General features: G+C 68.1%; 60 protein-coding genes (1 of these 60 running past the window's edge). 37 read left to right on the top strand and 23 right to left on the bottom strand.

The annotated features are described in order from the left end of the window. Positions 1-570: the end of an L-serine ammonia-lyase gene (locus ABZ796_RS21655; protein ID WP_357339690.1), read on the top strand. It extends 837 nt beyond the left edge of the window; only the last 570 of its 1,407 coding nucleotides appear in the window; the start codon falls outside the window, past its left edge; it ends in the stop codon at positions 568-570. A gap of 39 nt (positions 571-609) precedes the next feature. Here the strand turns inward: ABZ796_RS21655 and ABZ796_RS21650 are convergent, their stop codons facing one another. Further along, entirely contained in the window at positions 610-822 is a 213-nt protein-coding gene (locus ABZ796_RS21650; RefSeq protein ID WP_357339679.1) for a hypothetical protein, read from the bottom strand. A gap of 166 nt (positions 823-988) precedes the next feature. Between ABZ796_RS21650 and ABZ796_RS21645 the strand changes: the two genes are divergently transcribed. From ABZ796_RS21645 to ABZ796_RS21625, 5 genes are all read left to right on the top strand, one after another. Continuing rightward, positions 989-1,783 carry a hypothetical protein gene (locus ABZ796_RS21645; protein ID WP_357339678.1) on the top strand — a complete coding sequence of 265 codons (795 nt, stop codon included), beginning with the start codon at positions 989-991 and terminating at the stop codon, positions 1,781-1,783. A 293-nt stretch (positions 1,784-2,076) separates the two neighbouring features. Beyond that, positions 2,077-2,265 (top strand): hypothetical protein, encoded by a 189-nt coding sequence (locus ABZ796_RS21640; RefSeq protein WP_357339677.1) that lies wholly within the window; start codon positions 2,077-2,079, stop codon positions 2,263-2,265. An 18-nt stretch (positions 2,266-2,283) separates the two neighbouring features. Further along, complete coding sequence (locus ABZ796_RS21635) at positions 2,284-2,592, top strand: helix-turn-helix transcriptional regulator (RefSeq protein ID WP_357339676.1); 309 nt, start codon at positions 2,284-2,286, stop codon at positions 2,590-2,592. Next, a complete protein-coding gene (locus ABZ796_RS21630) occupies positions 2,589-3,857 on the top strand; it encodes a type II toxin-antitoxin system HipA family toxin (protein WP_357339675.1) in 1,269 nt (422 codons plus the stop codon). Before ABZ796_RS21635 ends, ABZ796_RS21630 begins: the two co-directional genes overlap by 4 nt. A gap of 204 nt (positions 3,858-4,061) precedes the next feature. Continuing rightward, on the top strand, positions 4,062-4,922 hold the full coding sequence (locus ABZ796_RS21625; protein WP_357339674.1) for an alpha/beta hydrolase: 861 nt from the start codon (positions 4,062-4,064) through the stop codon (positions 4,920-4,922). Positions 4,923-4,950: 28 nt separating this feature from the next. On the opposite strand, the gene ABZ796_RS21620 is transcribed toward ABZ796_RS21625, so the two are convergent. Together ABZ796_RS21620 and ABZ796_RS21615 are read right to left on the bottom strand one after the other, a co-directional pair. Further along, entirely contained in the window at positions 4,951-5,178 is a 228-nt protein-coding gene (locus ABZ796_RS21620) for a hypothetical protein (RefSeq protein ID WP_357339673.1), read from the bottom strand. A gap of 34 nt (positions 5,179-5,212) precedes the next feature. Continuing rightward, positions 5,213-5,791 (bottom strand): hypothetical protein, encoded by a 579-nt coding sequence (locus ABZ796_RS21615; protein WP_357339672.1) that lies wholly within the window; start codon positions 5,789-5,791, stop codon positions 5,213-5,215. Between the two features lie 276 nt (positions 5,792-6,067). On the opposite strand from ABZ796_RS21615, the gene ABZ796_RS21610 reads away from it, so the two are divergent. Beyond that, positions 6,068-6,457, top strand: coding sequence for a hypothetical protein (locus tag ABZ796_RS21610; protein ID WP_357339671.1), 390 nt, complete (start codon positions 6,068-6,070; stop codon positions 6,455-6,457). Positions 6,458-6,479: 22 nt separating this feature from the next. On the opposite strand, the gene ABZ796_RS21605 is transcribed toward ABZ796_RS21610, so the two are convergent. Continuing rightward, on the bottom strand, positions 6,480-7,364 hold the full coding sequence (locus ABZ796_RS21605) for an NAD(P)-binding domain-containing protein (RefSeq protein ID WP_357339669.1): 885 nt from the start codon (positions 7,362-7,364) through the stop codon (positions 6,480-6,482). Positions 7,365-7,450: 86 nt separating this feature from the next. Between ABZ796_RS21605 and ABZ796_RS21600 the strand changes: the two genes are divergently transcribed. Beyond that, positions 7,451-7,828, top strand: coding sequence for a helix-turn-helix domain-containing protein (locus ABZ796_RS21600; protein WP_357339668.1), 378 nt, complete (start codon positions 7,451-7,453; stop codon positions 7,826-7,828). Between the two features lie 10 nt (positions 7,829-7,838). Here the strand turns inward: ABZ796_RS21600 and ABZ796_RS21595 are convergent, their stop codons facing one another. Continuing rightward, entirely contained in the window at positions 7,839-8,690 is an 852-nt protein-coding gene (locus ABZ796_RS21595) for a helix-turn-helix transcriptional regulator (protein ID WP_357339667.1), read from the bottom strand. A 143-nt stretch (positions 8,691-8,833) separates the two neighbouring features. On the opposite strand from ABZ796_RS21595, the gene ABZ796_RS21590 reads away from it, so the two are divergent. Together ABZ796_RS21590 and ABZ796_RS21585 are read left to right on the top strand one after the other, a co-directional pair. Next, positions 8,834-9,529 carry an SDR family NAD(P)-dependent oxidoreductase gene (locus ABZ796_RS21590; RefSeq protein WP_357339666.1) on the top strand — a complete coding sequence of 232 codons (696 nt, stop codon included), beginning with the start codon at positions 8,834-8,836 and terminating at the stop codon, positions 9,527-9,529. A 70-nt stretch (positions 9,530-9,599) separates the two neighbouring features. Beyond that, a complete protein-coding gene (locus ABZ796_RS21585) occupies positions 9,600-11,069 on the top strand; it encodes an oligopeptide:H+ symporter (RefSeq protein WP_357339665.1) in 1,470 nt (489 codons plus the stop codon). Between the two features lie 69 nt (positions 11,070-11,138). Here the strand turns inward: ABZ796_RS21585 and cynS are convergent, their stop codons facing one another. Both cynS and ABZ796_RS21575 read right to left on the bottom strand, forming a co-directional pair. Next, positions 11,139-11,591 (bottom strand): cyanase, encoded by a 453-nt coding sequence (gene cynS, locus ABZ796_RS21580; RefSeq protein WP_357339664.1) that lies wholly within the window; start codon positions 11,589-11,591, stop codon positions 11,139-11,141. 4 nt (positions 11,592-11,595) lie between these two features. Continuing rightward, the gene (locus ABZ796_RS21575) at positions 11,596-12,450 is read right to left on the bottom strand and encodes a formate/nitrite transporter family protein (RefSeq protein WP_357339662.1); all 855 of its coding nucleotides are present in this window, start codon (positions 12,448-12,450) and stop codon (positions 11,596-11,598) included. A 205-nt stretch (positions 12,451-12,655) separates the two neighbouring features. Between ABZ796_RS21575 and ABZ796_RS21570 the strand changes: the two genes are divergently transcribed. Both ABZ796_RS21570 and ABZ796_RS21565 read left to right on the top strand, forming a co-directional pair. Further along, positions 12,656-13,384 (top strand): helix-turn-helix domain-containing protein, encoded by a 729-nt coding sequence (locus ABZ796_RS21570; protein ID WP_357339660.1) that lies wholly within the window; start codon positions 12,656-12,658, stop codon positions 13,382-13,384. 39 nt (positions 13,385-13,423) lie between these two features. Then, positions 13,424-13,678 carry a hypothetical protein gene (locus ABZ796_RS21565; protein WP_357339658.1) on the top strand — a complete coding sequence of 85 codons (255 nt, stop codon included), beginning with the start codon at positions 13,424-13,426 and terminating at the stop codon, positions 13,676-13,678. Between the two features lie 26 nt (positions 13,679-13,704). Here ABZ796_RS21565 and ABZ796_RS21560 read toward each other — a convergent pair whose 3' ends face one another. From ABZ796_RS21560 to ABZ796_RS21550, 3 genes are all read right to left on the bottom strand, one after another. Then, positions 13,705-14,703 carry a serine protease gene (locus ABZ796_RS21560; RefSeq protein ID WP_357339656.1) on the bottom strand — a complete coding sequence of 333 codons (999 nt, stop codon included), beginning with the start codon at positions 14,701-14,703 and terminating at the stop codon, positions 13,705-13,707. Between the two features lie 149 nt (positions 14,704-14,852). Continuing rightward, positions 14,853-15,326: a hypothetical protein gene (locus tag ABZ796_RS21555; protein ID WP_357339654.1), complete on the bottom strand. Its 474-nt coding sequence runs from the start codon at positions 15,324-15,326 to the stop codon at positions 14,853-14,855. Beyond that, on the bottom strand, positions 15,317-15,886 hold the full coding sequence (locus ABZ796_RS21550; RefSeq protein ID WP_357339653.1) for an RNA polymerase sigma factor: 570 nt from the start codon (positions 15,884-15,886) through the stop codon (positions 15,317-15,319). The genes ABZ796_RS21555 and ABZ796_RS21550 overlap by 10 nt, the downstream gene beginning before the upstream one ends. Positions 15,887-16,062: 176 nt before the next feature. Here ABZ796_RS21550 and ABZ796_RS21545 point away from each other — a divergent pair, with 176 nt between their 5' ends. Genes ABZ796_RS21545 through amaP form a run of 6 tightly spaced genes read left to right on the top strand, consistent with a single transcriptional unit; the run spans position 16,063 to position 18,622 of the window. Continuing rightward, on the top strand, positions 16,063-16,542 hold the full coding sequence (locus ABZ796_RS21545; RefSeq protein ID WP_357339652.1) for an Asp23/Gls24 family envelope stress response protein: 480 nt from the start codon (positions 16,063-16,065) through the stop codon (positions 16,540-16,542). A gap of 2 nt (positions 16,543-16,544) precedes the next feature. Beyond that, entirely contained in the window at positions 16,545-16,859 is a 315-nt protein-coding gene (locus ABZ796_RS21540; RefSeq protein ID WP_357339651.1) for a hypothetical protein, read from the top strand. 12 nt (positions 16,860-16,871) lie between these two features. Next, positions 16,872-17,048, top strand: coding sequence for a DUF2273 domain-containing protein (locus tag ABZ796_RS21535; RefSeq protein ID WP_141805347.1), 177 nt, complete (start codon positions 16,872-16,874; stop codon positions 17,046-17,048). Continuing rightward, positions 17,041-17,448 carry an Asp23/Gls24 family envelope stress response protein gene (locus ABZ796_RS21530; protein ID WP_357339650.1) on the top strand — a complete coding sequence of 136 codons (408 nt, stop codon included), beginning with the start codon at positions 17,041-17,043 and terminating at the stop codon, positions 17,446-17,448. Before ABZ796_RS21535 ends, ABZ796_RS21530 begins: the two co-directional genes overlap by 8 nt. Next, a complete protein-coding gene (locus tag ABZ796_RS21525) occupies positions 17,445-18,041 on the top strand; it encodes a DUF6286 domain-containing protein (RefSeq protein ID WP_357339648.1) in 597 nt (198 codons plus the stop codon). The genes ABZ796_RS21530 and ABZ796_RS21525 overlap by 4 nt, the downstream gene beginning before the upstream one ends. Then, positions 18,038-18,622 (top strand): alkaline shock response membrane anchor protein AmaP, encoded by a 585-nt coding sequence (gene amaP / locus ABZ796_RS21520; protein ID WP_357339646.1) that lies wholly within the window; start codon positions 18,038-18,040, stop codon positions 18,620-18,622. The genes ABZ796_RS21525 and amaP overlap by 4 nt, the downstream gene beginning before the upstream one ends. Before the next feature lie 131 nt (positions 18,623-18,753). On the opposite strand, the gene ABZ796_RS21515 is transcribed toward amaP, so the two are convergent. From ABZ796_RS21515 to ABZ796_RS21505, 3 genes are read right to left on the bottom strand one after another with little or no spacing between them, the layout of a single operon-like run. Continuing rightward, positions 18,754-19,803: a lysylphosphatidylglycerol synthase domain-containing protein gene (locus ABZ796_RS21515; protein WP_357339644.1), complete on the bottom strand. Its 1,050-nt coding sequence runs from the start codon at positions 19,801-19,803 to the stop codon at positions 18,754-18,756. An 11-nt stretch (positions 19,804-19,814) separates the two neighbouring features. Continuing rightward, the gene (locus ABZ796_RS21510) at positions 19,815-21,065 is read right to left on the bottom strand and encodes an arginine deiminase (RefSeq protein WP_357339643.1); all 1,251 of its coding nucleotides are present in this window, start codon (positions 21,063-21,065) and stop codon (positions 19,815-19,817) included. A gap of 27 nt (positions 21,066-21,092) precedes the next feature. Then, the gene (locus ABZ796_RS21505) at positions 21,093-22,547 is read right to left on the bottom strand and encodes a basic amino acid/polyamine antiporter (protein ID WP_357339641.1); all 1,455 of its coding nucleotides are present in this window, start codon (positions 22,545-22,547) and stop codon (positions 21,093-21,095) included. A gap of 109 nt (positions 22,548-22,656) precedes the next feature. Between ABZ796_RS21505 and ABZ796_RS21500 the strand changes: the two genes are divergently transcribed. Both ABZ796_RS21500 and ABZ796_RS21495 read left to right on the top strand, forming a co-directional pair. After that, positions 22,657-23,211, top strand: a complete 555-nt coding sequence (locus tag ABZ796_RS21500) for an LURP-one-related family protein (protein WP_357339639.1) — start codon at positions 22,657-22,659, stop codon at positions 23,209-23,211. Between the two features lie 10 nt (positions 23,212-23,221). Next, a complete protein-coding gene (locus tag ABZ796_RS21495; protein WP_357339637.1) occupies positions 23,222-24,859 on the top strand; it encodes an alpha/beta-hydrolase family protein in 1,638 nt (545 codons plus the stop codon). Positions 24,860-24,884: 25 nt separating this feature from the next. Here the strand turns inward: ABZ796_RS21495 and ABZ796_RS21490 are convergent, their stop codons facing one another. Beyond that, positions 24,885-25,727, bottom strand: a complete 843-nt coding sequence (locus tag ABZ796_RS21490; RefSeq protein WP_357339635.1) for a LysR substrate-binding domain-containing protein — start codon at positions 25,725-25,727, stop codon at positions 24,885-24,887. Positions 25,728-25,833: 106 nt separating this feature from the next. On the opposite strand from ABZ796_RS21490, the gene ABZ796_RS21485 reads away from it, so the two are divergent. Further along, positions 25,834-26,760 carry an EamA family transporter gene (locus ABZ796_RS21485; protein WP_357339634.1) on the top strand — a complete coding sequence of 309 codons (927 nt, stop codon included), beginning with the start codon at positions 25,834-25,836 and terminating at the stop codon, positions 26,758-26,760. A 4-nt stretch (positions 26,761-26,764) separates the two neighbouring features. On the opposite strand, the gene ABZ796_RS21480 is transcribed toward ABZ796_RS21485, so the two are convergent. Together ABZ796_RS21480 and ABZ796_RS21475 are read right to left on the bottom strand one after the other, a co-directional pair. Then, a complete protein-coding gene (locus ABZ796_RS21480; RefSeq protein WP_357339632.1) occupies positions 26,765-27,928 on the bottom strand; it encodes an acyl-CoA dehydrogenase family protein in 1,164 nt (387 codons plus the stop codon). A gap of 30 nt (positions 27,929-27,958) precedes the next feature. Beyond that, positions 27,959-28,810 carry a 3-hydroxybutyryl-CoA dehydrogenase gene (locus tag ABZ796_RS21475; protein WP_357339630.1) on the bottom strand — a complete coding sequence of 284 codons (852 nt, stop codon included), beginning with the start codon at positions 28,808-28,810 and terminating at the stop codon, positions 27,959-27,961. Between the two features lie 71 nt (positions 28,811-28,881). Between ABZ796_RS21475 and ABZ796_RS21470 the strand changes: the two genes are divergently transcribed. Further along, entirely contained in the window at positions 28,882-29,559 is a 678-nt protein-coding gene (locus ABZ796_RS21470) for a TetR family transcriptional regulator (protein ID WP_357339628.1), read from the top strand. 31 nt (positions 29,560-29,590) lie between these two features. On the opposite strand, the gene ABZ796_RS21465 is transcribed toward ABZ796_RS21470, so the two are convergent. Next, on the bottom strand, positions 29,591-30,385 hold the full coding sequence (locus ABZ796_RS21465; protein WP_357339626.1) for an IclR family transcriptional regulator: 795 nt from the start codon (positions 30,383-30,385) through the stop codon (positions 29,591-29,593). 163 nt (positions 30,386-30,548) lie between these two features. Here ABZ796_RS21465 and ABZ796_RS21460 point away from each other — a divergent pair, with 163 nt between their 5' ends. Both ABZ796_RS21460 and ABZ796_RS21455 read left to right on the top strand, forming a co-directional pair. Next, positions 30,549-31,370, top strand: a complete 822-nt coding sequence (locus tag ABZ796_RS21460) for an Asp/Glu racemase (RefSeq protein WP_357339624.1) — start codon at positions 30,549-30,551, stop codon at positions 31,368-31,370. 13 nt (positions 31,371-31,383) lie between these two features. After that, positions 31,384-32,727: an SLC13 family permease gene (locus ABZ796_RS21455; RefSeq protein ID WP_357339623.1), complete on the top strand. Its 1,344-nt coding sequence runs from the start codon at positions 31,384-31,386 to the stop codon at positions 32,725-32,727. Positions 32,728-32,797: 70 nt separating this feature from the next. Here the strand turns inward: ABZ796_RS21455 and egtD are convergent, their stop codons facing one another. The 6 genes from egtD to ABZ796_RS21425 all read right to left on the bottom strand — a co-directional run bounded on the left by egtD (position 32,798) and on the right by ABZ796_RS21425 (position 40,252). Further along, positions 32,798-33,805, bottom strand: a complete 1,008-nt coding sequence (gene egtD, locus ABZ796_RS21450; protein WP_357339621.1) for an L-histidine N(alpha)-methyltransferase — start codon at positions 33,803-33,805, stop codon at positions 32,798-32,800. Continuing rightward, a complete protein-coding gene (locus ABZ796_RS21445) occupies positions 33,802-34,272 on the bottom strand; it encodes a hypothetical protein (protein ID WP_357339619.1) in 471 nt (156 codons plus the stop codon). The genes egtD and ABZ796_RS21445 overlap by 4 nt, the downstream gene beginning before the upstream one ends. Continuing rightward, positions 34,269-35,525: an ergothioneine biosynthesis protein EgtB gene (gene egtB, locus ABZ796_RS21440; protein WP_357339617.1), complete on the bottom strand. Its 1,257-nt coding sequence runs from the start codon at positions 35,523-35,525 to the stop codon at positions 34,269-34,271. The genes ABZ796_RS21445 and egtB overlap by 4 nt, the downstream gene beginning before the upstream one ends. Positions 35,526-35,617: 92 nt before the next feature. Next, on the bottom strand, positions 35,618-38,524 hold the full coding sequence (locus ABZ796_RS21435) for an MMPL family transporter (protein ID WP_357339689.1): 2,907 nt from the start codon (positions 38,522-38,524) through the stop codon (positions 35,618-35,620). Positions 38,525-38,530: 6 nt separating this feature from the next. Then, the gene (locus ABZ796_RS21430) at positions 38,531-38,767 is read right to left on the bottom strand and encodes a hypothetical protein (protein WP_357339616.1); all 237 of its coding nucleotides are present in this window, start codon (positions 38,765-38,767) and stop codon (positions 38,531-38,533) included. A gap of 735 nt (positions 38,768-39,502) precedes the next feature. Then, positions 39,503-40,252: a FadR/GntR family transcriptional regulator gene (locus tag ABZ796_RS21425; protein WP_357339614.1), complete on the bottom strand. Its 750-nt coding sequence runs from the start codon at positions 40,250-40,252 to the stop codon at positions 39,503-39,505. 260 nt (positions 40,253-40,512) lie between these two features. Here ABZ796_RS21425 and ABZ796_RS21420 point away from each other — a divergent pair, with 260 nt between their 5' ends. The 13 genes from ABZ796_RS21420 to ABZ796_RS21360 all read left to right on the top strand — a co-directional run bounded on the left by ABZ796_RS21420 (position 40,513) and on the right by ABZ796_RS21360 (position 54,404). Beyond that, the gene (locus ABZ796_RS21420) at positions 40,513-41,874 is read left to right on the top strand and encodes an MFS transporter (protein ID WP_357339612.1); all 1,362 of its coding nucleotides are present in this window, start codon (positions 40,513-40,515) and stop codon (positions 41,872-41,874) included. 76 nt (positions 41,875-41,950) lie between these two features. Next, the gene (locus ABZ796_RS21415) at positions 41,951-43,168 is read left to right on the top strand and encodes a CoA transferase (protein WP_357339611.1); all 1,218 of its coding nucleotides are present in this window, start codon (positions 41,951-41,953) and stop codon (positions 43,166-43,168) included. Next, positions 43,165-43,953: an enoyl-CoA hydratase/isomerase family protein gene (locus ABZ796_RS21410; RefSeq protein ID WP_357339609.1), complete on the top strand. Its 789-nt coding sequence runs from the start codon at positions 43,165-43,167 to the stop codon at positions 43,951-43,953. The genes ABZ796_RS21415 and ABZ796_RS21410 overlap by 4 nt, the downstream gene beginning before the upstream one ends. Continuing rightward, positions 43,950-45,173: an acyl-CoA dehydrogenase family protein gene (locus ABZ796_RS21405; RefSeq protein ID WP_357339607.1), complete on the top strand. Its 1,224-nt coding sequence runs from the start codon at positions 43,950-43,952 to the stop codon at positions 45,171-45,173. The genes ABZ796_RS21410 and ABZ796_RS21405 overlap by 4 nt, the downstream gene beginning before the upstream one ends. Next, positions 45,170-45,931: a glucose 1-dehydrogenase gene (locus ABZ796_RS21400; RefSeq protein WP_357339605.1), complete on the top strand. Its 762-nt coding sequence runs from the start codon at positions 45,170-45,172 to the stop codon at positions 45,929-45,931. The genes ABZ796_RS21405 and ABZ796_RS21400 overlap by 4 nt, the downstream gene beginning before the upstream one ends. Positions 45,932-45,962: 31 nt before the next feature. Then, positions 45,963-46,841, top strand: coding sequence for a 3-hydroxyacyl-CoA dehydrogenase family protein (locus tag ABZ796_RS21395; protein WP_357339603.1), 879 nt, complete (start codon positions 45,963-45,965; stop codon positions 46,839-46,841). 13 nt (positions 46,842-46,854) lie between these two features. Then, the gene (locus ABZ796_RS21390) at positions 46,855-47,736 is read left to right on the top strand and encodes a 3-hydroxyacyl-CoA dehydrogenase family protein (RefSeq protein WP_357339601.1); all 882 of its coding nucleotides are present in this window, start codon (positions 46,855-46,857) and stop codon (positions 47,734-47,736) included. An 11-nt stretch (positions 47,737-47,747) separates the two neighbouring features. Beyond that, positions 47,748-48,527, top strand: a complete 780-nt coding sequence (locus ABZ796_RS21385; RefSeq protein WP_357339600.1) for an enoyl-CoA hydratase-related protein — start codon at positions 47,748-47,750, stop codon at positions 48,525-48,527. Then, positions 48,524-49,588, top strand: a complete 1,065-nt coding sequence (locus ABZ796_RS21380; protein ID WP_357339598.1) for an acyl-CoA dehydrogenase family protein — start codon at positions 48,524-48,526, stop codon at positions 49,586-49,588. The genes ABZ796_RS21385 and ABZ796_RS21380 overlap by 4 nt, the downstream gene beginning before the upstream one ends. Then, positions 49,585-51,255, top strand: coding sequence for an AMP-binding protein (locus tag ABZ796_RS21375; RefSeq protein ID WP_357339597.1), 1,671 nt, complete (start codon positions 49,585-49,587; stop codon positions 51,253-51,255). Before ABZ796_RS21380 ends, ABZ796_RS21375 begins: the two co-directional genes overlap by 4 nt. Continuing rightward, the gene (locus ABZ796_RS21370; RefSeq protein WP_357339595.1) at positions 51,252-52,397 is read left to right on the top strand and encodes a CaiB/BaiF CoA-transferase family protein; all 1,146 of its coding nucleotides are present in this window, start codon (positions 51,252-51,254) and stop codon (positions 52,395-52,397) included. The genes ABZ796_RS21375 and ABZ796_RS21370 overlap by 4 nt, the downstream gene beginning before the upstream one ends. Continuing rightward, on the top strand, positions 52,397-53,380 hold the full coding sequence (locus ABZ796_RS21365) for an NADPH:quinone oxidoreductase family protein (protein WP_357339593.1): 984 nt from the start codon (positions 52,397-52,399) through the stop codon (positions 53,378-53,380). The genes ABZ796_RS21370 and ABZ796_RS21365 overlap by 1 nt, the downstream gene beginning before the upstream one ends. 124 nt (positions 53,381-53,504) lie before the next feature. Further along, positions 53,505-54,404: a 3-hydroxyacyl-CoA dehydrogenase family protein gene (locus tag ABZ796_RS21360; protein ID WP_357339591.1), complete on the top strand. Its 900-nt coding sequence runs from the start codon at positions 53,505-53,507 to the stop codon at positions 54,402-54,404. Positions 54,405-54,596: the final 192 nt, after the last annotated feature.

Here is a 54,596-nt window from a genome sequence, read left to right as displayed (position 1 = left end):
GAGGAGAACGCCTCGGGCGGCCGGGTCGTCACCGCCCCCACCAACGGCGCGGCCGGCATCGTCCCCGCCGTCCTGCACTACTGGGTACGTTTCGTGGCGCCGGCAGCCGGCCTGGACGAGGCCGCGATCGAGGAGGGCATCGTCCGCTTCCTGCTCACCGCGGCCGCGATCGGCATCCTGTGCAAGACGAACGCCTCGATCTCGGGCGCCGAGGTCGGCTGTCAGGGCGAGGTCGGCTCGGCTTGCGCGATGGCCGCCGGTGCGCTGTGCGAGGTGCTGGGCGGCACCCCGGAGCAGGTCGAGAACGCCGCCGAGGTCGGCATCGAGCACAACCTCGGCCTCACCTGCGACCCGGTCGGCGGGCTGGTCCAGATCCCGTGCATCGAGCGCAACGCCATCGCCAGCGTGAAGGCCATCAACGCCGCCCGCCTCGCCCTCAACGGCGACGGCTCCCACAAGGTCAGCCTCGACAAGGCGCTGAAGACGATGCGGGAGACCGGCGCCGACATGAAGGTCAAGTACAAGGAGACCTCCCGCGGCGGCCTCGCGGTCAACGTCATCGAGTGTTGAGGCGCGCTGGCATGACCTCCGAGGTCAGCTTGGTTGGGGTCAGTCCTCGGCCGTGAGGATCTCTAGGGCTGTCGCGGCGTCGATCCGGTCCCGGCCGGTCAGTGCGGTCCATGAAATGTCGTCCGGGGTGAGCCGGGTGCGTAGCGTCTGGAGCCGGGATCGGTCGGAGCCGGCGAAGCCCTCGCGCTCGGCGGCTCTCCGGCTGCGATTGAAGCGGACCGGGCTACGATCACCCGCCGCCGATGAGGTCACTCCGTCATCACCACGGCGATGGCACGGGGACGAGCGGGCCGGCGCTCGGCATGCGTTGGTGGCATGGCTTCAATGGCGGCGAGATGCAGAGCTTGCTGCCGATCCTGACGGTGGGGTCGCCGTGTTAGCCGCGGAGAACGTCGTTCTAGCGCCGGAGTCACCTCGTGTGAACGTCGATGAACTGCAGCGATGTCTTGATTGGGCACGGCGGCAGATCAATGTCGTCGGTTGGAAAGCAGACCCGAAGAGATACCGCGTGGCGTGGACTGCGCAGTTCCTTCTGGGGCAAATCCACGTCGGTTTCTTTGGACAGCCTCCCATCGGGTCAGCCTGGAACTTCGTCCCTGACCTCGGGGCGCAATCTGGTCGACGCAGCGCACCGAGCCAGCGCCTCAAGGGTCCGGTGGGGCTGTGGCGCTTGTCGCCAAGGGAAGGGACTGTCGAACTCATCGACGCCGCGACCGATCTACTGGTTCTGGGGTACGACAACCCAGCGCTTCGACGGTTGGCGGGAATGTCGGCGGACGATTCCCTGTACGAGGTCGGCCCGGTTGTCGAGGCAGTGCTCGACCAGTTCGGTGCTGACCATCTGTTTGATGGGTCTCCCGAACGAGCTGCGCTCGAGGTCCGGCTCGAGCGGTTCCTGGCCGGTGATCTGCATCTTCGCGAGCTTTCTAGATGGGCGCACTCGACGATCGGCCACGGCGGCGAATCCGACTGCGAACCGTTCGTCATGCTCGATGACATCTACGACGACTGGGAGTACGCGGGCCACGACCTCGAGTTCCTTACGCAGATGGCTCGCCGGGCGGCGAACGACTTCCTCGCCGGGCGCACGGTCACTCGACTCGATTCGCTCATACCCCCGACGGTCGACACCAACAACGACGACGGCCGCAGAGGGAGGGTCAAGCGTTGGCGGGACCGCATCCGTTGGACCAAAGGCGGAACCGAGCGATGAGCGTGAGCGCGGTCATTCGTACTGCGTAGCGGCGCGAAGACCGTCTCGAACAACCTCCCAACCATTGCCGACACCCGCATGGTGCCGTTCTCCGCGTAGATGCCCCCAGATTCGGTCAGCCACGCGGCGAAGGCTTCGAGGTACTCGTGCAACTCAGTGTTGCGCCAGGGCGCGCCGGACGCTGACTCCACCGCGAGGTCGCGTGCGGTCTCGACGACGGCGTTCAGTTTACCTGCGATCGACGCGGATGGGCAGCCGCCCGCATCGCATTCCTGGTCGACATCCACGTCGCCGTGTTCGAACTGGTAGTGGAAAAAAGCTCGCCGTGGGCGCGCGACAACCCCGGTCTCCTCGAGCCCGCGCTCGACCTGCTCGAGGCCCAACGGTCGTGGTACATGGAGGCTGCAGATCGTTACGGCGCGCTCAATGCTCATTGCGCTGACCGCGATGCGCTGTACGATGGTCAATGTAATGACCATTAGGAGGGAAGGTGACTGTCCATGCCGAAGCGCCCATTGTCTGCGAAGTCGCGGCGCACAGCCCGCACGCTAGGAGACTACGTCTCTACGTTCCGCCGTCTGCAAGGCCTGACGGCGGAACAGGTAGCCGACCGCGCCGGCATCGCCCGAAACACCCTTCGAAAGCTCGAGCAGGGAGACGCCAGCGTCGGCCTCGACGTGTTTCTAGAAGTCTGCCGTGTTCTTGGGGTACTCGACTTTGTCACTGAAGGAATGAACCCCTACGAGACCGCACTGGGACAGTCGCTGGCTGAACAGAACCTGGCCCTGCCCAAGCGGGTGCGCCGATGAGTCGAAGCGTCTACGTGTACACAAGCCTCCCAATCGGAACAGGGCAGGTGGGGTGCGAAGAGGTCCGAGTCGGGCGAGCGTTCTTTGCAGTCAGCCGGCGAGGTGTGGCCACAACGTTCCGGTACGAGTCTGCGTACCTGGCGCACAAGCGGGCGTTTCCGCTGGACCCAGCGTTACCGCTGTTCGAAGGAGCGCACGCGATTGCGGATGGGCTCCCGTACTGCTTCACCGACTGCGCCCCTGACCGCTGGGGCAGGAACCTGATTCGTAAACGGCTGCAGGCCGCTGATGCCGACGCTGGGCGATTCCGTCGTGACGTCACTGAGATTGACTACCTGCTAGGTGTCACCGACCTCACCAGACAGGGGGCACTTCGGTTCACCGACACTGACAGTGGCACAGAAGGTCTGTTCCTCGCCGATGACCCTGACGTGCCAAAGCTGTTGGAGCTACCGCGGCTCTTGCATGCGGCAGAACAAGTCGAGCTCGATGATGACGACCTGTCAGCAGTCAAGGAGCTCTTGGACGCTGGTACAGGGTCGCTCGGTGGCGCACGACCGAAGGCGTCGGTGCGTCACGGCGACCGGATCCTGATTGCGAAGTTCGCAAGCCCCAAAGACGACTGGGACGTCATCGCCTGGGAGAAGACAGCCCTCGACCTCGCCGAAAACGCAGGGCTTCGGGTGCCACGGCGTCGGCTGCAGCGCGTCAACGGGAAGGCGGTCTTGCTGTTGGACCGGTTCGACCGGGCAGATGACGGCAGTCGTATCCCGTACATGTCGGCCATGAGCCTGCTCGAGGCACGAGATGGTGAGAGCAGCGAGTACGACTACATCGACATCGCAGAGGCCTTGGCCGAACACGGCGACGTCACAATCGCCGAAGACCTACGCGAGCTGTGGCGTCGAGTCGCGTTCTCGGTCGCAATCCACAACACCGACGACCACCTCCGTAATCACGGGTTCCTGCGCGGGCAGGCGGGTTGGACGTTGTCTCCGGTCTTTGACGTAAACCCCAATCCCGACATCGCCAAGGAACGCGAAATAGGTATCGGGTCCGCGCACGCCAGAGACGAAGAGCTCGAAGGACTGAAGGCCTCCGCTGCGACGTTCGGTCTCAAGGACGAACGCGCCACCGAAGTGTTGGACGAAGTGTTCGCTGCGACCGCGAACTGGCGTCAGGTTGCAGCCGGCAACGGCATCGCCGAACGTGAGATGAACCGTATGGCCGACGCGTTCGACGGTTTGCGCGCCGCGGTCGGCTGAACGGCAAAGCAGGCGGCACCACGGCCCAAGTCTCGACGAATCACCGCGATCCAGCTTCTGCCTGGAGACTGACCACTTGGCAGGAGACGAGGCCGACGACGAGACCACCGGGGGACCTCGAGGACCAGCCTGCGTAGGAGCCTGATCACCTGCCGGGATCGCGGTAGGAATGGCAGCATAGGCATCTCGTCACCAGGAGGCCCCATGCCCACGACAGCCACATTCGTCTCACCGACCGACGGCACTGCGCTCGCGATCCGGACATGGGGAGAGGAGCTGTCGGCGCCGCGGGGCGTTGTCCAGATCGCCCACGGCATCGCCGAGCACGGGCAGCGTTACGACCGGCTCGCTCGGGCTCTCGTCGCGGCTGGGTACGTCGTGCGGGCGGTCGACCACCGCGGTCACGGCGGGTCCGTCGCGTCGGCCGACCAGCTCGGTCACTTCGAATTCGAGGCTCTGGTGGCCGACGTCGCGGCCATGGGTGCCTCGCTGCGCGAGGAGTTCTCCGGGATCCAGGTGTTCCTGGTTGCGCACTCGATGGGGTCCTTTGCGGCGCAGACGGTGATCTTGGACCGGTCCGACCTGTACGACGGTGTAGTGCTGTCGGGCTCGACCGCCCTCGACGTACTCGCTGGTGCGCTCTCGAACGACGAGGGGCCGGTCGGGCTGGAGGCGTTCAACGCCGGGTTCGAGCATCGGACCGGGTACGAGTGGCTCTCGCGCGACGAGGCCGAGGTCGATGTGTACGTCGCAGACCCGTTGTCCGGGTTCGATCTGCCCGACACCGCCGTGCCTCAGCTGTTCGCCGGCGCCGAGCGTCTGGCCGACCCGGCAGCCCTCGGTGGGATCCGCTCCGATCTCCCGATTCTCGTCGTCTCCGGCGACGCCGACCCGCTTGCCGGAGGTGGCGCCCTGGTCGAGCTGCTGGGGCAGCGTTATCGCGAGGCCGGCCTGCAGGATGTGACGGTGACGCTCTACCCCGGGGCGCGCCACGAGATCTTCAACGAGACCAACCGCGATGCGATCACCGCAGACGTGATCGGCTGGCTCACGGCTCATTCCTGACGGCCGCACGGTCCCGGCACAGCTCACCTCAGACGTACGGCCGGATGGCGTCGATGATGCGGGACCAGTTCTCCGCACCGTGGCCGCGGGTGTAGTGGGCCTGGACGGCGCGGGGGAGGTCGGTGTCGATGCCGGCGGCTTCGCTGGCCTGGACGAGGTGGTCGGTGGTGGCGCCCACCATCGTCACGGTGCTCAGGTGGCCGGGGTGGTGGCCGGCGTCGAGTTGGGCGCCGAGGTCCTCGCCGGCAGCGAGCATCGCGGGATGCGGCGTGCTGGCTCGATCATCCCTGTTATCCGGGCGCTCGTCCCCAGGTGATGGCGGTGCGTACCCTCGGGTCGAGGGCATCCGCGAGAGCGGTATCCGGACGGGCGCCCAGGGCGCTGTTGATGCTCGAGAAGGCGGTGCGCAGCCCCGCGTAGATGGTCAAGGCCACGATCTGGGGCTCCTTGAACCCTGCGTCGCGCAGACGCTGGATGTCTTGCGGTGTGCTGCTGCCGGGGGAGCGGGCGACGGTGCGTGCCCAGGTGGCCAGCGCCTGTTCGCGTTCGCTGAACGGTTCGTCGTCGGCGGTGAGTGCGGCGATCGCAGTCTTTGGGTCGGACCAGTCGCTCAGGCGTTTGCCCCAAGCTACGGCGCAATAGGAGTCACCGACAGCCGCGGCTTGGGCGATCACGATCATGGCTTTGTCGCGCGGTGTCAGTCCTGCCGCGTCGGCCGTGGCGTCGAACAGCCGCTGGAGCTGTTCCTTCATCTCCGGCTGATGTGCCCACACCCGAGTGAGGTCCCAGACATAGCCGTCGTCGGCGAGGTCTTCGGCGTACAGCTTCTCCTGGCCGGCGCTCGGCGCAGGTTCCTCCAAGAAAGTCACGCGCCCAGAACATCGGCGGCCGGTTTACCCTGTGCCGAATTGGTGCCGTACGTCCCCGGTGTTGGGGATGGGAGTCAGGTCTCAGGCGCGCGGGCGATCCGCTGGGTCGTGACGAGCCGTCGGCGTTGCGGCCACTGCGTCCGAACTCGGACTGGCCGAATCTGCCTGATCGACGAATCTGCTAATCGAGTGGCATCCGACCGGTCGCGTGCATGACGATGACTATCCCGGTCCAGCATGATCGAAGGAGGGAGCGGCATGAGTCGGACCTCGTTCGTGAGCAAGCTTCGGGACCAGGTCATTCGGGCGCTGATTCAGAGCGCGCTGGTGGAGCAGGAGATCCCCGAGGTCACCGTCGCGGTCGTAGTCGGTACGGAGTTCTACAACTCGCTCCAAGACCCCGAGGAGCGTTGGACGTATCCCGAGGACGGACACGAGTACGTCTGGGCGTACGTCACGTATCTGCCCACGAACGAGCGTTCTGGCTGGCGCTTGGGGCGCTCGGAGGACCTTCACGATCCGGCCGCGCTGGTGAATGCGCTTTGGCAGCTGGGCTCGGACTTTGAGGACTGGGTCTGTGAGACGACGTTCGCGTGGGGCGAGGAGCGCCATGCTCGGGTTCCGCGGATTCGAGATCTGCCTGAATGGTTGATCGCCGGCGCCTGAGGTCCAGACGCCGGCGATCACCTCAGACGTACGGCCGGATGGCGTCGATGATGCGGGACCAGTTCTCGGCGCCGTGGCCACAGGAGCGGGCCCAGGTGTAGTGGGCCTGGACGGCGCGGGGGAGGTCGGTGTCGATGCCGGCGGCCTCGCTTGCCTCGACGAGGTGGTCGGCGGTGGCGCCCATCATCGTGACGGTGCTCAGGTGGCCGGGGTGTTTTCCGGCTTCGAGCTGGGCGCCGAGGTCTTCGCTGGCGGCGAGCATCGGCGGGATGCCGGCGAGGGTCTGCATCAGTTCCGGGATGGCAGCGGACGGCTTGATGCCGCCCGTCTCGAGGAGCGCGACGGCGTGGAGGAGCGCGGAGAGGGAGGTCAGGAAGATGTCCAGGTTGGCCTGGTACATCAGCTGCGCGAGCCCGGGATCCTCGCCCAGGTAGCGGACCGCCCCGATGCGGGCCAGCGCATCCTGGCGCAAGGAGAGCACGTCGGCGGGACCGCTGACATAGACGTACGCATCGGGCGTCCCGACCATCGGCGCCGGGACCATCACGCCGCCGGTGAGGAAGTTCGCGCCACGGGCGGTGACCCACGCAGCACCCGCACGCGTCCCGTCGGGGGACTCGGAGCTGAGGTTGACGATCGTGCGCCCCGCGAGCTCGGAGGTCGCGGAGCCGAGCACGTCGTACATCGCCTGGTAGTCGGTCAGGCTGAGGACGACCAGGTCGCTGGCCGCGACGGCCTTCGCCGGGGAGTCGGCCAGCTGTGCGCCGGCGGCCACCACCTCCGAGGCGCGCGAGGCCGTGCGGTTCCATACGGTCACCGGATGCCCGGAGGCGAGGAGGCTGTGGACCATCGCCTGCCCCATGGGGCCGAGGCCGATGACGGTGACGGCGGTGAGAGGTTGATTCATGTAGGCAATCCTCGGCCTTTACGTACGATGGCGGGAGTACCCACTAATTACTGGGGTACTTACCAAAAGGTGAGTGAGGAAACCCCATGACGAAGCCCCGAAGCGGTCCCTACATCTGTGGCATCGACGCCGCGCTCGACGTGGTCAGCGGCAAGTGGAAGGGGCTGATCCTGTGGGAGCTCGACAACTACGGCGTACGCCGCTTCGCCGAGCTCCGCCGTGGCCTGCCCGGGGTCAGCGAGAAGATGCTGACCCAGCACCTGCGCGAGATGGAGCACGACGGGCTGGTGCATCGGGAGGTGTATGCCGAGGTCCCGCCGCGGGTGGAGTACTCGCTGACCGATCACGGCCGCAGCCTCAACACCGCGCTCGGGCCGCTCGGGCGCTGGGGCATGGACCGGATCGCCCGCGAGCGGACCGAGCTGGTCGAGCACCGCGACGCGGGATTGCTGCCCCGCCCCTAGCAACAGGCCGTCAGACCGGCCGGACCTCCGACCCAGCCGCCCTTGTCGGCAGTCCCGCGGAGTCCAGCAGCGCCAGCTTGTCCGCGTCGGCCGAGCCGGCGTCGGGGTGGTAGACGACGAGCATCACGTCATCGGTGCCGTTGATCGTCAGCCGCTCCCGGTTGAGGGTGATCTCGCCGACCTGCGGATGGTTCATCTTGATCGGGGCGCCGGTCTGGGCGCGTACGTCATGGCGTGCCCAGAGCTGCCGAAAACGTGGGCTGGCCAGGGAGAGCTCGCCGATGAGCTCGATGAACCGAGGGTCGTCGATGTCGGTGCCCACGGCCTGGCGCAGGTTGCCGACGAAGCACTCCGTCATCGACTCCCACTCCGGGTGGAACTCCTGCTGGCCCGGGTCGAGGAACTGGTCGCGCAGCTGGTTGCCGCCCGGCGCGAGTCGAGGCGAGAGCGCGCGAGCAAGAGCGTTGGCGGCCAGGATGTCGAAGTAGCGCCCCTCGATGAACGCGGGCTGCACCATCGAGTCGAGCAGCTTGAGCGCCCCGGGCGGGACGGTCTCCTTGCGCCGCCGCCGACGGCGGCGAGGCCCCTCGGTGACGAGCGACATCATGTGGGCGGTGTGGTCGTCGTCGAGCTGGAGCACACGGGCGATCGACTCGAGCACCTGAGCCGACGGGTTGCGGTCCCGGCCGCGCTCCAGGCGCAGGTAGTAGTCCGCGCTGATCCCGGCCAGCATGGCGACCTCCTCGCGGCGCAGCCCCGGGACGCGACGTACGCCCACGGCCGGGATGCCGGCCGCCTCCGGAGTCACCAGCGCCCGTCTGGCCTGGAGGAATGCGCCCAACGGGTTCGTCGCCTCGCTCATGTCTCAAGCCTAGGTCGGCACCGAGCAGACAGCGGGGGTCCTGTCAGGCCCCGGTCTGACCAGGGCTCTGGGCGGCCGGCCCCGACCCGCCTAGCGTCGAAGACGGCCCGATCGGGTCGCCTTCAGAAAGGGAAGAAACAGAGATGACCGTCGCACTCATCACCGGCGCCAACAAGGGCATCGGCTTCGAGACCGCCCGCCAGCTCACCGAGGCCGGCTACGACGTCTACCTCGGCGCACGAGACGCCGACCGAGGGGAGAAGGCGGCCGCCGAGATCGGTGCCCGCTTCGTGCAGCTCGACGTCACCGACGACGCTTCGGTCACCGCCGCGCTGGCGACCATCGAGACGGCTGAGGGTCGCCTCGACGTACTCGTGAACAACGCCGGCGTCCTCGTCGCCGACCCGCTCGACGGCCCGACCGCGCTGCGGGTCTTCGACATCAACGCGGTCGGGATCGTCCGCGTCACCGGGGCCGCCCTGCCGCTGCTGCGCCGCTCGGAGAACCCGCGCGTGGTCAAAGTGTCCAGCAGCCTCGGCTCGTTCTGGGCCAACACCACCCCCGGCCGGGTCGAGCAGGGGATGTTCCTGCCGCTCTACGCCGCGTCCAAGGCCGCCGCCACCATGCTGACCGTCCAGTACGCCAAGGCGTACGACACGATCAGGTTCAACGCCGTCGAGCCCGGTCCCACCGCCACCGACATGACCGCCGGCTTCGGCATCGAGGACATCGCCAGGCCGCCCGCGGAGAGCGCCCAGACGGTCGTACGCCTCGCCACTCTCGACCTCGACGGCCCCACCGGGACGCTCCAGGACAAGGACGGCGAACTCGCGTGGTAGTGGTCACATCCGTTGGTTGTCGGCCGTTCGCGATTTGGGCGGGGAAGCGGGGCCTTGTGAACCTGAGGTAATGAGTGAACTGAAAAGTGAGACCACCGCCGGCCAGCCCGGCGATCGGTCTTTCCTCGGCCAGCCGCGCGTACTGGCCAACCTGTTCGGCGTCGAGCTGTGGGAGCGGTTCAGCTTCTACGGCATGCAGGGCATCCTCGCGATCTACCTCTACTACTCAGCGGCCGAGGGTGGCCTCGGGATCAGCGAGACGGTCGCGCTCGGGATCGTCGGTGCCTACGGCGGCGCGGTCTACCTCTCGACCATCATCGCGGCCTGGATCGCCGACCGCCTGCTCGGCGCGGAGCGTACGCTCTTCGCCTCCGCCTGGCTGGTGGTCTTCGGCCACCTCGGCCTCGCCCTGATCCCCGGCATCCCTGGAGTCGGTGTGGGTCTGGTGCTGATCGCCCTCGGCTCGGGCGGTGTGAAGGCGAACGCGTCCTCCCTCGTCGGCACCCTGTACGCCGCCGATGACGAGCGTCGCGACGCCGGCTTCTCCCTCTTCTACCTGGGCATCAACCTGGGCGGCCTGGCCGGTCCGCTGCTGACCGGCCTGCTGCAGAAGCAGTGGGGCTTCCACGTCGGCTTCGGGCTGGCCGCGATCGGCATGATCTTCGGTCTGGTGCAGTACGCCCTGGGCCGGGGCAGGCTTCCCGCCACCAGCCGTGTCGTCCCCAACCCGCTTCCCGCCTCCGAGCGTGGCCGCTGGATCGCCATCGCCGTCGCCGCCGTGGTGGCGATCGTGGTGCTCTGCGTGACCGGTGTGATCACCGCGCCGCGGCTGGCCAGCATCGTGATCGGAGTCAGCGCGGTCGCCGCGGTGGCGCTCTTCGCCGTCATCCTCTCCAGCCGCCTGATCTCCTCCGTCGAGCGGAGCCGGGTGTGGGCGATGGTGCCTTTGTTTGTTGCCTCCGCGGTGTTCTGGTCGCTCTACCAGCAGCAGTTCACCGTCATGGTGGTCTACTCCGACCAGCGCCTGGACCGCGACATCTTCGGCTGGGAGATGCCGGTCTCGTGGGTCAACTCGATCAACCCGGTCTTCATCATCCTGCTCTCCGGGGTCTTCGCGGCCCTGTGGACCAAGCTCGGCTCCCGTCAGCCGTCGACGCCGGTGAAGTTCGCGGTCGGCACGATCCTGATGGGTATCGCCTTCTGGGTCTTCCTGCTCATGCCGAGCGGTGAGCACACGGTGCCGCTGATCGGCCTCGCGTTCATCCTGCTGCTCTTCACCCTCGCCGAGCTGCTGCTCTCCCCGGTCGGTCTCTCGCTGGCCACCAAGCTCGCCCCCGAGCGGTTCCGCACCCAGATGATGGCGCTCTTCTTCCTCTCGGTCGCCCTCGGCACCGCGATGTCCGGCCGCCTGGCCGAGTTCTACGACGTCAGCGACGACAGCGGCTTCTTCTGGTGGGTCGGCCTCGCCTCGGTCGTCGTCGGTGTCCTGCTGCTCATCGGCAACCGGCCGATCCGCAAGCTGATGGCCGGGGTGCACTGACCCGACCTCGTACGCAGCCACACCCGTGTCCCGGGCGAACGAGCATTCGTTCGCCCGGGAGCGAGGTACTCACCAGTTGTAGTCGAGGAACTTCCCGTCGAAGGTGACCACCACTCGGTCGCCGCCGGGATCGGCGCGGCGGGCGATGTCGACCTTGAAGTTGATCGCGCTCATGATGCCGTCGCCGAACTCCTCGTGGATCAGCTCCTTGAGGGCCGGGCCGTAGACGGCCAGGGCCTCGTGGAAGCGGTAGATCGTCGGATCGGACGCCACGCCGGTGGCCGCACCACGGTAGGGCTGGACCTGCAGCGCCTCGACGACCTCGGGCTCGAGGCCGAGCAGCTCGCCGGCCGCTTCCGCCTCGGCGGCGCTCATCGGGTGCTGCCCGAGCAGGGCGGCGGTGGTCCACACGGGCGCACGGCCGACCGCCTCGGCGATCTGGGCCCAGGTGATCCCGGCACGCAGCCGGGCGGAGGTGACCGCCGCGGCGGCCTCGGTCTTGCTCAGGATGGGCTGGGTCATCTGCTCAGGCCTCGCTCACGACGGTCGACTTGGTGGGCGTCGCCGGCTCGGGACGCGCACGCTCCGAGCCGGTTCGGTGGTGGGTGGCGTAGATGACCAGACCGACGAAGGCCAGGCCACCGACCAGGTTCCCGAGGACGGTCGGGATCTCGTTCCAGATCAGGTAGTCGCCGACGGTGAAGTCGCCGCCGAGCATCAGGCCCGAGGGGAAGAGGAACATGTTGACGACCGAGTGCTCGAAGCCCAGGTAGAAGAAGACCATGATGGGCATCCACATCGCGATCACCTTGCCGGGCAGGCTGTCGGACATCATCGCGCCGACCACGCCGGTGGAGACCATCCAGTTGCACATCACGCCGCGTACGAACAGGGTCAGCATCCCTGCGGCGCCGTGATCGGCGTAGCCCAGCGTCCGGCCCTCCCCGATCGCACCGATCGCCTTGCCGACCGCGTCGGGTTCCACGGAGAACCCGTAGGTGAAGTAGATCGCCATCATCACCGCCGTGGTCAGCGCACCGGCGAAGTTTCCGACGAAGACCAGGCCCCAGTTGCGCATCATCGCGCCGAAGGTGACGCCGGGACGCCGGTCGAGCCAGGCCAGCGGGACCAGGGTGAAGACGCCGGTCAGCAGGTCGAAGCCGAGCAGGTAGAGCATGCAGAAGCCGACCGGGAAGAGCACCGCGCCGACGAGCGGCTCGCCGGTCTTGGCGCCGATCGTGACCGCGAACGCGGCCGCCAGCGCCAAGATGGCTCCCGCCATGTAGGCACGTATCAGCGTGTCTCTGGTCGACATGAAGACCTTCGACTCGCCAGAGCTGATGATGCGGCCGGCGAGCTCCTTCGGGCTCACGTAGGACATGGGTCGCCTCCTGGGGACGAGGTGGGGACGTACGACTGGAACCTCGGGTCGCCGTTGACCCACGCCATGCCATCACCGGAGGCGACCCTCCGAGTAGGCCATCCGCGCACGATCCGCGGCGATCTGCGCGAGGCGGGACCGGGTTAACCGAAGCGATACAGGCAGGCGAACAAGACCGAAACCGGGCGAGGCCAACCTGGAGCGGATGGAACCGCTCGACGACGACCTGCTGGCCGCGGTGGTCAACGTGACCCCCACCGCGCTGTGGGTGATCGGTGCCGACAGCACCGTTCAGCTGGCCAACCAGGCCGCGCTCTCCCTGCTGGGCTACAGCTCCGCCGACGAGATCATCGGCGCGCCCAGCCATGAGACGCTTCATGACCACCGCCCCGACGGGACCGCGTATCCCTCCGAGGCCTGCCCGATCCTCGGCCGCCCGGGATGTCCCACCAACGCGGCGCCGGAGTGGTTCTTCACCCGTCAGGGTCGGCCGTTGCCGGTCGCCTGGTCCACCCGCGCCGTCGGCACGGCCGGGGCCAGGCTGCTCTCCTTCGCCCTCGCCCCCGATGCCCCCGGCTTCGCGCTCGATGAGGTCGAGGAGGTCGACATCACCACGCGCGACGCCCTCCGCACCGCGGTGGACCAGCGGGTGCGCGAGCGGTTCCGGGACCCGGAGTTCACCGCGGCCACCCTCGCCGCGGAGCTGCATCTGTCCGTACGCTCCGTCCAGGCTCTGCTGGCCGAGGACGGTCGCTCGCCCGCGGCCGAGATCAGACGAGCCCGCCTCGAGTTCGCCGGCGCACTGCTCGCCCGCGGGGCCGCGGTCTCCGACGCCTGCCGCGCCAGCGGGTTCAGCGAGGTCGGTACGTTCGGTCGCGCCTTCCGCCGTCAGTACGGTCAGGCGCCGAGCTCGTGGGCGCGAGCCGCCGGGTAGCCAGGTACAGGGCGTGGATGTCCGGCGTAACCTGGGAGCATGAGCGAGGACGACGACCTCTACGCCGAGATCCCATCCCTGGACGAGCGGTCCCGGCGAGCGCTCACGGTCGCCGAGAAGTGGATCGGCGACGGCATCGAGGGCGTCGCGATCGGTGCCGCCGAGGATGGGGGACCGGCGGTGGTGGTCTACGCCCTCGACCCGGCCTCGGCGGCGGTGCGGTCCCTGCCTCAGGAGTGCGAGGGCCTACCGGTGCGCGTGGAGACCGGAGACGCCTTCGGCACCGAGGGCTGAGGGCATCTCCGGACCCTCTCGGCCGATCACGGCCAGACGCGCACCTGAAGGGCGAGCTGGACCAGCGCGATCGGGTTGAGGATCGTCGCCACGCTCGATCCCGCGAAGAGCAGCCCGACCGGGTTGTTCTGCAGGTCGAGCACCATCGAGCCGGAGTCGCCTCCGGCCGACATGTTGGTCGTGATGATCTGGTTGCAGAACTTCGCGACCCTCCCGCTGCCGTAGTTGACGTTCACCGTCGCCGCGATGGCGGTGACCCGGCCGGTGGTGAAGTTGGTCGTGCGGCCGGTCTTCTTGAGAAGCATCCCGACGGTTGCGGCCTTGGCGGCGGTGGCCGGGTAGCCGTTCCAGTAGACGTCACGGTCGATCATGTGGAACGGCACCTCCGCGACCGCCGCGTCCACGGAGTTGCACGTGCCGTCGAATCTGATCGGCACGAACCGGGCCAGCCGGCCGATCACGTCCGCCGGCGCCGTTCCACCGTCGAACGGGCCGGGCTGCAGGATCGGGTCGCCGATGCTGGCGTTGTTGGAGTTGGCGAGCACGTGGTTGTTGCTCAGGACGTAGTAGCGCGGCGGGATCCCCGGGACCGGGTTCAGGTCGTACGCCCCCGCGCCGATCGTCCCCGCGGTGATCTTGAAGTGCCCGACGCTGAAACCCGGTCGAGCCGGACGGATCCGGAGCGCCAGGGTCTGGGCGTCGACCTCCTGGGTCTCCATGAGCTGGTCGCTGCCGCCGGCGAACAGGTGCCCCACCTCGAGAACGTCGGTCGGCTTGCCGTCGACCGTCCTCGGGATGGTGTTGGCACGGCTGACCAGGTCGGTCGGCATCTTCTGGCTGACCAGGACCATCACGCTCGGCGTCTCGGTCTGCTCGCCGCCCTTGATCTTGAGGCCGACCCCGACGCCGACCACGTTCTCCCTGCCGAGCAGGCCCTCCTCGGCAGATGCCTTCGAGGCGGCCACGGCCGTGAGCTCCTCGGGCACCGTCTCTGACTGCGCCATGAACAGATCTTCGTTGTTCATGTTCATTCCCCCTGTGGGCCTCAGGTTCCGGACCTCCCAGAACGACAGCCGAAGCCCCCACTTTCGAGGAGCGGTGACGGCAGGCTCTGATACGCACGGAGGTATTCAGTACGCAGTCGCGACGCAGAACTCCGTGACGAGGGAGCAGCTCAGGTCCGGTTCGGGTCGCCTCGGGTGACGTCGACGTACTCGATCTCGATCGCCGAGAGGTCGAGATCGGGAGTCGGGCCGAGGATGCCCCGGACGATCTCGAGGATCTGCGGACGCAGCGTGTCGGCGAGCGGATGGAGCTCGACGCCGTACCTGGCGACGAGGCGGATGTCGACGCCGTTCAGGCGGCTCTCCTCGACGCGCAGGTCGATGGCCTCCGGAGCGTGGGTGGGGTGCTCCTGGAGCAGTCGGCGCAGCGCCGCGGTGACGACGCGGGCGGAGACGAAGGTCTCCGAGCCCTGCTCGTCGCGCGCCGGGGCGCCCTGCTCGGTGAAGGTGAGGATCGGCTCGGAGGGCACGACGATGGCGCGTACGCGCGACATGATCGAGCCGGCCAGCTCGACCCAACCGGCGGGCTCTTCGGTACGGGCGGCGCGGATGGCGCGGCCGAGCGGGTTGGGATCTAGCGCCATCGGGCCATCCTCTCCGCGAGTGTGCGTCGGCCGCGGTACAGGTGTCCGCGAACGGCGCCGATCGGCATGGCCAGGGCGATGGAGATCTCCTCGTAACTCATCTCTTCGACCTCCCGCAACAGCCAGGTCGCCCGTTGGTGCCACGGCAGTTCGTTCAATGCTAGCTGCAACGCCTCCAGAAGCTCGGCGTCCAGAACAGACTGCAGAGGGTTGTCCGTCGCGGCCGGGGTCAGCCGCGACATCAGCCCGTCGTCGATGGGCGTCGCACGCCGGTTGCGCTGCAGATCGGCCGCGCGACGATGCACGAGACGGATCAGCCAGGTACGCAGCGAGGAGCGCCCCGCGAAGCTCGACAGGCTCCGCCACGCCGAGACGAACGCCTCCTGGGTCGCTTCGGCGGCGTCGCTGGCGTCGCCGACCAGGTGGAGGGCGTACCGATACATGGCAGGGCCATGACGATCCACGATCTCCCGGAAGGCGTCGTGGTCGCCCAAGCGGGCCGCGCGCACCAGCGCCTCATCCGTCGCCGATGGCTCAGACGACGCCTGCTGTTTCGACATTTCCCCCGAGTTCCTCCTCTGCTGCCACGCGAGCGCAGCTTCCGGATAGCAGAGTTCTACCATCCCCGAGCAAAGAGATGTGATCTGGAACACACCACAATTTCTGTGACATATCGGCCCGACGCTGCGACCAACCAACGTCAGAACGACCCAACACGATCAGGAAGGTGCATCTCATGGCGCAGACGAAGTCGGAGACCGCGAGCTTGTCGACCACGGGGACCGACGCTCAGCTGGACCGGACGGGCTCGGGTGCTCTGGTGAGCGAGTACGGGCGTACCTCGATCGCCGACACGGTGGTCTCGAAGATCGCCGGGATCGCTGCTCGGGAGATCAGCGGCGTGCACGACCTCGGCGGCGGCGCGGCCCGTGCGGCGGGCGCGATCCGCGAGCGGATCCCCGGCTCGCGGACGAACCTGGGCCAGGGTGTGGCCGTGGAGGTGGGGGAGCGGCAGGCAGCCGCCGACCTCGACATCGTCGCCGAGTACGGGACCTCGATCCCTGACCTCGCGACCGCGATCCGCCGCAACGTGAAGGCCTCGGTCGAGCGCATGACCGGCCTCGAGGTCACCGAGGTCAACATCACCGTGCACGACGTCTTCCTCGAGGACGAGGCGAGCGACTCGGACCCGGACGCCGGCCGGCGGGTGGAGTGACCGTGGACGCCGACCCCGATCCACTCGACGGCGCCGAGCCCGAAGCGGTGGACGTGGTGGCGGCGGCCGTGCTCGCGGTTCCCGGTGTCCACGACCTGCATGCCGGCGTCTCCGGCGAGGCGGCCACCTACCTCCCCGGACGCCGGGTCAACGGGATCAGGATGCGCGAGCCCGGTTGCTCGGTCCACGTCGTCCTGGACTGGGGAGCACCCGTCATCGGCACCACCGACGCGGTGCGTGCCGCGGTCCGGCCGTACGTCTCGGGCCCGGTGGACATCACGGTGGAGGACATCCTCCCGCCCGGCAGCACACTCTGAAGGAGACACGTCATGACCAACTCGACACTAGGCCTGGTCGCCGGACTGTTGCTCACGATCGCGATCGTGACCGGGGGCCTCATCGGCCTGCTGCTGGCCGTGGTGCTCGGCGGCGCCGGCTACCTCATCGGTGGCCACGTCGACGGCGAGCTCGACCTGGGCAGTCTGCTGCGAGGTCGCCGTGATTGAGACCCCGACGCGCCCGCTGCCGACCGATGACGGCAGGCACGACCCCGACCTCGTCGAGGACCGGGGCACCCTGGACGTGCGCAGCAAGGCCCTCCAGCGGATCGTCGAGCACATCGTGCTACAGGTCCCGGGGACGGTGACCCACCGCAGCACGCTCGGCCGGATCACCGGCATGGCACTGCCCAAGGCCGACATCACGACCGAGGGCCGCGCCGTCCGGGTGACGCTCGACATCGCGATGGCCTGGCCCGGCAACATCGCCCAGGTCGCCACGGCGGTGCGGGACACCGTACGCCGCGAGGCGTTCCGCCTCTCGGGCATCCAGGTCCGCAGCGTGGACGTCACCGTGCACGCGGTCGACCCGTCGGCCTCCGACGACACCGGCAGGAGGGTGGAGTGAGCACGCACACCGTCGAACAGGGCGAGCGCGTCGCCCGTCCCGCGGCGCCGCGCACGCCGCCACGCCGCGCGCCCCTGGCCGTCCCGACGGCCAGCGTGCTGGCCCTCGTGCTGGTCGCGGTCGCCGTGGTCGCGGTCCGGGATCTCGCGCTCAGCCAGGGATGGGCGGCCGGCACGCCGCTGGTCCCCGACCTGGTCGAGGGTCTCGACGGCGTACGCGCGTCCGTGGGGCTGGCGATCGGCGGTGGGGTCGTCGCGCTCATCGGGCTGGTGCTGGTCTGGCTGGGGCTGAGGCCCGGCCGGCGTACGCATCTGCGGGTTGCCGGTGATGCCGACCTGTGGCTCTCGCCCGGTGCGGTCGCCGCCGTCGCCCAGGAGACCGCCGACCGGCTCCCCGGCGTGGTCTCGGCCGAGTCGTCACTCAGGTCTCGGCGTCGCGTCGTCGTCGACATCGTCGTCGCTGCGCGGACCGGCCCTGACGGCCCTCAGGAGGCGGCGGCAGTGGCCGAGCACGTGCGTGCCGTCCTCGACGACGAGATCGGCCGGCCGACCGGCGCCGGCATCAAGGTACGAGCCACGGAGGTTCCCCGATGACTCCCCGCATGATCAGGACCGACCGCGCCCTCACCCTGCTCGTGGCGATACTGCTGGTCGCCCTGGGTCTGCTGGCCCTCGACTGGCACTTCCGGTGGGTCTTCGGCAGCTACCCGAGCGAGCTGTCCACGCAACCGGCGGGAGAGGTCGTGACCGCGAGCTGGTTCCCCTGGGCACTCGCCGTGGCGGGCATCGTCCTGGGGTTCCTCGGCCTGGTGTGGCTGCTGGCGCACCTGCGGCGGCGAGGGCCCTCGACGCTGCGGCTCCAGGCGAGCGATGAGACCGGTCGGGTCCAGGCCGACCTCCGCTCGATCGCCGATGCCGCCGCCGACCGGCTCCAGAGCATGGCTGCCCTCACCGGCGTCACGGGGACGGTCGCCACCATCCGGTCGCGCCCGGTGATCATGCTGCGTGGCCGGATCGATCCGGTCGCCTCGGTCGCGTCGCTCACCGAGGCCGCCGAGATCTGCGCCCAGGACGTCGCCGCGGCGTTCCCCGACCAGTCGATCAGCTGCCGGATCCTGGTCGACTCGCCACGGCGCGGAAAGGGCCGGCAGCAGTCCCAGATGCGCGTGCGCTGACGTTCCAGAAGCAGGCCGCTCGATGCCCCTGAGGGCGGCGCGACCCCGCGGGGGGTGGGGTCGCGCCGTCGCCAGGGGCACCGAGCACGGAGCCTGGATGGCCCGGCGCGGCTGCCGGGCTTAGGCCGTGCTCAGGAGGGCCGGGAGGTGCCAGCCACCGCGATCTCGCGACGCCAGGCCGCGACGGCGACGGCGCCGAGCAGCACCGGCAGGCCCACGGTGAAGACTCGCCACACGATCAGCCCGGCGACGGCCGCGGCCTCGATCTCGCGCCCGCCGGCTTCGACCAGGGCGGCGAGGATCAGGGCGTCGACGATCCCGATCCCCCACAGGGGGAAGACCGTGAACGGGAACGCGAACAGGTAGGCGATCCCGATCCACACGAAGCCGACCTCGTTCGCGGAGACGCCGACGAAGCGGAGGCACAGCGTGAGCGTGACGAGGTCGACGACCATCATGCCGACCTGGGAGAGCACGGCCAGGGGGAACCCGCTGTGGAACCGCTCGGCGATGTCGGCACGGAAGCTCTGGCAGGCATCCGCCCAGCGGTCGGGGTCGACCGCTCTGCGGAAGCGGCGCACGATCAGCCCTGCGCGGGTGCCGACGGTGCGCGCGAGCCGGTCGCTGCGTACGACCATCAGGACGGTCACGAGGATGCCGACCGCGACCGCGATGCTGAGCAGCTCGAGCCACCGCAACGACGGGGACTCGCCGACGGCCAGCAGCAGGACGAACCCGAGGAGCGGGGCCGAGAATCGCGCGATGTAGAACGTCAGCGAGTTCATCACCGTGCCGGCGAGGCCCTTGGCGGGGCTGACCCCCCACGACTTGAACATCGAGACCCGGAGCGCGATGTCGCTCGGCGGCGGGGCGATGAGCGACATCAGCGTCGCACCGAGGTCGTTGATGGTGGCCCGGTAGAACGTCACGCCGCGGATGAAGAACCTCAGCGGCATCGCCAGCAGGATCTGGCGGACCAGTACGACGGCGAGCAGCACGACGGGGTGCCACCAGCTGAGGTGGGTCAGCGCATCCCAGGCCGCCTCCCAGTCGACCTGCCCGACCAGACGTACGATCGTGACGGAGCTGAGCACCGCCACGACCAGCAGGACGATGCGCGTGATCCAGGCGCCGCGCCCGGGGTGGGCGGTGCTGACGTCGGAGCTCTCCGGTGTGCTCACTGGTCGGCGGTTCAGAAGTCCACGGGATCACGGCTGATCGGGCAGGTCATGCAGTGCCCGCCCCCGCGACCGCGGCCGAGCTCGGCGCCCACGATCGTGATCACCTCGACCCCCGCCTTGCGCAGCAGCGTGTTGGTGAGCGTGTTGCGGTCGTAGGTGAACACCACACCGGGCTCGAGCGCGACCGCGTTGTTGCCGCTGTCCCACTGCTGTCGCTCGGACTGGTAGACGTCACCGCCGGTGTCGATCACGCGGATCTCGGGCAGCCCGAGCGCCTGCGCCACGACGTCGATGAAGGCCGCGTCGCCGTGGTCGATCACCTCGACCCCGGGTGAGGTGTCGGAGGGCACCAGGGTGAAGGTGTGCACCGCGTCCATGATCGTCGGATAGAGCGTGACGATGTCGCGGTCGACGAAGGTGAAGACCGTGTCCAGGTGCATGGCGGCCCGCAGCTTCGGCATCCCGGCGACGATCACCTTCTCCGCGGCTCCCTGCTCGAAGAGGGCCTTGGCGACCTGGGTGATCGCCTGGCGTGAGGTGCGCTCGCTCATGCCGACGAGCACGATGCCGTTGCCGACCGGCATCACGTCGCCGCCCTCGAAGCTGGCCTGTCCCCATTCGAGCTCGGGGTCGCCCCACCACACGGTCGAGCCGACGTAGTCGGGGTGGTGCTGGTAGATCGCCTTGTAGAGGAGCGTCTCGTCCTTGCGGGCCGGCCAGTAGAGCGGGTTCATGGTGAGCCCGCCGTACAGCCAGCAGGTCGTGTCCCGGGTGTAGAGCGTGTTCGGCAGCGGCGGCATCAGATACTCCCGCGCACCGGTCGACTCCCGCGCCAGGCTGAGGTACGCGGAGCGGAAGTCGCCGGGCAGGTCGTTGGTCGCGAGGCCGCCGATGAGGAATTCCGCCAGCTGCCGGTCCGAGACCGACTCGAGGTAGGTGCGGGTGTCGTCGACCAGTCCGAGGCCGACCTGGTTCGGCACGATCTTGCGGTCGAGGATCCAGTCCTTGGCGCCGGCGACCGCGAGCGTCTGTGCCAGCAGGTCGTGCAGCTCGACGACCTCGACACCACGCTGGGTCAGCTTGTTCACGAAGTCGGCGTGGTCGCGCTGGGCGTTCTCGACCCACATCACGTCGTCGAAGAGGAGCTCGTCGTTGTTGCTGGGGGTGAGCCGGCGGTGGGCGAGGCCGGGTGCGCAGACGAGCACCTTCCGCAGCCTGCCGACCTCGGAGTGGACGCCGTACGCGGACTTCTGCTCTGACATGAGATGCCTTTCGGTTGAGGATGGAGATCAGAGGGAGATCCAGCCCGTTGACAGGCCGAAGACGCCGAGCGCCGCTCCGATGAGGATCGCGCCGAACAGCGCGATCTCGGTGGGACTGAAGATCCTGCGGCCCCGTTCGCTGCGGGCCTTGATGTAGAGCAGCGACGCGGGCGCGAGGATCAGCGTCATCAGCAGCACGAACTTCAGCCCGGCGGCGTCGAAGAGGAACATCGTGTAGGCCGTCGCGATGCCGGCCACGATCGTCTCCTTGCGACGTACGCGTGCCGGCACTCCTTCGTACGCCTCGCCGGTGAGCCCGAGCTTGAGCGCGTACGCCGCGGCCAGCAGGTAGGGCAGGATCGCCAGGCTCGTGGAGAGGTCGAGCATGAAGTTGAGCGCGTCGTTGACGAACAGGGTCAGCGCGAGGAGTCCCTGGACGCCCAGCGACGTCACCACGAGCGCGGCGATCGGGGTGCCGTTCCGGTTCTCCTGTCCCAGGAAGGCGGGCATGTCGTCGGCGCGGGCCGGGATGTACATGACCTCCGCGGCCATCAGCGTCCAGGCCAGGTAGGCACCCAGGACCGAGACGATCACCGCGACGCTGATGAACACCTCGCCCCAGTCGCCGACCACCGACTCGAAGACGCCGACCATCGACGGCTGCCGGGTGTCGGCCAGCTCGGGCTGGGGGACGACGGAGTAGCTGGCGAGGGTGACGAGCGCGAAGATCGACAGCACGCTGAGGAAGCCCAGCACGGTCGCCTTCCCCACGTCCTCGCGCTTCCTGGCGTAGCGGGAGTAGACGCTGGCGCCCTCGATGCCGATGAAGACGAAGGTGGTGATCAGCATGGTGTTGCGGATCTGCTCGTCGAGGCTGCCGAGGTCGCCGTAGCCGGTGGCGACCCAGTTGTCGGCGAAGACGCCGGCGTCGAAGGAGATGAAGAGCACCACGATGAACACCAGGATCGGCAGGACCTTGAAGACCGTGACGATCCGGTTGATCACCGCGGCGTCGCGGACGCCGCGCGCGATCAGATAGTGGAAGAGCCACACCCCCACGGTCGAGAGCGCGACCGCGAGCACGGTGTCGCCGTCACCGAAGCCGTCGAAGAACGCGCCGATCGTGGCGCCGATGAACACCCAGTAGAAGGTGTTGCCGGCCACGGAGCTGGCCCAGAAGCCGATCGCGGAGTTGAAGCCCGCATAGTCGCCGAAGCCGGCCTTGGCGTAGATGAAGACCCCGGAGTCGAGCTCGGGCTTGCGGATCGCGAGGCTCTGGAACACGAACGCCAGCATGAGCATCCCGGCGCCCGCGATCGCCCAGGCGATCAGCGAGCCGAGGATGCCGGTGGCGACGCCGAACCGGGCCGGCAGGGAGAAGACCCCGGCGCCGACCATCCCACCCACGACCATCGCGGTCAGGGTGGGAAGACTCATCTTCGCTGCAGCTGGTGCCTCGGTGGTGGCCGCGTCAGAACTCATGCCCTTGATCTGATGTCGGATCCGATCCGTCCACCTCACCCGGAACGTGTGATCCGCCGCGGATCGTCCGGCGCAACGCTGGGACGGTCCGGTGAAGGGAGAGACGACGATGGGTTTTCGCGACCGACGCGACAAGCGCCAAGAAGAACGTGAGGCCTTCGGGCGCGGCGGGAGCGCCCACCGCTTCCAGATGCGCCAGAAGATGATCTCGATCGGCGACGACTACTGGATCGAGAACGAGGACGGCGAACGCGTCTTCCGTGTCGATGGCAAGGCGTTGCGGCTGCGTGACACGTTTGATCTCGAGGACGCCCACGGCACCAGGATCTGCCGCATCCAGACCAGGGTCCTGCACATCCGCGACTCGATGGCGATCGAGGACGCCGACGGCGAACAGCTCGCCCTCGTGCACAAGGCGCTCATCTCGCCCTTGCGCGATCGCTGGAAGGTCGACCGCGAGCATGGTGACGACTGGACGGTCCAGGGCAACATCGTCGACCACGAGTACGACATCGAGGCCGACGGACGCAAGATCGCCGAGGTCTCCAAGAAGTGGTTCCGCCTCCGGGACACCTACGGTGTCGAGGTGGCACCGGGCGAGGAAGCAGCGCTCGTCCTGGCCGTGACCGTGGCGGTCGACGCGATGGTCCATCCCACGAAGTGACGAGGTCGAGGTGCTGCGAGGGCAGCTGCGGGCGCCGTTCGCGCCGACGGCCGGCGTGGTGGTGCTCCTCTGGGCGTCGCTGACGCCCTCACTGATGCCGCGGACCGCGCTCTTCCAGGCGCTGCTCACCGCGTTGTGCATGCTGGCCGGCTACGGCGCGGGCGCCTTGGCCGGGTGGCTGGTCCGCAGTTGCGGTGGCCGGTTGACCGGCCGGGCGCGGGTGATCGCGTGGCGGGTCCTGGCGGTCGTCGGCGGCCTGGGCACCCTGATCGTGCTGGGGCTGTCGTTGCGGTGGGAGAACCAGGTACGCGATCTGGTCGGGGTCGACCGGGCGGGCTTCCTGCACCCGGCGCTCACCGTGCTGATCACCGCGGTGCTGTTCGTGCTGCTGCTCGCCCTGTCGCGGGGGATCAGGGCGCTGGGGCGCTCGATCGGACGGTTCGTCGGCCGCTTTCTTCCTGCCGCCGCGTCGACCGTGATCGGCGGCCTGATCGCTGCGCTCCTGATCTACGAGCTGGCCATCGGGGTGGGCGGGGACCGGCTGCTGGGAGCGCTCGACGCGAGCTTCGCCACGATCAACGAGGAGTTCAGCACCGACGTACCGGCGCCCACGACGCCCGAGCTCACGGCCGGCCGGGCCTCATTGCAGGAATGGGAGGACCTGGGCCGCCAGGGAAGGGTCTTCATCGCCAGCGCGCCGACCGCCGCGGACATCGGGGAGTTCACCCAGGAGCCTGCCCGGCAGCCGGTGCGCGCCTACGTCGGGGCCGGCCACGAAGGCGTCGACATCCGCGACGAGGCGACGGCCGCGGTGGCCGAGCTCGACGCGCTCGGAGGCTTCGACCGCGCGGTGATCAACGTGGTGACGGGCACGGGCAGAGGCTGGGTCAACGAGAACCAGGCCCAGGCGCTGGAGTTCATGTGGGGTGGTGACACGGCGACGGTCAGCCTGCAGTACTCCTACCTGCCGAGCTGGATGTCCTTCGTCCTGGACCGGCAGCGCGCGCAGGATGCCGGCCTGGCGCTCTTCGACGCCGTGTACGGACGCTGGCTGGAGATCCCGGAGGCCGAACGTCCGCTGCTGGTGGTGAGCGGGGAGAGCCTGGGCAGCTTCGGCGGCGAGGCCGCTTTCAGCGGAGCCCAGGACCTCGCGACCCGCACCGACGGCGCCCTGTTCGTCGGCCCGACCGCCGACAACCGGCTGTGGGGCCGGTTCACCGAGGAACGCGACCCCGGGACCCCTCAGGTGCTGCCGATCGTGGACGGCGGTGAGATCGTCCGCTTCGCCGACCGGCCCGAGGAGTGGGACCTGCCCGGGGCCTGGGACGGCACCCGGATCGGGTATCTCCAGCACGCCAACGACCCGATCACCTGGTGGTCTCCGTCGCTGGCGCTCGATCGCCCCGACTGGCTGGAGGAGGAGCCCGGCCGTGGCGTCTCCCCGAACGTACGCTGGATCCCGGGGGTGACGATGCTCCAGCTGGGTGTCGACCAGTTCTCCGCCAACTCGGTGCCGCACGGGCAGGGCCACCAGTTCGGTACGGCGCCGGTGCACGCTTGGGCGGAGATCCTGCCGCCTCCGGGTTGGTCCGATGAGCGCACCGACGAGCTGGCCGCGGTGATCGGCCGGCGAACGTGGCTGAGATGAGGCCTGGCGTTGCCAGGTCACCTGGTCAGACCTGGGACAGTCGGCTCAGGACTGCACGTAGAGGTGGCCACCGGTCGCGACCTCGGCGAGTCACGGCGTAAGCGCGCAGTCGCACTCTCGGGTCGGTCAACGGCCGTACGGTGACGCCTCGCCGGGAGGTGCGTCCGCGCGGCAGCAACGCGAGTCCGTGACCGGCGAGGATGAGGTCGTCCACGAGCTCCAGGGCGTCGACGCGGTGGACGATTCGGGGCGTGAATCCCGCCATCGACGCCAGCGTGCGCAGCACCTGTTCGTCGGCGGTGTGGCGCGAGTTCACGATCCAGTCTCGGTCGGCGTAGGTCGCGAGCGGAGCGCGCGGCTCCTGCGTCGGCACGCCGAGGCCCCATTCGGCCTCCCACAGCGCCACGGTGTCGTGGTCGCCGCGCCAGGAGGCGGGGGCGACGTTGTAGTCGTAGACAAGGGCAAGATCGATGTCGTCGCGCGCGAGCAGGGCCAGTGCCTCGGGCGGTTCGTGCTCGTGCACCCGCACCTCGAGGCCGGGGTGAGCGCGCCGGAGACCGTCGATCGCGGGCATGAGGGAGCGCCGGATCGCGGTGGCGAAGCCAGCCACCTTGAGCACGCCGACCGGTTCCGCGTCCGGGGCGAGATCGAGACGAGCGGCATCGACCGCCGCCAGGATCGTGACGGCGTGCTCGGCGAGACGGTGGCCCGCTGGAGTGAGGCGTACGCGCCGCCCATCGGGCTCGACGAGGTCGGTTCCGACGTCCCGTGCGAGCGCCGCGATGGCCTGGGACACGCTGGACGTAGTGGTCCCGACCTCGGCGGCGACCTCATGCATCGAGCCGAGCCGAGAGAGTTCGAGCAACATCCGGAGCCGACGCACGTCCACAGAACCAATTGTTTAGGATCTACGAACGTAATGTCCAGTAATGTCACGTGGACACGAACGGATCTCATCGGGTCGACTGGATGGCATGACCGCGACAGCTCCACGCTCCGCCCGTGCCGGTGCCTCCATGGCCATGGCTGCCATGCTCTGTGTCCAACTGGGTCTCGCGGCCTCGGTGGGTCTGATCGACCAGCTCGGTCCGGCGGGTGTCGCCTGGCTGCGCCTGTTCTGGGCGGCTGTGCTGCTGCTTGTCCTGGTCCGGCCGCGGCCCTCGACGTTCGGACGCGAGACGCTGTTGGCCGGTGTCGCTCTCGGCGTGGTCACCTCGGGCCTGACCCTGCTGTTCATGGCGGCTCTGACCCGGCTTCCGCTCGGCACTGCCGCCGCGCTGGAGTTCCTGGGGCCGCTCGGGGTGGCCGTCGTCCGCGGCCGCGGCATCGCCCGGGCCTGGGCAATCGTGGCAGCTGGCGGGGTGCTCTGCCTGACCCAACCATGGGATGGCGCCGTAGACGTGGTGGGTGTCGCCTTCGCCCTGGGTGCGGCCGGGTGCTGGGCGTCCTACATCTTGCTGACCCAGCGGGTCGGCGATGCGGTGAGCGGCATCGGTGGCCTCGCGATCTCCATGCCGGTGGCGGCGGTCGTCGCCTCCGTCGTGGTCGGCCCCGGCATCGTGGGAAAGCTCACCCCGGAGCTGGTGCTCGCCGGGTTGGGGCTGGCCCTGCTGGTGCCGGTGGTTCCCTTCGCCTTGGAGATGCTGGCGCTACGTCGCCTCACCGCGGGTGCCTTCGGGACGCTCATGGCGCTCGAGCCGGCGCTCGCGCTGGTGATCGGGTTCCTCGCCCTCCATCAGGTGCCCAACCTCATCGCCGTGCTCGGGATCGGGCTCGTGGTCGCAGCCGGCGTAGGAGCAGAACGTGCGGGAGGTCGCAGTCCGGCTGACATGGCCGACGAGAGTGACAGCACGCCGCCGGCTGCAGCGATGAGTGTCCCTGCGTTGCCCGGACCGTCGTGATCGGCTATCGGGCGCCGAGCAGCTGGCGTGCCATGACGAGGCGCTGGATCTGGTTGGTGCCTTCGTAGATCTGGGTGATCTTGGCATCGCGCATCATGCGTTCGAGGGGGAAGTCCTGGGTGTAGCCGGCTCCGCCGAGGAGCTGGACCGCATCGACGGTGATCTCCATGGCGGTGTCGCTGGCGAAGCACTTGGCGGCCGCTCCGAAGAAGGACAGGTCGCCGGCATGTCGTTGGGACTTCGCAGCGGCGATGTAGACGAGCTGGCGGGCGGCCTCGAGCTTCATCGCCATGTCGGCGAGCATGAACTGGATCCCCTGGAAGTCGGCGATGTGCTTGCCGAACTGCTGGCGTTCCTGGACGTAGGCCAGCGCGTGGTCGAGGGCGCCCTGGGCGATGCCGACGGCTTGGGCGGCGATGGTGATGCGGGTGTGGTCCAAGGTGCGCAGAGCGAGCTGGAGGCCGGTGCCGGGCTCGCCGATGATGCGGTCACCGGGCAGGTAGACAGCGTCGAACATCAGCTCGCAGGTGGGAGATCCCTTGATGCCCAGCTTCTTCTCGGGTGCGCCGATGGTGAACCCCTCGTCGCTCTTCTCCACGACGAAGGCACTCACGTTGGATCCGCGCCGACCGCCGGGATCGGTGACGGCGAGGACGGTGTAGTAGTCGGATACGCCGGCGTTGCTGATCCACGACTTCTGGCCGCTCAGCACCCAGTGGTCGCCGTCGAGGACGGCGCGGGTCTTCATGGAGGCGGTGTCGGAGCCGGCCTCACGCTCGGAGAGGGCGTAGGAGAACGTCGAGGTGCCTGCGGCGAGAGGCTGGAGGTAGCGCTGCTTGAGTTCCTCGGAGCCGGCGAGGATGAGCGGGAGGCTGCCGAGCTTGTTGACCGCGGGGATCAGGGAGGAGGAGGCGCACACGCGCGCGATCTCCTCGATGATGATGCAGGTCGCCAGGGCATCGGCGCCCTCGCCGCCGTACTCCTCCGGCACGTGGGCCGCGTGGAACCCGGAGGCGACCAGTGCGCCGTAGGCCTCGGTCGGGAACCTCGCGGCGGCGTCGACGTCGGCGGCGTGGGGAGCGATCTTGTTGGCCGCGACCGCGCGCACGGCCTCGCGCAGGTCGAGATGGTGGTCGGCGAGCTCGAGGTAGGGAAAGTCGTCGGTCATGATGGCTCCTTGATCGATGGCTGGTCGGTATCAGTAGTGGTAGAAGCCGCGGCCGGTCTTGCGGCCCAGCAGACCGGCGTCGACCATCCGCGCGAGGAGCGGCGGCGGGGCGTAGAGCGGCTCCTTGAACTCCTCGTAGAGCGACTCGGCCACGGCCTTGGTCGTGTCCAGTCCGATGAGGTCGGCGAGCGCCAGCGGTCCCTGAGGGTGGGCCGCGCCGCGCACGAGGCCCTGATCGATGTCCTCGGCGGTGGCGAACCCGGACTCCAGCATCCGGATCGCGGAGAGCACGAACGGGATCAGCAGGGCATTGACCACGAAGCCCGCCCGGTCCTGGGAGTCGATGGGGTGCTTGCCGAGGTCGGCCTCCACGAACGTACGCACCCGGTCGGTGGTCTCCGACGCGGTCAGCAGGCTCGGCACGAGCTCCACCAGGGAGAGCACGGGGACCGGGTTGAAGAAGTGCAGCCCGATCACCTGCGCCGGCCTCTCGGTGGCCACGGCGAGCTTCATGATCGGGATGGAGGAGGTGTTGGAGGCCAGCACCGCCTCCGGGTCGGTGACGATCGAGTCGAGCCGGGTGAACAGCGCCGTCTTGGCGGCTTCGTCCTCGACGATCGCCTCGATGACCAGGTCGCGGTCGGCGAGCGTTTCGAGGTCGCTGCTGAGGCTGATGCGCTCCAGCACCTCGGTGGCCCGGGCGATCTTGCCGCGCTGCTCGGCCCGTTCGAGGGAGGCCCGCAGGCGCTCGTGGCCGGCCTCGGCGGCCGCGGGGTTGGCGTCGATGAGGACGACGTCCTTGCCGGCGCGCGCGGCGACCTCGGCGATGCCGGCCCCCATCAGTCCTGCGCCGACGACGCCGATGTGGTTGAACCCAGTCATGTGCAGCCTCCCGTTGTTGGTACGGAGTACCTTATAGACGGAACGTCGTACCATCAAGTACGTTTCGGGTCATGAGCGAGAAGCCTCGATCGGCCACGACGAAGGACCGCCTCGTCGCCGCGGCGTTCGAGCTGTTCGAGGAACGAGGGTTCGACGCGACGACCGCCGAGGACATCGCGCGTCGCGCCGGTGTCGGCCGCACGACCTTCTTCCGTGCGTTCGGGTCCAAGGACGACGTGATCTTTCCTGAGCACGAGGAGCTGCTCGGTCGCATCGACCAGCGTCTGGCTGCCGCGACCCCGGCGACACGAGCGCTCGCGCTGAGCGAAGCCACCCGCGTCGTGCTGCGTCACTACCTGGACGAGGGGGAGCTGGCGCGTGCGCGCTACCGCCTGGTCGGTTCGGTGCCCGCCCTCCGTGCCCGTGAGACGGGTGGCATCCAGCAGTACCAGCGGCTGTTCGCGCGCTGGCTTCGCGAGTGGATGTCCGACCTGTCCGACGGGCAGCTGCGCGCCGACCTGCTGGCCGCCGACCTGGTGACCGCGCACAACTTCGTGCTCCGCCGCTGGCTCCGGGACCAGACGTCCGACCCCGAGAGTGAGTTCGACCAGGCGATGCGGGTGGCGCTCGAGCGCTATCAGCCCTCAGGTCTCGAGCCGTCCTCGGCCGTCGTCGTGCTCCGCACTTCGGCCACGCCCGCCGCCATCCAGGCGCAGCTGCAGCCGTTGCTCGACGACGAGGCGCCCTGAGCTGAGACTCCGGCTGAGCGTGGGTGAGCGTCTATGCCGGCGCTGGTAGCGGGCCGTCGTCGAAGCCGAGCTGCGCGCTGGCGTCGCGTGCCGCCTGGCTCACTGGGCCCACGAGCTGGTCCACGGCCTCGGGTGTCACGCGTTGTGTCGGGAAGCCCAGGCCGATGACCGCGGCGAGACTTCGGGTGTGGTCGAAGACGGGAGCGCTGATCGAGGCGACGTCGGGGTGCCGTTCGCCGAACGCGGCGTAGTAGCCCTGCTCGCGCGCGGTGGTGATCTGCTCGTCGAGCAGCTTCATGCTGTCGGGGGTGCTGGACGTGAACTTCGTCAGCTCGCCGCTCTGCTCCAGGTCCTTGCGCGCCTCGGGGTCGAAGGCGAGGAAGATCTTGCCCGGAGCGCCTGCGTGTATCGGCATGACCATGCCGACCATGAAGGGCCGGATGACGACGTGACGAGTCTGTGCCACTGCGACGACGGTCCGATGGATTCCGTCCCTGACGTAGAGGCACGCGGTCTCACCGGTCTCGTCCCGGAGTCGCGTCAGGACCGGTTGGACCACGCGCACCACGTCGAGACCGAGGGTGCCAGGCGCGGCCCAGCGAACCATGGCGATGCCGACGCGGTACCGGTCGCCGTCGCGCTCCAGGAACCCCTCGTTGGCCAGGTCCTGCACCAGGCGCTGACAGGTGCTCGAAGGCAGGCCCGTCTTGCGCAGGATCTCCTGGAATGTGGGCTCGGGGTCCTCTATTGAGAAGCAGTCGAGGATGCGGACGATCTTCCCGAGCACCAGTGTGGAGGACTTTCGGTCGCGTTCGTCTGCGGTCATGCCACGTTCCGTCCTTCGGGGATGAATCGACAGCCCACATCGTAGGGCACCTGCCCACGATCTGGGTTCGAGTGGTTGACATCACGTGGCGTTTACCTGCATCGTGGGTTCCGAACCCAGAATGTGGGTTCGCCATCCCTACCACATGTTTCGGAGTTGACAGATGACGACTGGAGTCGCGAATTCCGCTGATCGGCAGCCGCAGGCGGCCGCTGACAGTTCTCGGATCGGGCTGATCGTGCCGAGCTCGAACATCACCATGGAGACCGAGCTCCCGGAGCTGTTCCGTCGCCAGTCGCTGGCCACCGGGCACCGCTACACCTTCCACTCGGCGCGGGCGACGCTGAAGAGCGTCACCCGGGAAGAGCTGCTGGCGATGGTCGACAAGGCGGCGGACTGCGCTGTTGCCGTCTCGGACGCGGACGTCGACGTCATCGCGTACGCCTGCCTGGTGGCCGTGATGGCCCAGGGGGCAGGCGCCCACGTTGGCTCGGAGACGGTCATTCGCGAGGCGGCGGCCGACAACGGCCTGCCGGCAGCCGTCACCAGCAGTGCCGGCGCGCTGGTGCGGACGCTCGAGGCCATCGGCGCCCGCAAGGTCGCGATGGTGGCGCCGTACATGAAGCCGCTGACGAAGATGGTGGGCGACTACATCGAGGGCGCCGGCTTCACGGTGGTCGACGCCACCAGCCTGGAGGTCTCGGACAACCTCGCCGTGGGATGCCTCGACCCGCGCAACCTGCCGGCCATCGCCCGCGAGCTCCAGCACTCGGAGGCCGACGCCCTGATCCTGTCCGCGTGTGTTCAGATGCCTTCGCTCGACGCCGTCCAGGCGGTGGAGGACGAGCTGGGTCTACCGGTCATCACCGCCGCGACGGCGACGACGTTCGAGATCCTGCAGGCGCTGGGTCACCAGCCGGCCATCAGCAACGCGGGGCGCCTGCTCGAGGGTTCTCTCGTCGCGGCCGACGCTCGCACCAGGTGAGGCGAGTGCCGAGATGACCGTGTCCCTGGTTGCCTTCCTCGTTCTGATCGCCGCCTTCGCCGTCGGCTGCTTCACCCGTATCAACGCCGGCCTCCTCGCCCTCGTGGCGGCTTTCGGCGTCGGCACCCTCATCGGTGGGCTGTCGCTGGACGACGTGATGGCCGGCTTCCCGACCGAGCTGCTGCTGATCCTCGTGGGCGCCACCCTGCTCTTCGGGATCGTCAAGCAGACGGGCACGATCGACCTGCTCGCCTACTGGGCCGAACGACTCGCGAACGGTCACCGCCTCCTGGTGGCAGTGCTGATGTTTCTTCTCACCGCGCTCCTCGCCTCGGCGGGGGCGTTCACCCCGGCCGCCATCGCCATCGTCGCGCCCGTCGCGCTGGCGCTCGGGGCCCGGTTCGGGATCAGCACCCTCGCGATGGGCCTCGTCGTGATCCAGGGGGCCAACGCTGGCGCCTTCTCTCCGGTCAATCCGTTCGGTGCGCTGGCCAACGTCATGCTGGACAAGGCAGGGTCGCCGGACGGCACGCTGAAGCTCTATCTGTACTGCTTCGCCTTCAACGCCGTCCTGGCGGTCGTCGCCTACGCCGGCGTCCAGGGGATCGTTCGCCGCCGCGCGGCACGAGCCGACGGCGTGACGGCCGCAGCGCGAGATGAGGTGCGGACGTCGGGGTCGCCCACGGGCGACGTCGTCGGGGGCACCGGGAGCGGTGTGCTCACCGAGGCCAAGGCCGAGGTCGTGCCCCAGAAGGTGGAGGTCACGCCGATGCGTGTCCTCAGCCTGGTGAGTCTCGGGGCGCTGCTCGTCCTCACCACGGTCTTCGGGCTCGATGTCGGCGTGGCGTCGATCGCCCTTGCCGTTGTCCTCATCGTGGTCAACCCCGATGTCCAGCAGCGGACCATCGACACCATGCCGTGGTCGGCGATCCTCCTGGTGACCGGGATCGTCACCTATGTCGGGATGCTCGAATCGGTGGGCGCGCTCGCGGATCTCCAGGCGGGCATCGAGAGTCTGGGCAGCGGCTCCATCGCGGCGCTCATCACGAGCTACGTGGTCGGTCTCATCTCCGCCTTCGCCTCCACCACGGGCACGCTCGGCGTGATCAGCCCGGTCGTGGTGCCGATCGCCGCGGACCCCACGCTCACCGCGCTCGGTGTCGTCACCGCGATCTCCATCAGCTCGTCCGTGGTCGACACCAGCCCGATGTCGACGAGCGGCGCGCTGCTCATGGCCAGCGCCCGGCCTGAGGAGGAACGACTGTTCTTCAGGTCGCTCCTGCTGTGGGCGGTGCTGATGATCGCCGTGGTGCCACTCGTCGCCTGGCTGGTCTTCGTGAAGCTCGGCATCGGGTAGATCACGACGCAGGCGGGGACCTACGACCTGGGTCCCCGCCTGCTCCGGGAGAGAGCCGGACCGCTGGCGCTCAGCGCCTGGCCAGGACGAGTGCGTACGCCTCCTCCGGATCGGTCCACCAGCGAAGGTCGCCGAAGCCCGCCGCAGCGAGCTCGCGAGCGGCGCTGCTTCGACGGAACTTGCAGGACAGCTCGGTGAGGAGCTCTTCGCCCTCGTCGAACTTGATGACGAGGTCGAGCTCGCTCAGCTCCACGCGGGCGGAGTCCTGTGCGACCAGCCGCATCTCGATCCGTTCCTCCTCGGTGTTCCAACGCGCCAGGTGCCGGAACGCGTCAGGGTCGAAGTCGGCGCCCAGGCTCCGGTTGAGAACGTGCAGTGCGTTGAGGTTGAACTCGGCGGTCACGCCGGCGGCATCGTCGTAGGCGGCGACCAGCTGCCCGGGGTCCTTGACCAGGTCCAGGCCGAGCAGCAGGCCTTCGCCGGGCTGCATGGCGTCGGCGACCGACCGCAGGAACCGTTCGCGTCCGGGGCGGTCGTAGTTGCCCAGCGTGCTGCCGAGCAGTGCGATCAGCCGACGTCCCGGGGTCGGCAGCTGCTGGAGATGCTGGTCGAAGTCGGCGACGACCCCTTCCAGCACGAGCCCCGGCCTCTCCTCGGCGAGCGCGTCCATCGCCTGGGTGAGCGCGCTGGCGCTGACGTCGACCGGGACGTACGTCGTCAGCCGGCCTGTCCGGGCCAGCGCATCGAGCAGGAGCCGGGTCTTCTCCGATGAACCGGACCCGAGCTCGAGGAGCACCTCGGCTTCGGAGGCCTCGGCGATCTCGCCCGCATGCTCGGTCAGGAGCGCCCGTTCGGTGCGGGTCGGGTAGTACTCGGGCAGCCGGGTGATCTCCTCGAACAGCTCCGAGCCACGCTCGTCGTAGAAGTACTTCGGTGGCAGCCATTTCGGCGACGCGCTCAGGCCGGTGCGCGCGTCCTCCGCGAGGCTCCGACGCAGGTCCTCGGCGGTCAGCAGGGTGGTGATCCTGCCCCCGGCCTGTGTGCTGGTGCTGGTGCGGCCGTTGCGGTCGAGGGTCACGCGAGGTTCTCCTTCAGTTGGTGGCGAGGTGTGTCGAGCCGCCACCAGGTGGGCCCGCACGGGCTGAGGACACCGATGGTGCGCGGCGGGATCGGGGTGGACGGAGCGCCGGAGAGCGGGCGGCTGCTGACGACGTACTCCCAGGCCGCGGGCTCGACCAGGTGGCAGCCCTCGTCACCGGTCAGCAGGACAAGGTCCTCCCCGTCGCTGAGGAGGACCGAGAAGCCACCGACCTCCAGCTCGTTGGCGATCTGGACGACCGCGGAGCCGATCGGCAGGCCGTCCTGCTGCGCCTTGTCCAGGATGAATGTCCACGAGGCGTCGATGGTGCCGCTGACCGCGGCGCTCCACGGACCGAGTCGCAGCGGAGGCGGGCAGCCGTCGTGATGAGAGGCCCACTCGGCGTGGGTCGGGGGCGGTCCGAGGACGCCGCGATGGGCACACGTGATCGAGGCCGACCAGGTCACGCACGGCGCCCGTCGTCGGCGAGCCGGAGCCCGGTGAGGGGCCAGCGTGCGCCGGGCGGGAAGAAGTTGCGGTACGAGGCTCGGGTGTGTCCCGGCGGGGTGAGCGCGCAGCCGCCGCGGAGCACCATCTGGCTCGACATGAACTTCCCGTTGTACTCGCCGATCGCGCCGGCGGCGGGGTGGAAGCCCGGGTAGGGCAGGTAGGCCGAGGAGGTCCACTCCCAGCAGTCCCCGAAGAGCTGTCGCAGGCCGCCGGTCGCCGGCCCGGCCGCGCGGGGGTGGAAGCTGTCCCGGTCGGCGAGGTTGCCGGCCACCTCATAGGTCCGGGCGGCGTGTTCCCACTCGGCCTCGGTGGGCAGGCGCTTGCCGGCCCAGGTGGCGTACGCGTCGGCCTCGTAGTGGCTCAGGTGGCAGACCGGCAGCCCCGGGTCCAGTGGGGACGTGCCGTGCAGGGTGTGCTCGAACCACTCCCCGTCGGCCTCGCGCCAGTAGAAGGGCGCCTCCCAGCCCTCGGCGTTGACCCGCGCCCATCCGTCCGAGAGCCACAGCTCCGGGCGCCGGTAGCCGCCGTCGGCGATGAACTCCAGCCACTCGCCGTTGGTGATCAACCGGTCGGCGAGCCGGTACGGCTCCAGCCACTGCTGGTGCCGAGGCAGCTCGTTGTCGAAGCAGAACCCACCGCCCTCGGAACCGATCTCGACCAGGCCGCCGTCGAGGTCGACCCACCCCAGCCGGTCGGTCCCCTCAGCCGCGACCGGCCGCCCGGCGTACGTCGGCTGCAGCGGGTTGAGCGAGAGCACGTGCTTGATGTCCATGAGCAGCAGCTCCTGGTGCTGCTGCTCGTGGTGGAAGCCGAGCTCGATGGTCGGCGCGAGCTTGGCGAAGGTGCCCTCGTCCACGCGGTCGAGCAGGTCCCTGATGCGGTCGTCGACGTTGCGCCGGTAGTCGCCGACCTCGTGCGCGCCGGGGCGGCTGATCACGCCACGCATCGGCCGTGCGTACCGCGGCCCGACCTGCTCGTAGTAGCTGTTGAAGAGGAACCAGTACTGGTCCTGGAACGGGGTGAAGCCGGCCTCGTTCTCGGCCAGCACGAAGGTCTCGAAGAACCAGGTCACGTGCGCGCGATGCCACTTGGTGGGGGAGACGTCCGGCATCGACTGGACGGTCTGGTCCTCGGGGGAGAGCGGTGCTGCGAGGCGTTCGGTGTCGGCCCGGACTGCGTCGAAGCGAGCGATCGCGGTGGTCGTGTCCATCTCACGTCTCCTGTCGGATCAGCCGAGGTCATCCAGTCGCTCAGGGCGTCCTGGGTGCCACGACGGAGGTCGAGTACGGCGAGTGCTACCACCTACTCTGCCTGGTCGCCCAACCCCTCGCTGCGCCCGTACGAAACCGCGGCGCCTTCCTCGCCCCGGTGGCGCGGCGCCGTCGGCTCGCCCTCGATCGAGATGTGGGGGAGAACCCTGTCGAGCCAACCGGGCAGCCACCAGGCAGCGCGTCCGAAGATCACCAGCGCTGCCGGCGCCAGGGTGACCACGAGGAGGCCCGCGAGCAGCACGGCGACGGAGAGGCCGACGCCGAACTGCTTGATCGTCGGGTCGGGGTCGAGGATGAAGCTGGCGAACACCGAGGCCATGATGAGGGCCGCGGCGGTGGTGATCCGGGCACTGGAGACCAGCCCCGAGTGGACCGCCTGCCGAGGCTCGGTGCCCTCGTGGACGTGCTGCTGGACGTGGCTGACGAGGAACACCTCGTAGTCCATCGAGAGCCCGAACAGGCCCGCGAACATCATCAGCGGTACGTAGCTGGCGATCGGCACCGTCGACGACGCCGTATCGATGCCGAGCAGGTCGATGCCCCAGCCCCACTGGAACGCGGCGGTCAGGACACCGAACGCGGCGGCCGCCGAGAGCAGGTTGGTCACCGCTGCCTGGAGCGGGATGAGCAGCGACCTGAACGCCACCATCAGCAGCAGGAAGCCCAACAGGATGACGGTCCCGATGACCAGCAGCAGCCGGGCCGAGATCAGGGAGGCCAGGTCGACGTAGGACGCCGTGTAGCCACCGACGTACGACGTGGTGCCCGTTCCTGTGTTCGTCTTCGGCAGCACGGAGTCGCGGACGTCCTCGACGAGGTCGGCGGTGTCGTCCGAGGCGGGGGAGGTGGTCGGCACGGCGGAAAGGAGGACCACGTCGCCCTTCTTGTTGATCTGCGGCGGGGTGAGGGTCGCGACCCCCTCGGTGTCCGAGAGAGCTGTCTGCAGGTTCACCACGCGGAGATCGGTGCCACGGGCGTCGCCGCCGGCCGCCGTCATCATCTGGGTGAGCTCGTCCTGCAGCTGCTCGGCCTCCTTCTGCTCCTGCTCGGCCTGCTCCTGCGCGGCCTTGAGGTCGTCGGCCTTCTTCTGGAGCTCCTGCGCCTGCTGCTGCAACGCGTCCCCCTGCCGGCGCAGCGAGTCTGCCTGGGCGCGGAGCTCGTCGGCCTGGGTCTGGAGCTCGTTGCCCTGGGCCCGCAGCGAGGCTGCCTGACGCTCGAGCTCGGACTTCTGCCGGGCGAGCGAGTCGGCCTGCCGTTGTAGTACGTCGGCCTGTTGCTGGAGGCGCTGTGCCTGCGCCTGCAGCCGGCGGGCCTGCTGGGCGAGGCTGCGTGCCTGCTTCTCCAGCGGCGCGAGCTTCTTCTGGACGGCGGCCTGCGCGGCCTTCACCGCGTCGAGGCGGGCCTCCAACCGTTCCACCCGAGCCTCGTCGCCATCCTGCTCGGCGCGTGCGATGCGGCGTTCCAGGACGCGCTCCTGGACCCGGAGCCGTACGAGCTCCCGGACGAGCGGCCGGGCCTGCATCGCCAGTCGTCTCGCCTCGCGTCGCAGCTGGTCCCGACGGGCTTCGAGGCGTGCCTGCTCGGCCTCGAGCCTCCGCTGCTCGGCGCGGAGCCGGTCGGCCTGTCGCTCGAGGTCCGCCTGCTGCCCGCGCAGCGCGGCGGCCTGCCGTTCGAGGTCGGCCTGCTGCGCCTGCAGCTGCGCGCTCTGTCGTTCCAGGGACGCCTGCTCGGCTTCGAGCTGAGCCTGCTCGTCCTTGAGCTGTGCCTGCTCGGCCTGGAGCTGCTTCTTCTGCTGGGGCAGCTCCTTCTGCTTCTTCTCCAGGTCGGACTTGAGCGACATCGCCCTGTCGTACTTCTGGGTGTACTCCTCGCTCGGAGCCGCAGGCGGGTCGAGCGACGAGGCGACCTGCAGCGGACCGTTGTAGCCGACGCCCAGGCCCGCGCTGATGAGGTCGTACGCTTGCCGTTCGGTCGTCTCCTTCGAGGTGGCGCCGACGTCCTCCTGGCCGAGCTCGAGGCTGAAAACCGGGATGATGAGTGGCACCAGGGCAGCGAGCGAGACGCCTGCGACCACCCACGGGTGGCGGTGGACGACGCCGGCCCACTTCGCCCACAGGCCCTGGTCGCGCCGGCGTCCTGGGCGCATGAACGCCGGCAGCGCGGCCCAGTGGATCCGGTGGCCCAGCAGTCCGAGGAACGCGGGCAGCAGGGTGATCGCCACCAGGACGGCGGCCACCACGGCCATGGCCGAGGCGTACCCGAGCGCGGAGACCAGCGGGATGCCGGCCACGCCCAGCGCGAGGAGGGCCACCACGACGGTGCAGCCGGCGAAGACGATGGCGCTGCCGGAGGTCGCCACCGCGTGCGCGATCGACTCGCGGATCGCCATCCCGTCGCGCAGCTGGTCCTGGTGGCGGGTGATCAGGAAGAGGGCGTAGTCGATGCCCACGCCGAGGCCGATCATGGTGGCCAGGGTCGGCCCGGCGGACGGGATCGCGAGGAGGTGGCCGACCAGACCGACGGAGGCCAGCGCGACGCCGAGCCCGACCACGGCGGTGATGATCGGCAGCCCCATCGCCACCAGGCTCCCGAGCACCAGGCTGAGGATGATCATCGCCGCGATGATCCCGACGACCTCGCTGGTCCTGGACTCGTCGGTCGACAGCGTCGAGCCGATGGAGCCGCCGGCCGCGGTGGTGATGCCGGCCTTCTCGGCGGGGTGCGTCGCGTCCAGGACGTCGCCGGCGATCTCCTCCGTCAGCTCGCCGGACCCGACGTCCATCAGCACCGGCGCGAAGGCCGTACGGCCGTCCTTCGACAGCAGGCCGGCGGTCTGTCCGTCGCTGCTCAGCGGGTTGGTGACGGTGTGGACGTGCGGCTGCTTGCCGATCTCCTTCACCGCGTCGTCGACGGCCTGCTTGTTGGCGGAGTCGGTCAGCTTCCCCTAGCTGACGTGGAAGACGATCGGGTTGACACCGTTCTGCTGGGGCGGGAACCGGTCGGAGAGCAGGTCCTTCGCCTCCTGGCTGCCGGTGCCGGGCAGCGCGAGGTCGTTGCTGGTCTTGGCTCCGAGGGTCGAGACAGCCACGACCACGGTGACGAGCACCAGCACCCAGGCGCCGATGACGAGGAGGCTGTGCCGGGCACAGAAGCCACCGAGTCGACCGAGGAGGCCTGCCACGACGCTGCTCCCTTCTGCGGCGTCGTCGCATGATCCGCGTGGGCGCGTGTGCTGCTCAAGGACCGTAGCGGGATCTCGTGACAGGGGAGGAGGGCCGTATGCAGGTTCCCCCGAATCGGGGACCGCATCCACGCCGAGCGGTTGCGGTGGAGCACGGCGAGGTTTCCTGAACCGCGTTTTGGCAGGTCAGAGGGGTGAGGCGAACGGGCCGGACCGTGGGCCGAGGAGCGGTCCCGTAGGAAGGGTTGGTGACGACTGTCGACGGAAATCGGAGGTTGACCTGGGGAAACATGATTCTCGACGACGGCTGTCAACTGTCCGGAGTGACTCTCGACCGGACAGTAGGGCTGTGGTCGGGCCCTCGCGGCTCCGTGGTAACGGTCGAGGGCCCGCTCAGGTCGGCTCCTGCGTTCGGTATCGGATCACTGATCTTCTCGACTGAATACCCGAGGCAGCCGACGGAGCACCGCCCATTCGGGCGCAGCGGTATCGCAGCGCGGCCGCGACGCCATGGGAAGGCTTGCCGCCCATTACTCGCGTGCGCCTGCCCCGGCGCCTCGAGTGGAGCCCACGATGGCTAATCGGTTCCCCTGGGCTGAGGGGAGCGAGTCTCCCGGCGCCCCGATGACGGAGGGGACAGCTGAGATGGGTGATCGACTCGAACCCGGCGACAAGGCGAGGTGCGCTTGTGGCAGGAGCCGTACCGTGCGTTAAGCGAGCGAGCGACCCGGGCTCTTACCTCGCTCGGTGAGCAGTGATGTGCTTGCGGAGATAGGTCAGGTGGCGCACGATCGCCTCCTCGCCGGCGTCGGGGTCCTGGTTGTCGATGGCCCGCACGATGGCCTGGTGCTGTTTGACGGTCTCGCGTCCGACTTCGGGAGAGAGGTCGAGGTAGTGGACGGGTTCGGTGGCGTGGTGGAGGGCGGCGACGAACGAGGCGAGGACTCGGTTGCCGGAGGCCTGGGCGATGAGGGTGTGGAAGTCGCGATCCAGGTCGGGGATGGAAGGGTCCTCTACGGTCGCGGCCTTCTGCTTGGCGACGATGGCCTTGAGGCTCTCGAGGTCATCGCTGGTGTGGTTGACGGCGGCGAGGCGCACAGAGGGAACCTCAAGCTGTTGGCGCACTTCGGCAACCTCGTCGAAGTCGATGCTTCCGAGGGCGAGCAGGTTGTTGACCGACTCGATGACGACGTTGCCGAGGGAGTGGTAGTCGACCGACTGGACGAAGTTGCCTCCGCGGGCGCCGGGCACCTTGGTGATGAGGTTCTGCGTCGACAGCGAGCGGAGCGCTTCGCGGAGGGTGGAGCGGCTGACGTTGAACTGCCGCGCCAACTCGGCCTCGGGGGGCAGCATCTCGCCCGACTTGAGGTCGCCGGCCAAGATCGCCGCTTTGATCGTCTCCTCGACCTGCTGACGGGGTCGGAGAACTGTGCGGCCGATGATCTTCGGGCCCGATTCGTTCTCGGTCTGCATCGGTGCGGTCACCGCTGTCGCCTTTCGTTGCGTGCAGCCAGTTCCGAGGCATCGACTGGCTAATGTCCAATATTTACCACGTCTCCGTGACATTCGGTGTACATCACGGGCAATACGTGCGGGCTGCGGGCGCATCCTGTGGGGAAACGCTAAATGTCGGACCTTGCGCAGTCTGACAGTAGTGGCTACTGTGGCTGCCGTCACAGATCATGTGGCCCGCGCTACACCGTCGGTGTCGCCAGCAGTGCGGTTCGTCTTTCAGGAGGAAACTCGTGGCCACCACCGAGAAATCCAGCCTCTCGATCGCAAGGGTTGCTGGTGCCAGCCTCATCGGCACGACGATCGAGTTCTTTGACTTCTTCATCTTCGGCACTGCTGCCGCCCTGGTCTTCGGCGTGCTGTTTTTCCCCGACCTCAACCCGCTTGCTGGAACATTGGCATCGTTCGCGACCTTCGGCGTCGCCTTCGCTGCCCGTCCGCTCGGTGCGTTGATCTTCGGTCACTTCGGTGACCGGCTGGGGCGCAAGCGGATGCTGGTAACCAGCCTGATGATGATGGGCCTGGGCACCTTCGCGATCGGCCTGCTCCCCACGTACGGCCAGATAGGGATCTGGGCGCCGATCTTGCTCGTCCTGTGTCGCCTTGTGCAGGGGCTTGCGCTCGGTGGCGAGTGGAGCGGCGCGGTCCTGATGGCGGTAGAGCACGCGCCGCGCAACAAGCGGGCGTTCTACGGCAGCTGGCCGCAGATCGGAGTGCCGGCCGGTCTGGTGCTGGGTACGGGGATGTTCTGGCTTGTCCAGCGGTTGCCCGCGGACCAGGTCGAGGCCTGGGGGTGGCGGGTGCCGTTCCTGGTCAGCTCGGTGCTGGTGGTCGTCGGTCTCTACATTCGCCTCAAGATCGAAGACTCGCCGGCCTTCGAGTCTGTGAAGAACAGCAACAAGGAAGAGCGGTTCCCTGCCGCGACGGTCTTCCGCAAGGCAGGTGGCCGGGTCTTTCTCGGTGCCCTGGCTGTTGCAGCTGCCAACATCCCGTTCTACATGGCGACGGTGTTCGCTTTGACATATGGCGCTGACGACGGTGTCAGCCGCAACACGATGCTTGGTGCGGTCTGCCTTGCGTCGGTGGTGCAGATGGCAACGATTCCGCTGATGGCATCCCTCTGCGACCGGGTCGGCCGACGTCCGGTCATGCTGGCCGGTTGCGTGGGCACGGTTCTGATGGCGTTCCCGTTCTTCTGGCTGATCGACACTCACAACACCTGGGCGATCATCCTGGCGATGTTGATCGCGCTACCGATCTGTCACTCGCTGACCTATGGTCCGCAGGCGAGCCTTCTGCCGGAGATGTTTCCGACCCAGCTGCGTTACAGCGGCGCTGGGATCGCCTACACGCTCGGCGGCCTGTTGTTCAGTGCGCCGGTTCCTTTCATCGCGACGGCGCTGTTCGACGAGTTCGGGAGTGCTTGGCCCTTGTCGGTCTATATCGCCGCCGGCGGCCTCCTGACGTTCATCGCAGTCGCTGTGTGTCGGGAGACCCGTCACGACGAGATCGACTGGGTCGACGAGCCTGCGAACTCGATGGTCGTTTCTGCGGCTCGCGGCGCCGGCCCGGGTTCTGTCGAGACCAGCATCTGAAAGCCCCGTGGGCTGCCTGTTGCTGGCGCAAGGGCAGCCCACGGCCCACCTACCGATCACAGAGGAGCGAAACCGGATGTCTGCAACTCTCGGACCACTTGAAGGTGTACGCGTCGTCGACATGACGACGTCCTATGCCGGGCCTACCGCCGCGATGTACCTCGCCGATCTCGGCGCCACGGTCATCAAGGTGGAACGGCCCGGGGCAGGTGACGATGCGCGAGCCTGGGGCCCACCGTTCGTGGACGGAGCCTCAGCCTGGTTCGCGTCGGCCAACCGGAACAAGAAGTCGGTGGTCCTGAATCTTCGACACGCCGAAGGACGAGAGGCACTGCTACACCTGCTCGATGGCGCCGATGTCTTCCTGCAGAACATGAACCCGTCCAAGCTGGTACGCCTCGGGATCGACGGTGAGAGCATCTCCCGCCGAAATCCCCGTCTCGTCTACTGCGCGATGTCAGGGTTCGGGCAGGACGGCCCGGACAGTGACCTGCCTGGATATGACCTGGTGGCCCAGGCACGTTCGGGGCTGATGTCGGTGACCGGCGCGAAGGGTGGCGCACCCCAGCGCGTCTCGACGGCACTCTCGGACGTAGTGACCGGGATGTCGGCGGCGATCGCCGTAAGTGCCGCGTTGGTGCGGCAACGAGCCAACGGCCAGGGCGAGCTGATCGACGTCTCGCTTCTCGACACCGACCTTGCCCTGATGGCGCCGCGGATCGCGGCGTACTCGGCAGGGGAGCCAGAGCCGCAGCCCAGCGGCGGAACTGACTCCGTGCTCGCGGTCTATCAGCCGTTCGAGACGGCAGACCGCACGATCGTCATCGCCATCGGCAACGACAGCTTGTGGCACCGCTTCTGCGACGTCGTAGGTCGTGCTGACCTCGGGGCGGCCCCGGACCTGGCGGACAACGCCGGCCGTCGTGCCCACCGCGATCGCATCACTGTCACGGTTGCGCCCATGCTTCGAAAACGGCCAGCGCACGAGTGGTTGGCGGAGTTCAACAAGGCAAAGATCCCATGCGCGCTGGTCCAGTCGCTGTCGGAGGTCGTCAAGGACCCGCAGGTGATCGCCCGAGGGGCGTTGCTCCCGGTCCCAGGGTCGGGTGGCGAGCTCGTCTCGGTGCGCAGCCCGTTCCGGCTGGCATCGGTTGCCCCACGCAACGAGCGGTTCCCCGACCTGGGGGCCGACACACGGACAGTTCTGACCGAAGCCGGCTACACCGAGGAACAGGTCGACGCACTCATCGCCGCCGATGCCGCCTTCGAAGGAAGCACGGAGGTGTCCGCGTGAGTCTGCTCCGCGAGCGTGACGGGTCGGTTCTGACATTGAGGATTGATCGTCCCGAGGCGTACAACGCACTCAACCGCGAGGTCTTGGACGGGATCCGAGCCGGCGTCGATGAGGCAGCGAAGGATTCTGGCATCCGGGTCATCGTCGTGACAGCTTCTGGTGAGAAGGCATTCAGCGCCGGTGCCGATCTCAAGGAGCTCGCCACGATGGGGCCGGACGAGGCGCATCGGACGATGGCGTACGGGCAGGAGGTGATGCGCCACCTGGAGCGCACACCGGTTCCTGTGATCGCAGCCGTCAACGCTCTGGCACTGGGTGGCGGGTTCGAGCTCGCACTGGCTGCCACATTCCCGGTGCTCGCCGACCGGGCCCAGCTCGGGCTGCCTGAGTCCGGGCTCGGACTCATCCCGGGATATGGCGGCACCCAGCGGCTCCCGCGGGCGGTCGGACCACGGATCGCCGCCCATCTCATGATCACCGGTGCGCGGTTGAGCGCCGAGCGTGCCTTCGACCTCGGTCTGACGCCGGTCCCGCCGGTGCCACAGGCAGAGCTTGCCAAGACCGTTGCGTCCCTCGCCGAAACCGTGGCCGCCCAAGGGCCGTCAGCGGTGAAATCGATCCTGCAGGCCATGGACCTCGGCCGCGACACGCCCCTCGACGGAGGACTGCGTGCCGAGACCGGCCTCGCAGCGCTTGCCATCGCCGGGGACGAGTCCACCGAAGGCATCAGCGCATTTCTCGAGCGCCGGCCGGCTCAGTTCATCAACCGGAAGGAGACCCGATGAACCTCGACGCACCCGCACTCGAGGAGGACCCCAAGGCTTACCTGGCACTGCACCAGCTCCTCGACGAGCCAGTGGCAGACCAGTTCCTGACCGAACGCGAACGAGAGATCCGCGCCCTGACCCGCGACGTCGTCGCCCACGAGGTGGCACCCAGGGCGGCAGATCTGGATCTCAACCACACATTCGCCCACGAAAGCGTGCAGGCGCTGGCCCATGCAGGGCTGTGCGGGCTGATCTTCCCCGAGCGGTTCGGTGGCACAGGTGACAGCAACGTCGCCTACGCGGTCGCCATGGAGGAGATCACCGCAGCGTGCGCGGCCACGAGTCTCGTGTTCATGACTCAGATGCACGCGGCGTACCCGATCATGACGGCCGGCTCGGAGGAGCTGCAACAGCGCTACATCCCCGGCCTCCTCGACGGGTCCGCATACGGATCGCTCGGGATCACTGAGCCCGGAGCAGGTTCGGACGTGTCCGGTCTGACCACGATCGCGGTGTCCACGGACGACGGCTGGTCACTGAGCGGTCAGAAGACGTTCATCACCACAGGTGATCGCGCTGACGTGATCATCTGCTTTGCCACCGTCGACCGATCGCTGGGCCGGAGAGGCATCACCGCCTTTGTCCTGGATGGCGGGTGGGAAGGCATCGGCCGCGGCGCTCCGTTCGACAAGATGGGGATGCACGGATCGAGCACGGCCGAGCTCTTCTTCGACCAGGTCGCCGTGCCGCGGACGCACCTTCTTGGCGAAGAGGGCGGCGGCTGGTCGGTGGTGATGAAGTCCGTGGTGAAGTCGCGGATCAGCGCCGCAGCCCAAGGCGTCGGACTCGCCCGAGCCGCGTACGCCCGCACACTGGCAGCTCTCACGGCACTCCACGACGGCAAGCTCCCCGACGAGGCCACCTTCGCCCTCGCGGACCTTCGGGGCCGCATCCTGCAAGGACGACTGCTGCTGCACGCTGTGGCGCGACGGGTCGACACGGATCCCGACGTGACCCCGGGCCAGATCGGGATGATGAAGCAGACGTGCACCGACCTCGGCTTCTCCGCCTCGATCGAGGCCGCACGCATTCTCGGGCCGTACGGGGATCTCTCGACCCTCGGGGTGGAGCGCTGCCTCCGCGACGCCAAGGTCACCCAGATCTACGACGGCACCAACGAGATCCAGCGGCTGCTCATCGGCCGCGAGACCACCCGCGCGATCAAGGAGCTCGCATGACCACGGACAAGCAACTCACCGGCAAGGTCGCCATCGTGACAGGTGCAGGCCGTGGCCTGGGCCGTTCCATGGCGTCCGCCCTCGCTGATGCGGGTGCGGCGGTCGCCGTGGCGTCACGAACCCGCGCCGAGCTGGACAGCTTCGTGGAGGAGACGAAGGACGCCGGTGGCCAGGCACTCGCATGCCCCACCGACATCACCGATGAGGGGTCGGTGGCGCGAATGGTCGAAGCGACCATAGAGACGTACGGCAGGGTCGACGTACTGGTCAACAACTCCGGCATCGTTGCAACCACGCCACTCCTGGATCAGCCAGCTGAGGAATGGGACCGCGTCATCGCGACCAACCTGCGCGGCATCTACCTGGCGACCCGGGCGGTGGGCCGGCACCTGGTGGCCCAGGGATCGGGGAAGGTCGTCAACATCGCCTCCAACTTCGCGCTCCAGGGGGTGGCGAACCACGCCGCCTACTCGGCATCCAAGGCTGGAGTTATCGCCTTCACTCGTTCGATGGCCATCGAGTGGTCCAAGCACGGCATTCAGGTCAACGCGATCGCCCCTGGTTACTTCGCCACCCCGCTCAACGCGGATATGAGAGCCGACGAGGAAGCGATGGCCAAGGTCGTGCGCGCGATCCCAGCCCGCCGGATGGGGAAGGCCGACGAGCTCAAGCCGTGGCTACTCCTCCTCACAGGTACCGCCTCCGATTTCATGACCGGGGAGGTCGTCGTGATCGACGGCGGCCAGAGCGTCCGGTGACTCCAACCAACCATCGACCAGGAGACAACCAGTGAACGACCGACGTAAGACTGTCGCCGTCCTCGGCGCCGGAACGATGGGTTCCGGCATCGCCAGCGTGATGGCTCGGACAGGGCACCGCACCTTCCTCTACGACATCGCCGAGGACAACCTCCAACGAGGCGTCGACACCGTCCACGGCTTCTTCGACAACAGCGTCCGCAAGGGAAAGCTCACAGAGCACCAGGCGGTCGACGCAAAAGCCTCGCTGGAAGGCACCACCGAGCTCACCGCCCTGCGCGACTGTGATGTCGTTGTCGAGGCGGTCTTCGAGGACCTCGATCTCAAGAAGGACCTCTTCGGTCGCCTCGACGACATCGTCGGCGAGTCCACGCTGTTCCACACCAACACCTCGACGCTGTCGGTCACCGGCATCGCATCGGGCTCTCGGTCGCCGGAGCGAGTCGTCGGCACCCACTACTGCAACCCCGCCCCGCTGATGAAGCTGGTCGAGGTCGCGGACGGCCGCCACACCGCTGGGTGGGCACACAAGGCAACGATCGAGTTTCTGAACTCACTGGGAAAGACCAGCGTGGTGACCAAGGACCGGCCCGGGTTCATCGTGAACCGCTTCCTGATCCCGTGGGAGAACTCGTGCATCAGGGCACTCGAATCCGGGCTGGGGACCAAGGAGTCCATCGACGCAGCGGTCCTCGGATCCCTCGGCCACCCGATGGGCCCATTCCGGCTGCTCGACATCGTCGGCATGGACATCCACCAGCAGGTTGCCACCCGGCTCTACGAGCAACTTCGCGACCCGCGGTTCTTCCCGCCACCGATGGTCGAACGGATGGTCGCTGCCGGCGACCTCGGACGCAAGACCGGGCGTGGGTTCTACGAGTACGACGACACCCGACTGTTCGGTTCCTGAGGAGATGAGCGAGATGAGCACAACCACCGACTTCCCGACCGTCGCGGTACTAGGCTTTGGCACCATGGGCGCAGGCATCGCCCAGGTCTTTGCGGCCTCCGGTCGCACCGTCACCGTTCTGGAGACAGATGAGGAACGGATCGCCGAAGGCCGCGCCCGCATCACCGCGTTCCTGGACGACGGGATCGCGCGGGGGAAGGTTTCGGAGGACGAAAAGACCGGTGTTCTGGAACGGATCACCGGCACCACCCGTATGGCCGACCTCAGCACTGTCACGCTGGTCATCGAGTCGGTTACCGAGATGGCCGAGGTCAAGTCCGCGCTACTGACCGAGGTCGCGGGGGTAGTTGCCGTCGGCGTACCGATCCTCACCAACACCTCGGCTCTGTCGGTCACCGAACTCGCGGCGGGGTTGCCCCACTCGGCCCGAGTCGCGGGTCTCCACTTCTTCAACCCTGCTCAACTGATGCCGACCGTTGAGGTGGTGCGAGCGCTTCAGACCGAGGAGTCCCTGGTCGAGGAACTGGTAGCGCTCGTCGAGGACCTGCCTGGCAAGACACCCGTCGTGGTCAAGGACCGGCCCGGGTTCCTGGTCAACGCTCTGCTCCTGCCCTACCTCAACGACGTCATCCAGGAGTACGACGACGAACTGGCCACCGCCGAAGACATCGACATCGCCCTGCAGTTGGGCCTCGGCTACAAGACCGGACCGCTCGCGATGCTCGATCTGATCGGTCTCGACGTCCATCTCCACGCCACCGAGGCGGCGTACGCAGCGACCCACGATCACCGGTACGCGCCGCCGCCGCTGCTGCGCCAGATGGTGGCCGCCGGCCACCTCGGCGAGAAGAACGGGCGCGGCTTCCGTGTCGACACCACCCCTACTGCGAGCTGAGAGGCACAACCATGACGACGTACGACGACATCCGCACCGACACGGACGGGCCGATCCTCACCATCACGATCGACCGGCCCGAGGCCGGCAACAAGTTCCGCCACCAAACCTGCCTCGAGCTCTTCGACGCCCTGCAGAGGTTTCGGCTCGACCCCGAGCTACGAGCGGCCATCCTGACCGGCAGCGGCGAGAAGTTCTTCTGCATCGGGGGCGAGCACGACCCGGTGACCTCGCTCGACCAGTCTCAAGTTCTGCCGATCATCGACGTCTACCAGGCCATCGACACCATCCCGAAGCCGGTGATCGCGGCGGTCAACGGCTTCGCAGTCGGCGGCGGAAACGTCCTCCACACGGTCTGCGACCTGACGATCGCCTCCGAGAACGCCGTGTTCCGGCAGGTCGGTCCCATGGTGGGTAGCTTCGATGCCGGCTACGGCTCCTGGTATCTCGAGGACACCATCGGCCGGAAGCGGGCCAAAGAGATGTGGTACCTGAACAAGAAGTACGCCGCAGCCCAGGCTCTCGAGATGGGACTCGTCAACGAGGTCGTGCCCTTTGACGCGCTGCGTGAACGCGCTGCCGAGGTGGCCCGCGAGATCACCACCCGCAGCCCGCTCGCCGTGGGAGCGATGAAGGGAGCGTTCTCCGCCCGTCACAACGGGGTCTCGGGTCAGGCCCGCATGGCCCACGACCAGCAGCTCTCGCTCTACCTGCAGAGCCAGGAAGCCCACGAGATGAGCGAGGCGTTCGCCGAGCGACGCGCCCCCAAGACCGAGAGGTTCTGGTCGTGACCTGGCGCGGAACGAGGCTCAGCGAGGACCAGCGCGATCTGGCTGCCATGCTCGACGCTTTGGCCAACGACCGCGCCATCGACCTGAGCAACGATGATCCGGCCACCATCGCGCGGGTGCGCAAGGAGCTTGCCGAGCTCGGCGTCTGGACGCTCGGCGTCAGCGAGGAGCACGGTGGTGGGGGAGCAGATCCGTTCACCGTCGGCGCCGCCATGGAACGACTTGGCCGACACTGGCCGGCTCTCGGGTGGGCGAGCACCCAGACCCACGCGGCCCTCGATGCTCTTGGCGACCTCGAGCCGGACGCGTACGCGAACCTGCGCGACGGTCTGCACTCTGGCACCACGACGATCGCGGTTGTCGATTCTGCGGCCGTCCATGTCCAGCTCGACTCTACTGGCGCTCGCTTGACCGGGGCGATCGACCGGGTTGACACCAGCGCGGACTCCCCGTCCGTGCTGGTGCTCGACGGCGCCAACCGAGCGATCCTGATCCCCTCCGCGGCGACAGCCTCGGTCCCCATTCGCGGTACGGGCCTCGATGGTGCTCTCACCAGGAGCCTCACCGTCGACGCGGCCGCCGAGGACATCGTCGAGGTCACCGGCCCCGGGATCGCAGCGGCCCACATCCGACTGATGCTCGGTGCGACAGCTGTCGCGGCCGGAATCGCCGGTGCCGCCTCGGACGACGCGCTCGAATACACCCGCTCCCGCCACCAGTTCGGTGGGCCGCTGACTGCGATTCCCACGGTCCGGCTCTCGCTGTTCGACCAGAGCGCAAGGACGGCAGTCCTGGACTCGCTCGCCCTGTGCGCCACGGACGACCTTGTCACGGCGACCGGCCTTGCCCGGCGTGCATGCGCGGACGCGATCGATGTCGCGACGTCCGCTCTCCAGTCCCACGGCGGCTACGGCTACCTCAGCGAGTATCCCGCCGAGCGTCATCTGCGGGACGCCATTTCGCTGCGCGCCGCAACCGACGTGGACGGTGCCGCCGAACGGGCAGCCGCCCTTCTGGTCGGGCGGCCCAGCAACCCCACTCTCATCAAGGAGGCGTCATGACAGCCACATCGGTCAACCGATCCCTCGCTGGTGCCCTGGACGGCCAGTTCACGCCGCTCGACGACGCGACCGCGGAGCGCTGGCGCGCGGACGGCTGGTGGGAAGACCGCTCAGTCCGCTCGATCCTCACCGATGCTGCCCGGAAACATCCGGATCGGCTTGCCTTGGTCGGACGGCGCTCGGACGGCAGCCGGATCACCCGCACCTACGCCGAGTTCGACCACAACGCTCACCGCGCCGCGGAGGTCTTCGCCCATCTCGGTGTGGGCCAAGGGGACGCGGTTGTCCTGATGCTGCCGAATTGGGTCGAGTACGCCGAGCTGGTCTTCGGCATCAACGAGGTCGGCGGAATCTACGCTGGGATCCCTGTTGCCTACGGCGAGCGCCAAGCCGCAGCGGTGCTGCGCCGGAGCAAGGCCAAGGTGCTCGTAATTCCGAGCCGCTGGCGTAGCAACCAGCATCTGGAGATGTCCAGACGGCTACGGGCAGAGATCCCCACCCTCGAGCATGTCGTCGTCCTCGACGACGACGAGACCGGTCTGCAGCCCGGGGAGACACTCTGGAGCGACCACGCCGATGCTCCGGCTCGTACGTTTCCGGACCCGGATCCCGACAGGATCTGCTACCTCGGTTTCACCTCTGGCACCACCGGCGAGCCCAAGGGCGCGATGCACAGCCACAACTCGCTCGTCTACGCCGCCCGGATGCAGGGGCGCCACGTGGGCCCAGGGGTCTTCGGTGACCCGTTGGTGCAGCTGGTGGCGTCACCGGCAGGCCACCACACCGGCTTCATCTGGGGGATACTTTTCACCGCAGTGTTCGGTGGCACCGGCGTCCACGTCGACCGTTGGGACCCGGCCTGGGGAGTGGACATCATCCGCGAGGAGGGCGTCACCACCTTCTTCGGGGCGCCGACCTTCCTGCAAGACATGATGCGAACCGACCTGGCCGGCGACCCTGACTGCCCGTTGTCCTGCCTGATAATCGCCGGCGCGCCGGTCCCGCGAACCCTGCCGGCCAAGGCAGGGGCAGCGCTCGGTGCCTACGTCGCACCGGCGTGGGGGATGACCGAGTGCAGCATCATCCTGAGCTGCACCCCGGACGAGCCCGACGCCATCCAGCACACCGACGGCTCGGTCTTCGAAGGATCGGAGGTGAAGGTCGTAAACGACGCCGGCGACAAGGTCGCCCCTGGTGAGATCGGCGAGCTCCTGATCCGCGGCCCGGCGCTCTGCTACGGATACTTCGACCGCCCGGACGCGACCGAGGAATCGTTCGATCCCGAACTGTGGTTCCGCACCGGCGACCGCGCGGGCATCGACACCAACGGGTGGGTCTCGCTGGCGGGCCGCAGCAAAGACATCATCATCCGCGGTGGCGAGAACATCCCGGTCACCGACGTCGAATCAGTGATCTTCGACCACCCTGACGTCCTGAACGCCGCGGTGGTAGGCATCCCGGACGATCGCCTGGGTGAACGGATCTGCGCCGTGGTCGTCGTGCAGGACGGACGACCAGAGCTGAGTGTGGCGTCGCTCGCCGACCATCTCGTCGGTCAGGGTCTCTCGAAGCACTACCTGCCCGAACGCGTGATCTGCCTGCCCGAGTTGCCCATGACGCCGAGTGGAAAAATTCAGAAGGTCAAGCTTCGGGAGATGGTCCGATGAGCGCGCCGCTGCCACTCGCCGGGGTCAAGGTGCTGGACCTCTCGACCTTGCTTCCTGGACCACTCGCCACCTTGATGCTGGCTGAGGCGGGCGCCGAGGTGATCAAGCTCGAACGCCCGGGGCGCGGTGACGAGATGCGCACTTACCAGCCACGACTCGGAGAGGCGAGCGCCAACTACGCCATCCTCAACCGTGGCAAACGGGCGTACGCCGTGGACTTCAAGGACCCCGCGCAGCGCGACCGCGTCCTGGATATGGCTGGCGAGGCTGACATCGTCATCGAGCAGTTCCGGCCCGGTGTCGCCGACCGGTTGGGACTGGGGTACACCGCGATCAATGAGCGCAACCCACGCGTGGTTTATTGCTCGATCAACGGCTACGGTTCCACCGGACCCAATGCGTCCAAGGCCGGACATGATCTGAACTATCTCGCCGAGTCCGGACTTCTTGGCACCGTCATCGACCGGACCGGCAGTCCAGCCCTGCCGGTGACGACCATTGCCGACATTGCCGGCGGTACCTATCCGGCGCTTGTCAACGTTCTGCTGGCGCTACGCAACGCAGAGACGACTGGGCAGGGCTGTCATGTTGAGATCTCGATGGCTCAGAATCTCCAGACCATGGCGTACGGCTACCTCGCCACCCACCAAGCCGGGGGAGGTTGGCCGAGGCCCGGACGCGAACTGTTGACCGGCGGCAGCCCCCGGTATCAGGTGTATCAGACCTCCGACGGCCGGCACATCGCCTGCGCCGCGCTCGAGCAGAAGTTCTGGGAGCGACTGGTCGAGCTCGTCGGGCTGGAGGAGAAGTACCACGAGGACGCAGGCCAGGAAGACACCGTGATCGCGGCCATGGGGGAGGTATTCACTGCCCAGCCAGCCGAGCACTGGCGTGCCCTCCTCGAGGGTGAAGACGTCTGCACGGTGGTTGTCGCTACCTGGGAGGAAGCAGAGAGTGCCGGCATGGTCTACACCCAGAGCGCGGAGCAAGTCGCAGCGCCCGGACAGCCCGATGGGGGCGTACCAACCCTTGCCAGCGCGATCAGCCCGGCACTGAGGCGCACCGGCGACACCTTGACCTACCCTCGCCTGGAGCCGTTGCCGGCTGGCGGGATCTGGAAGACAGAAGGAGATGGCCACTGATGCGCGCAGCGCTCGTCAAGGAGTTCGGCGCACCGTCCGTGCTGACGGTCGAGGACGTACCTGACCCCGTACCCGGACCCGGCGAGGTCGTGATCGCGGTCGGCGCGGCCAGCGTGAACTTCCCCGACCTGCTCGTCGTCGACGGTAGCTACCAGAACCTGCCAGAGCGGCCGTTCACCCCAGGGAAGGAGGCCGCTGGCCGCGTTGTCGCTGTTGGAGACGGTGTCGAGCGGATCAAGGTTGGCCAGCGAGTGCTGACCCTGGTCGAGCACGGCGCGTACGCCGAGCAACTCCGCGTCCCGGAGCAACTGGTCATCGAGCTTCCGGACGCCGTCGGTTTCGAGGCTGCTGCCGCATTGGGCCTCGTCTATGCAACCGCGCACTTCGGGCTGTGTCGCCGCGGTCGCCTCCAAGCCGGTGAAACCGTCCTCGTCACGGGCGCCGGCGGTGGAATGGGGTCAGCAGGAGTGCAGCTCGCCAAGGCCCGGGGTGCCCGCGTCATCGCCCTAGCACACCGTCGGGAGAAGGCCGAGCTGGCTCGTGCTCAGGGAGCAGATGTCGTCCTCACCTCTCCTCCGGACACCCTACGCGACGATCTCCTCGCTGCCACCGAGGGACATGGTGTCGACCTGACCCTTGAGATGCTGGGTGGCGACTACCTCACCCAGATCATTCGCGCCACCGCGTGGGAGGGGCGGATCGTTATCGTCGGCTTCGCGGCTGGAGGTCAGAACCCGGTCAAGCCCGGACACCTTCTCGTGAAGAACATCAGCCTTGTCGGGCTCCAGAGCAGCGATTACCGCGACCGGGAGCCGGATCAGATGCGTGCAACCATCGCCGAGATCCTACACCTGGCCGAGACCGGAAGGATCGACCCGGCGATCGACCTCACCTTTCCGCTCGGGAAGGTCAGCGACGCCCTGCAGTACGTGAAGGACGGACGCGTCCGCGGCAAAGTCGTGCTCACCACCGGGCTCACCTGATGCTTGCTACCCAGGCACTGTGGCTCGACCACCCCGAACAGTTGGACGAGTCCGTTGTCGCGTTCCGCGAAGTAAGAACCGGTCCTTGCCACACCGATCCGATTCGGAAAGCATCAACACCTCGATGGTGGCAGCACGGCCTCTCTCACCCGTATTACCCACGAAATCGGAGAAAACTCTCATGAGCCTGCCCAAGCTGATCGGCGTCTACGGCGGCGGAAGGATGGGCGCCGGCATCGCTCACGCCTTCCTCACCGCAGGGACATCTGTCACCATCATCGAATCCGATGACGCTACAGCGGCCGCCGCGGAGGAGAGGGCCGTACGTAGCCTGGCCAAGGCGGTCGAACGGGGCGCCCTTTCGGAGCCGCTCGAGGCCGTATGTGAGCGACTGCACGTCGCGACGGCCGTCGATGCGCTGGGCGGCTGCGGTTTGGTCGTCGAAGCGGTCCCCGAGTCGGCCGAGCTCAAGACAGCGGTTCTCACCGCTGTCGAGAAAGTCGTTCCCGATGCCGTGCTGGCGACCAACACCAGCTCCCTGTCGGTCGACGGTATCGCCACGGCACTAGCACATCCAGAACGATTCCTAGGGCTGCACTTCTTCAACCCCGTGCCGGCGAGCGAGCTGGTCGAGATCGTGGTCGGCACCCGAACCTCCGATGCTGTGGCCGACGAGGCGAAGGGCTGGGTTGAGGCCCTGAGCAAGACCGCAATCACGGTCACTGACTCGCCCGGCTTCGCCTCCTCGCGCCTTGGTGTGGCACTCGCCCTAGAGGCGATGCGGATGCTCGAGAGCGGGGTTGCGACGGCCGAGGACATCGACACCGCCATGACGCTGGGCTACAAGCACCCGATGGGCCCCCTCCGTACGACCGATGTCGTCGGGCTCGACGTACGCCTCGCCATCGCTGAATACCTCGCCCGCGAGGTCGGAGCACGGTTCGAGCCGCCGGCAATCCTGCGTGACAAGGTCTCCGCAGGCTCGCTTGGGCGCAAGACGGGGCATGGTTTCTACACCTGGTAGTCGCATGGTTGGTCGTGAGGGAACGAACGGGCCGATGCCGGTCGAGCTGCCCAAGAACCGACGACATGGTGCGCAAAACTCCGGGTCTGGGTCTGTCCTGATTCGCCCTGGGTTTCGTTCCGACATCTTTGACAGGATTGGGAACGATGCCGAAGAAGTACTCCTCCGAGATGCGTGAGCGGGCGTTGCGGA

It is taken from the genome of Nocardioides sp. NPDC047086 (assembly GCF_040643685.1).
Lineage (GTDB): Bacteria > Actinomycetota > Actinomycetes > Propionibacteriales > Nocardioidaceae > Nocardioides.
The sequence above is the reverse complement of the archived record's forward strand: the minus strand, read 5'-3'. Positions and strand labels throughout refer to the sequence as shown.

Bases quoted from the DNA above. Each gene is read 5' to 3' on its own strand.
- ABZ796_RS21470 (WP_357339628.1), top strand. From the start codon at position 28,882: ATGAGCGAGAAGCCTCGATCGGCCACGACGAAGGACCGCCTCGTCGCC.
- ABZ796_RS21375 (WP_357339597.1), top strand. From the start codon at position 49,585: ATGACAGCCACATCGGTCAACCGATCCCTCGCTGGTGCCCTGGACGGC.
- ABZ796_RS21385 (WP_357339600.1), top strand. From the start codon at position 47,748: ATGACGACGTACGACGACATCCGCACCGACACGGACGGGCCGATCCTC.
- ABZ796_RS21570 (WP_357339660.1), top strand. From the start codon at position 12,656: ATGGAACCGCTCGACGACGACCTGCTGGCCGCGGTGGTCAACGTGACC.
- ABZ796_RS21400 (WP_357339605.1), top strand. From the start codon at position 45,170: ATGACCACGGACAAGCAACTCACCGGCAAGGTCGCCATCGTGACAGGT.
- ABZ796_RS21370 (WP_357339595.1), top strand. From the start codon at position 51,252: ATGAGCGCGCCGCTGCCACTCGCCGGGGTCAAGGTGCTGGACCTCTCG.
- ABZ796_RS21590 (WP_357339666.1), top strand. From the start codon at position 8,834: ATGACCGTCGCACTCATCACCGGCGCCAACAAGGGCATCGGCTTCGAG.
- ABZ796_RS21510 (WP_357339643.1), bottom strand. From the start codon at position 21,065: ATGTCAGAGCAGAAGTCCGCGTACGGCGTCCACTCCGAGGTCGGCAGG.
- ABZ796_RS21465 (WP_357339626.1), bottom strand. From the start codon at position 30,385: ATGACCGCAGACGAACGCGACCGAAAGTCCTCCACACTGGTGCTCGGG.
- ABZ796_RS21595 (WP_357339667.1), bottom strand. From the start codon at position 8,690: ATGAGCGAGGCGACGAACCCGTTGGGCGCATTCCTCCAGGCCAGACGG.
- ABZ796_RS21555 (WP_357339654.1), bottom strand. From the start codon at position 15,326: ATGGCGCTAGATCCCAACCCGCTCGGCCGCGCCATCCGCGCCGCCCGT.
- ABZ796_RS21625 (WP_357339674.1), top strand. From the start codon at position 4,062: ATGCCCACGACAGCCACATTCGTCTCACCGACCGACGGCACTGCGCTC.
- ABZ796_RS21630 (WP_357339675.1), top strand. From the start codon at position 2,589: ATGAGTCGAAGCGTCTACGTGTACACAAGCCTCCCAATCGGAACAGGG.
- ABZ796_RS21475 (WP_357339630.1), bottom strand. From the start codon at position 28,810: ATGACTGGGTTCAACCACATCGGCGTCGTCGGCGCAGGACTGATGGGG.
- ABZ796_RS21575 (WP_357339662.1), bottom strand. From the start codon at position 12,450: ATGTCCTACGTGAGCCCGAAGGAGCTCGCCGGCCGCATCATCAGCTCT.
- egtB (WP_357339617.1), bottom strand. From the start codon at position 35,525: ATGGACACGACCACCGCGATCGCTCGCTTCGACGCAGTCCGGGCCGAC.
- ABZ796_RS21500 (WP_357339639.1), top strand. From the start codon at position 22,657: ATGGGTTTTCGCGACCGACGCGACAAGCGCCAAGAAGAACGTGAGGCC.
- ABZ796_RS21390 (WP_357339601.1), top strand. From the start codon at position 46,855: ATGAGCACAACCACCGACTTCCCGACCGTCGCGGTACTAGGCTTTGGC.
- ABZ796_RS21415 (WP_357339611.1), top strand. From the start codon at position 41,951: ATGTCTGCAACTCTCGGACCACTTGAAGGTGTACGCGTCGTCGACATG.
- ABZ796_RS21535 (WP_141805347.1), top strand. From the start codon at position 16,872: ATGACCAACTCGACACTAGGCCTGGTCGCCGGACTGTTGCTCACGATC.
- ABZ796_RS21600 (WP_357339668.1), top strand. From the start codon at position 7,451: ATGACGAAGCCCCGAAGCGGTCCCTACATCTGTGGCATCGACGCCGCG.
- ABZ796_RS21565 (WP_357339658.1), top strand. From the start codon at position 13,424: ATGAGCGAGGACGACGACCTCTACGCCGAGATCCCATCCCTGGACGAG.
- ABZ796_RS21360 (WP_357339591.1), top strand. From the start codon at position 53,505: ATGGTGGCAGCACGGCCTCTCTCACCCGTATTACCCACGAAATCGGAG.
- ABZ796_RS21485 (WP_357339634.1), top strand. From the start codon at position 25,834: ATGACCGCGACAGCTCCACGCTCCGCCCGTGCCGGTGCCTCCATGGCC.
- cynS (WP_357339664.1), bottom strand. From the start codon at position 11,591: ATGACCCAGCCCATCCTGAGCAAGACCGAGGCCGCCGCGGCGGTCACC.
- ABZ796_RS21505 (WP_357339641.1), bottom strand. From the start codon at position 22,547: ATGAGTTCTGACGCGGCCACCACCGAGGCACCAGCTGCAGCGAAGATG.
- ABZ796_RS21460 (WP_357339624.1), top strand. From the start codon at position 30,549: ATGACGACTGGAGTCGCGAATTCCGCTGATCGGCAGCCGCAGGCGGCC.
- ABZ796_RS21480 (WP_357339632.1), bottom strand. From the start codon at position 27,928: ATGACCGACGACTTTCCCTACCTCGAGCTCGCCGACCACCATCTCGAC.
- ABZ796_RS21620 (WP_357339673.1), bottom strand. From the start codon at position 5,178: ATGCTCGCTGCCGGCGAGGACCTCGGCGCCCAACTCGACGCCGGCCAC.
- ABZ796_RS21455 (WP_357339623.1), top strand. From the start codon at position 31,384: ATGACCGTGTCCCTGGTTGCCTTCCTCGTTCTGATCGCCGCCTTCGCC.
- ABZ796_RS21490 (WP_357339635.1), bottom strand. From the start codon at position 25,727: ATGTTGCTCGAACTCTCTCGGCTCGGCTCGATGCATGAGGTCGCCGCC.
- ABZ796_RS21560 (WP_357339656.1), bottom strand. From the start codon at position 14,703: ATGAACAACGAAGATCTGTTCATGGCGCAGTCAGAGACGGTGCCCGAG.
- ABZ796_RS21585 (WP_357339665.1), top strand. From the start codon at position 9,600: ATGAGTGAACTGAAAAGTGAGACCACCGCCGGCCAGCCCGGCGATCGG.
- ABZ796_RS21550 (WP_357339653.1), bottom strand. From the start codon at position 15,886: ATGTCGAAACAGCAGGCGTCGTCTGAGCCATCGGCGACGGATGAGGCG.
- ABZ796_RS21545 (WP_357339652.1), top strand. From the start codon at position 16,063: ATGGCGCAGACGAAGTCGGAGACCGCGAGCTTGTCGACCACGGGGACC.
- ABZ796_RS21405 (WP_357339607.1), top strand. From the start codon at position 43,950: ATGAACCTCGACGCACCCGCACTCGAGGAGGACCCCAAGGCTTACCTG.
- ABZ796_RS21635 (WP_357339676.1), top strand. From the start codon at position 2,284: ATGCCGAAGCGCCCATTGTCTGCGAAGTCGCGGCGCACAGCCCGCACG.
- ABZ796_RS21605 (WP_357339669.1), bottom strand. From the start codon at position 7,364: ATGAATCAACCTCTCACCGCCGTCACCGTCATCGGCCTCGGCCCCATG.
- amaP (WP_357339646.1), top strand. From the start codon at position 18,038: ATGACTCCCCGCATGATCAGGACCGACCGCGCCCTCACCCTGCTCGTG.
- ABZ796_RS21365 (WP_357339593.1), top strand. From the start codon at position 52,397: ATGCGCGCAGCGCTCGTCAAGGAGTTCGGCGCACCGTCCGTGCTGACG.